Annotated in this window: 52 protein-coding genes and 2 pseudogenes (2 of these 54 running past the window's edge); 15 read left to right on the forward strand and 39 right to left on the reverse strand. The window is 69.8% G+C overall.

Annotated elements, in window-relative coordinates:
• Positions 1-296, reverse strand: partial view of a DNA helicase RecQ gene (gene recQ / locus ACIBNA_RS29665; protein ID WP_399168249.1) — the 5' portion only. It extends 1,765 nt beyond the left edge of the window; only the first 296 of its 2,061 coding nucleotides appear in the window; its start codon is at positions 294-296; its stop codon lies beyond the left edge, outside the window.
• A gap of 227 nt (positions 297-523) precedes the next feature.
• Between recQ and ACIBNA_RS29670 the strand changes: the two genes are divergently transcribed.
• Entirely contained in the window at positions 524-1,126 is a 603-nt protein-coding gene (locus tag ACIBNA_RS29670; RefSeq protein WP_399168250.1) for a Uma2 family endonuclease, read from the forward strand.
• 74 nt (positions 1,127-1,200) lie between these two features.
• On the opposite strand, the gene nuoN is transcribed toward ACIBNA_RS29670, so the two are convergent.
• From nuoN to ACIBNA_RS29740, 14 genes are read right to left on the reverse strand one after another with little or no spacing between them, the layout of a single operon-like run.
• Positions 1,201-2,850 carry an NADH-quinone oxidoreductase subunit NuoN gene (gene nuoN / locus ACIBNA_RS29675; protein ID WP_399168251.1) on the reverse strand — a complete coding sequence of 550 codons (1,650 nt, stop codon included), beginning with the start codon at positions 2,848-2,850 and terminating at the stop codon, positions 1,201-1,203.
• Complete coding sequence (locus ACIBNA_RS29680; RefSeq protein ID WP_399168252.1) at positions 2,847-4,418, reverse strand: NADH-quinone oxidoreductase subunit M; 1,572 nt, start codon at positions 4,416-4,418, stop codon at positions 2,847-2,849. Before ACIBNA_RS29680 ends, nuoN begins: the two co-directional genes overlap by 4 nt.
• 5 nt (positions 4,419-4,423) lie before the next feature.
• Positions 4,424-6,388, reverse strand: coding sequence for an NADH-quinone oxidoreductase subunit L (gene nuoL, locus ACIBNA_RS29685; RefSeq protein ID WP_399168253.1), 1,965 nt, complete (start codon positions 6,386-6,388; stop codon positions 4,424-4,426).
• Between the two features lie 15 nt (positions 6,389-6,403).
• Complete coding sequence (gene nuoK, locus ACIBNA_RS29690) at positions 6,404-6,703, reverse strand: NADH-quinone oxidoreductase subunit NuoK (protein WP_003992252.1); 300 nt, start codon at positions 6,701-6,703, stop codon at positions 6,404-6,406.
• Entirely contained in the window at positions 6,700-7,542 is an 843-nt protein-coding gene (locus ACIBNA_RS29695; protein WP_399168254.1) for an NADH-quinone oxidoreductase subunit J, read from the reverse strand. Before ACIBNA_RS29695 ends, nuoK begins: the two co-directional genes overlap by 4 nt.
• Positions 7,539-8,180 carry an NADH-quinone oxidoreductase subunit NuoI gene (nuoI, locus tag ACIBNA_RS29700; protein ID WP_399168255.1) on the reverse strand — a complete coding sequence of 214 codons (642 nt, stop codon included), beginning with the start codon at positions 8,178-8,180 and terminating at the stop codon, positions 7,539-7,541. The genes ACIBNA_RS29695 and nuoI overlap by 4 nt, the downstream gene beginning before the upstream one ends.
• Positions 8,173-9,549 carry an NADH-quinone oxidoreductase subunit NuoH gene (gene nuoH, locus ACIBNA_RS29705; RefSeq protein WP_399168256.1) on the reverse strand — a complete coding sequence of 459 codons (1,377 nt, stop codon included), beginning with the start codon at positions 9,547-9,549 and terminating at the stop codon, positions 8,173-8,175. The genes nuoI and nuoH overlap by 8 nt, the downstream gene beginning before the upstream one ends.
• Entirely contained in the window at positions 9,546-12,050 is a 2,505-nt protein-coding gene (locus ACIBNA_RS29710; RefSeq protein WP_399168257.1) for an NADH-quinone oxidoreductase subunit G, read from the reverse strand. The genes nuoH and ACIBNA_RS29710 overlap by 4 nt, the downstream gene beginning before the upstream one ends.
• Positions 12,047-13,393 (reverse strand): NADH-quinone oxidoreductase subunit NuoF, encoded by a 1,347-nt coding sequence (nuoF, locus tag ACIBNA_RS29715; protein ID WP_399168258.1) that lies wholly within the window; start codon positions 13,391-13,393, stop codon positions 12,047-12,049. The genes ACIBNA_RS29710 and nuoF overlap by 4 nt, the downstream gene beginning before the upstream one ends.
• Complete coding sequence (gene nuoE, locus ACIBNA_RS29720) at positions 13,393-14,304, reverse strand: NADH-quinone oxidoreductase subunit NuoE (RefSeq protein WP_399168259.1); 912 nt, start codon at positions 14,302-14,304, stop codon at positions 13,393-13,395. The genes nuoF and nuoE overlap by 1 nt, the downstream gene beginning before the upstream one ends.
• The gene (locus ACIBNA_RS29725) at positions 14,301-15,623 is read right to left on the reverse strand and encodes an NADH-quinone oxidoreductase subunit D (RefSeq protein ID WP_399168260.1); all 1,323 of its coding nucleotides are present in this window, start codon (positions 15,621-15,623) and stop codon (positions 14,301-14,303) included. The genes nuoE and ACIBNA_RS29725 overlap by 4 nt, the downstream gene beginning before the upstream one ends.
• Entirely contained in the window at positions 15,620-16,360 is a 741-nt protein-coding gene (locus tag ACIBNA_RS29730; protein ID WP_399168261.1) for an NADH-quinone oxidoreductase subunit C, read from the reverse strand. Before ACIBNA_RS29730 ends, ACIBNA_RS29725 begins: the two co-directional genes overlap by 4 nt.
• Positions 16,357-16,911 carry an NADH-quinone oxidoreductase subunit B family protein gene (locus ACIBNA_RS29735; protein ID WP_018528252.1) on the reverse strand — a complete coding sequence of 185 codons (555 nt, stop codon included), beginning with the start codon at positions 16,909-16,911 and terminating at the stop codon, positions 16,357-16,359. The genes ACIBNA_RS29730 and ACIBNA_RS29735 overlap by 4 nt, the downstream gene beginning before the upstream one ends.
• Before the next feature lie 13 nt (positions 16,912-16,924).
• Complete coding sequence (locus ACIBNA_RS29740; RefSeq protein ID WP_003974383.1) at positions 16,925-17,284, reverse strand: NADH-quinone oxidoreductase subunit A; 360 nt, start codon at positions 17,282-17,284, stop codon at positions 16,925-16,927.
• 725 nt (positions 17,285-18,009) lie between these two features.
• On the opposite strand from ACIBNA_RS29740, the gene ACIBNA_RS29745 reads away from it, so the two are divergent.
• Entirely contained in the window at positions 18,010-18,843 is an 834-nt protein-coding gene (locus tag ACIBNA_RS29745; protein ID WP_399168262.1) for a C40 family peptidase, read from the forward strand.
• Between the two features lie 83 nt (positions 18,844-18,926).
• Here ACIBNA_RS29745 and ACIBNA_RS29750 read toward each other — a convergent pair whose 3' ends face one another.
• On the reverse strand, positions 18,927-20,750 hold the full coding sequence (locus tag ACIBNA_RS29750) for an FAD-dependent oxidoreductase (RefSeq protein ID WP_399168263.1): 1,824 nt from the start codon (positions 20,748-20,750) through the stop codon (positions 18,927-18,929).
• Positions 20,751-20,840: 90 nt separating this feature from the next.
• Between ACIBNA_RS29750 and def the strand changes: the two genes are divergently transcribed.
• On the forward strand, positions 20,841-21,467 hold the full coding sequence (gene def / locus ACIBNA_RS29755; RefSeq protein WP_399168264.1) for a peptide deformylase: 627 nt from the start codon (positions 20,841-20,843) through the stop codon (positions 21,465-21,467).
• A 42-nt stretch (positions 21,468-21,509) separates the two neighbouring features.
• On the opposite strand, the gene ACIBNA_RS29760 is transcribed toward def, so the two are convergent.
• Positions 21,510-22,802: a geranylgeranyl reductase family protein gene (locus ACIBNA_RS29760; protein ID WP_399168265.1), complete on the reverse strand. Its 1,293-nt coding sequence runs from the start codon at positions 22,800-22,802 to the stop codon at positions 21,510-21,512.
• Positions 22,803-23,186: 384 nt separating this feature from the next.
• Here ACIBNA_RS29760 and ACIBNA_RS29765 point away from each other — a divergent pair, with 384 nt between their 5' ends.
• Positions 23,187-23,498 (forward strand): PASTA domain-containing protein, encoded by a 312-nt coding sequence (locus tag ACIBNA_RS29765; RefSeq protein WP_399168266.1) that lies wholly within the window; start codon positions 23,187-23,189, stop codon positions 23,496-23,498.
• Between the two features lie 16 nt (positions 23,499-23,514).
• On the opposite strand, the gene ACIBNA_RS29770 is transcribed toward ACIBNA_RS29765, so the two are convergent.
• A complete protein-coding gene (locus ACIBNA_RS29770; RefSeq protein WP_399168267.1) occupies positions 23,515-24,210 on the reverse strand; it encodes a demethylmenaquinone methyltransferase in 696 nt (231 codons plus the stop codon).
• An 891-nt stretch (positions 24,211-25,101) separates the two neighbouring features.
• Here ACIBNA_RS29770 and ACIBNA_RS29775 point away from each other — a divergent pair.
• A complete protein-coding gene (locus ACIBNA_RS29775) occupies positions 25,102-26,151 on the forward strand; it encodes a chitinase (protein ID WP_399168268.1) in 1,050 nt (349 codons plus the stop codon).
• A 76-nt stretch (positions 26,152-26,227) separates the two neighbouring features.
• Here ACIBNA_RS29775 and ACIBNA_RS29780 read toward each other — a convergent pair whose 3' ends face one another.
• From ACIBNA_RS29780 to ACIBNA_RS29795, 4 genes are all read right to left on the reverse strand, one after another.
• Entirely contained in the window at positions 26,228-26,677 is a 450-nt protein-coding gene (locus ACIBNA_RS29780; RefSeq protein ID WP_399168269.1) for a hypothetical protein, read from the reverse strand.
• A gap of 18 nt (positions 26,678-26,695) precedes the next feature.
• The gene (gene mqnC, locus ACIBNA_RS29785) at positions 26,696-27,895 is read right to left on the reverse strand and encodes a cyclic dehypoxanthinyl futalosine synthase (RefSeq protein WP_399168270.1); all 1,200 of its coding nucleotides are present in this window, start codon (positions 27,893-27,895) and stop codon (positions 26,696-26,698) included.
• A gap of 70 nt (positions 27,896-27,965) precedes the next feature.
• Positions 27,966-28,712, reverse strand: coding sequence for a prepilin peptidase (locus tag ACIBNA_RS29790; RefSeq protein WP_399168271.1), 747 nt, complete (start codon positions 28,710-28,712; stop codon positions 27,966-27,968).
• A complete protein-coding gene (locus ACIBNA_RS29795) occupies positions 28,709-31,705 on the reverse strand; it encodes a BTAD domain-containing putative transcriptional regulator (protein ID WP_399168272.1) in 2,997 nt (998 codons plus the stop codon). Before ACIBNA_RS29795 ends, ACIBNA_RS29790 begins: the two co-directional genes overlap by 4 nt.
• A gap of 320 nt (positions 31,706-32,025) precedes the next feature.
• Here ACIBNA_RS29795 and ACIBNA_RS29800 point away from each other — a divergent pair, with 320 nt between their 5' ends.
• From ACIBNA_RS29800 to ACIBNA_RS29820, 5 genes are all read left to right on the forward strand, one after another.
• Complete coding sequence (locus tag ACIBNA_RS29800; protein ID WP_399168273.1) at positions 32,026-32,679, forward strand: hypothetical protein; 654 nt, start codon at positions 32,026-32,028, stop codon at positions 32,677-32,679.
• A 32-nt stretch (positions 32,680-32,711) separates the two neighbouring features.
• Positions 32,712-33,782: a hypothetical protein gene (locus ACIBNA_RS29805; protein ID WP_399168274.1), complete on the forward strand. Its 1,071-nt coding sequence runs from the start codon at positions 32,712-32,714 to the stop codon at positions 33,780-33,782.
• Between the two features lie 210 nt (positions 33,783-33,992).
• Complete coding sequence (locus ACIBNA_RS29810) at positions 33,993-34,643, forward strand: hypothetical protein (RefSeq protein ID WP_399168275.1); 651 nt, start codon at positions 33,993-33,995, stop codon at positions 34,641-34,643.
• The gene (locus ACIBNA_RS29815; protein ID WP_399168276.1) at positions 34,640-35,728 is read left to right on the forward strand and encodes a hypothetical protein; all 1,089 of its coding nucleotides are present in this window, start codon (positions 34,640-34,642) and stop codon (positions 35,726-35,728) included. The genes ACIBNA_RS29810 and ACIBNA_RS29815 overlap by 4 nt, the downstream gene beginning before the upstream one ends.
• A 147-nt stretch (positions 35,729-35,875) precedes the next feature.
• Positions 35,876-36,418, forward strand: a complete 543-nt coding sequence (locus ACIBNA_RS29820; protein WP_399168277.1) for a hypothetical protein — start codon at positions 35,876-35,878, stop codon at positions 36,416-36,418.
• 75 nt (positions 36,419-36,493) lie between these two features.
• On the opposite strand, the gene ACIBNA_RS29825 is transcribed toward ACIBNA_RS29820, so the two are convergent.
• From ACIBNA_RS29825 to ACIBNA_RS29835, 3 genes and pseudogenes are all read right to left on the reverse strand, one after another.
• Positions 36,494-36,970 carry a hypothetical protein gene (locus tag ACIBNA_RS29825; protein ID WP_274818294.1) on the reverse strand — a complete coding sequence of 159 codons (477 nt, stop codon included), beginning with the start codon at positions 36,968-36,970 and terminating at the stop codon, positions 36,494-36,496.
• A gap of 9 nt (positions 36,971-36,979) precedes the next feature.
• Positions 36,980-38,482: an RHS repeat domain-containing protein gene (locus ACIBNA_RS29830; protein ID WP_399168278.1), complete on the reverse strand. Its 1,503-nt coding sequence runs from the start codon at positions 38,480-38,482 to the stop codon at positions 36,980-36,982.
• Positions 38,483-38,534: 52 nt separating this feature from the next.
• Positions 38,535-39,095, reverse strand: a pseudogene (locus ACIBNA_RS29835) (putative T7SS-secreted protein); the annotation flags it as partial.
• A gap of 88 nt (positions 39,096-39,183) precedes the next feature.
• Here ACIBNA_RS29835 and ACIBNA_RS29840 point away from each other — a divergent pair.
• A complete protein-coding gene (locus ACIBNA_RS29840) occupies positions 39,184-39,543 on the forward strand; it encodes a hypothetical protein (RefSeq protein ID WP_274818292.1) in 360 nt (119 codons plus the stop codon).
• Positions 39,544-39,607: 64 nt separating this feature from the next.
• Here ACIBNA_RS29840 and ACIBNA_RS29845 read toward each other — a convergent pair whose 3' ends face one another.
• From ACIBNA_RS29845 to ACIBNA_RS29900, 12 genes and pseudogenes are all read right to left on the reverse strand, one after another.
• A complete protein-coding gene (locus ACIBNA_RS29845; RefSeq protein WP_399168279.1) occupies positions 39,608-39,835 on the reverse strand; it encodes a hypothetical protein in 228 nt (75 codons plus the stop codon).
• A gap of 291 nt (positions 39,836-40,126) precedes the next feature.
• Positions 40,127-40,474 (reverse strand): annotated as a pseudogene (locus ACIBNA_RS29850) (hypothetical protein); the annotation flags it as partial.
• A 213-nt stretch (positions 40,475-40,687) separates the two neighbouring features.
• Positions 40,688-41,347 carry a hypothetical protein gene (locus ACIBNA_RS29855; protein ID WP_399168280.1) on the reverse strand — a complete coding sequence of 220 codons (660 nt, stop codon included), beginning with the start codon at positions 41,345-41,347 and terminating at the stop codon, positions 40,688-40,690.
• Between the two features lie 70 nt (positions 41,348-41,417).
• On the reverse strand, positions 41,418-41,888 hold the full coding sequence (locus tag ACIBNA_RS29860) for a TadE/TadG family type IV pilus assembly protein (RefSeq protein WP_399168281.1): 471 nt from the start codon (positions 41,886-41,888) through the stop codon (positions 41,418-41,420).
• Positions 41,885-42,337, reverse strand: a complete 453-nt coding sequence (locus tag ACIBNA_RS29865; protein WP_399168282.1) for a TadE/TadG family type IV pilus assembly protein — start codon at positions 42,335-42,337, stop codon at positions 41,885-41,887. The genes ACIBNA_RS29860 and ACIBNA_RS29865 overlap by 4 nt, the downstream gene beginning before the upstream one ends.
• On the reverse strand, positions 42,337-42,795 hold the full coding sequence (locus tag ACIBNA_RS29870) for a TadE family protein (protein ID WP_399168283.1): 459 nt from the start codon (positions 42,793-42,795) through the stop codon (positions 42,337-42,339). The genes ACIBNA_RS29865 and ACIBNA_RS29870 overlap by 1 nt, the downstream gene beginning before the upstream one ends.
• A gap of 52 nt (positions 42,796-42,847) precedes the next feature.
• A complete protein-coding gene (locus tag ACIBNA_RS29875) occupies positions 42,848-43,099 on the reverse strand; it encodes a hypothetical protein (RefSeq protein WP_399168284.1) in 252 nt (83 codons plus the stop codon).
• Positions 43,100-43,178: 79 nt separating this feature from the next.
• The gene (locus ACIBNA_RS29880; RefSeq protein ID WP_399168285.1) at positions 43,179-44,102 is read right to left on the reverse strand and encodes a type II secretion system F family protein; all 924 of its coding nucleotides are present in this window, start codon (positions 44,100-44,102) and stop codon (positions 43,179-43,181) included.
• Complete coding sequence (locus tag ACIBNA_RS29885; protein ID WP_399168311.1) at positions 44,099-45,046, reverse strand: type II secretion system F family protein; 948 nt, start codon at positions 45,044-45,046, stop codon at positions 44,099-44,101. The genes ACIBNA_RS29880 and ACIBNA_RS29885 overlap by 4 nt, the downstream gene beginning before the upstream one ends.
• A gap of 46 nt (positions 45,047-45,092) precedes the next feature.
• The gene (locus tag ACIBNA_RS29890) at positions 45,093-46,400 is read right to left on the reverse strand and encodes a CpaF family protein (RefSeq protein WP_399168286.1); all 1,308 of its coding nucleotides are present in this window, start codon (positions 46,398-46,400) and stop codon (positions 45,093-45,095) included.
• Positions 46,397-47,281 carry a hypothetical protein gene (locus ACIBNA_RS29895; RefSeq protein WP_399168287.1) on the reverse strand — a complete coding sequence of 295 codons (885 nt, stop codon included), beginning with the start codon at positions 47,279-47,281 and terminating at the stop codon, positions 46,397-46,399. The genes ACIBNA_RS29890 and ACIBNA_RS29895 overlap by 4 nt, the downstream gene beginning before the upstream one ends.
• Positions 47,282-47,298: 17 nt before the next feature.
• Positions 47,299-48,024: a hypothetical protein gene (locus tag ACIBNA_RS29900; RefSeq protein WP_399168288.1), complete on the reverse strand. Its 726-nt coding sequence runs from the start codon at positions 48,022-48,024 to the stop codon at positions 47,299-47,301.
• A 452-nt stretch (positions 48,025-48,476) separates the two neighbouring features.
• Here ACIBNA_RS29900 and ACIBNA_RS29905 point away from each other — a divergent pair, with 452 nt between their 5' ends.
• From ACIBNA_RS29905 to ACIBNA_RS29915, 3 genes are all read left to right on the forward strand, one after another.
• Positions 48,477-49,193: a hypothetical protein gene (locus ACIBNA_RS29905; protein ID WP_399168289.1), complete on the forward strand. Its 717-nt coding sequence runs from the start codon at positions 48,477-48,479 to the stop codon at positions 49,191-49,193.
• Between the two features lie 101 nt (positions 49,194-49,294).
• Positions 49,295-51,358: a hypothetical protein gene (locus tag ACIBNA_RS29910; protein ID WP_399168290.1), complete on the forward strand. Its 2,064-nt coding sequence runs from the start codon at positions 49,295-49,297 to the stop codon at positions 51,356-51,358.
• Positions 51,348-52,565, forward strand: a complete 1,218-nt coding sequence (locus tag ACIBNA_RS29915) for a hypothetical protein (protein ID WP_399168291.1) — start codon at positions 51,348-51,350, stop codon at positions 52,563-52,565. Before ACIBNA_RS29910 ends, ACIBNA_RS29915 begins: the two co-directional genes overlap by 11 nt.
• Here the strand turns inward: ACIBNA_RS29915 and ACIBNA_RS29920 are convergent, their stop codons facing one another.
• A complete protein-coding gene (locus ACIBNA_RS29920) occupies positions 52,566-53,744 on the reverse strand; it encodes an LCP family protein (protein WP_399168292.1) in 1,179 nt (392 codons plus the stop codon).
• Positions 53,745-53,771: 27 nt separating this feature from the next.
• A complete protein-coding gene (locus ACIBNA_RS29925) occupies positions 53,772-55,697 on the reverse strand; it encodes a glycosyltransferase (protein WP_399168293.1) in 1,926 nt (641 codons plus the stop codon).
• A gap of 408 nt (positions 55,698-56,105) precedes the next feature.
• Here ACIBNA_RS29925 and ACIBNA_RS29930 point away from each other — a divergent pair, with 408 nt between their 5' ends.
• Positions 56,106-56,892 carry the 5' portion of a hypothetical protein gene (locus ACIBNA_RS29930; protein ID WP_399168294.1) on the forward strand. 161 nt of this gene lie beyond the right edge of the window, so the window shows 787 of its 948 coding nt (coding positions 1-787); it begins with the start codon at positions 56,106-56,108; its stop codon lies beyond the right edge, outside the window.

Consider the following 56,892-nt stretch of genomic DNA (forward strand, 5'->3'; position numbering starts at 1 on the left):
TCCACCTGGTCCTGCATCAGGGCGATGAGCGGGGAGACGACCACACCCGTACCCGGCCTGACCAGGGACGGGATCTGGTAGCACAACGACTTGCCGCCGCCGGTCGGCATAAGCACGACAGCGTCGCCGCCCGCCACGACGTGGTCGATGACGGCTTCCTGCTCACCGCGGAAGGCCTCGTAGCCGAAGACCCGGTGCAGCGCGACCAGCGCCTCGCTCGCGTCGGCGCCGAGCGGCCCGGCGAGGCCGCTGCCCGCACCGCCCCCGTTCCCGGTCACCGCGTCCAGTTCCGTCATCACACCCGTCCCGCCCGTAGCGCCCATCGTTCCGTCCCCCGTGCGTCGCGCCTCGACCACTGCGTCCACCATAGGCGCCCGCACCGACAGCTCCGGAGTTATCCACAGGCCGCCCCGAACGCCTGCGTCAAGGACACGAACCTCGCTCACACGTTCGCGGGAGACCCCGCCCGTTTCCGCCCGATAGTCTGAAAGACCCGGCGAGACTCCGTCCCATGGGAGCACTGATGAGCGTCGCACCGAAGGCGTCCACGCCGAGCTGGCCGACCCCGCCGGAAGGCGGCTGGACCGCCGACGACCTGGACCGCCTCCCGAATCTGCCTCCGCACACGGAACTGATCGACGGGAGCCTGGTCTTCGTGAGTCCGCAGACCATCTTTCACGAGCGCGCCATTGACTTCTTCAAGTGGCAGCTCCAGTCTCTGGCACCAGCGGAATTCGAGGTCTTTCGGGAGTTCACCATTGACATCGACCGCCAGAACAGGCCCGAGCCGGACGTGGTCGTGGTGCGCGGGAACGTGGTGAAGGAGCCGGACCAGACCCGGTTCCCGGCAGAGGCCGTTCTTCTGGCCATCGAGGTCGTATCGGACGACTCCGTGTCCCGTGACCGCGAGACCAAGCCCCTCAAGTACGCGCGAGCCAAGATCCCCCACTACTGGCGCGTCGAGAGCGAGAAGGGTCGCGCTGCGGTCCACGCCTTCGAGCTGGAACCGACCACGGGCGCCTACACCAGCGTGGGCATCTTCCGCGAACGGATGAAGGTCGACGCCCCCTTCGCGCTGGACCTGGACCTGACCAAGATCAAAACGCGGCACGAGCAGAGCGAGTAACCCGGCCCCGCGAGGGACAGCGGCCCGGCACCCCCTGAGGGGAACCGGGCCGCTGTCTCGCAGCAAGCGGAGCGTCAGCGCACGAACACCCCCGCCTGCCCCGCCAGATCCAGGAAGTACTGCGGCGCCACACCGAGCACCAGCGTGACCGCCACGCCGATCCCGATCGCCGTGATCGTCAGCGGCGACGGCACGGCCACCGTCGGGCCCTCCGGCCGTGGCTCGCTGAAGAACATCAGCACGATGACGCGGATGTAGAAGAACGCCGCGATCGCCGACGAGATCACACCGATCACGACGAGCGGGGCGGCCCCACCCTCCGCCGCCGCCTTGAACACGGCGAACTTCCCGGCGAAGCCGGACGTCAGCGGAATGCCCGCGAAGGCCAGCAGGAACACCGCGAACACGGCCGCCACCAGCGGCGAACGCCGGCCGAGCCCCGCCCACTTGGACAGGTGCGTCGCCTCGCCGCCCGCGTCGCGCACGAGCGTGACCACCGAGAAGGCGCCGATCGTCACGAACGAGTACGCGGCCAGGTAGAACAGCACCGACGAGACACCGTCGGGCGTGGTCGCGATGACACCCGCGAGGATGAACCCGGCGTGCGCGATCGACGAGTACGCCAGCAGCCGCTTGATGTCGGTCTGCGTGATCGCGACGATCGCACCGCCCAGCATGGTGACGATCGCCACCGCCCACATCACCGGCCGCCAGTCCCAGCGCAGGCCCGGCAGGACCACGTACAGCACCCGCAGCAGCGCGCCGAAGGCCGCCACCTTGGTCGCCGCCGCCATGAAACCGGTCACCGGCGTCGGCGCGCCCTGGTACACGTCCGGCGTCCACATGTGGAACGGCACGGCGCCCACCTTGAACAGCAGGCCCATCACCAGCAGCGCGGCGCCGACCAGCAGCAGCGCGTCGTTGCCCATGGTGTCGGCGAGCGCCGGGTTGACGTCCTGGACCGTGCCGTCGACGACCTGCGCGATCGTCGCGTACGACATCGAGCCCGCGTAGCCGTACAGCAGGGCGATGCCGAACAGGGTGAACGCGGAGGCGAACGCGCCGAGCAGGAAGTACTTGACCGCCGCCTCCTGCGACATCAGCCGCTTGCGGCGGGCCAGCGCGCACAGCAGGTACAGCGGGAGCGAGAAGACCTCCAGCGCCACGAAGAGCGTCAGCAGGTCGTTGGCCGCCGGGAAGATCAGCATGCCGGCGACGGCGAACATCAGCAGCGGGAACACCTCGGTGGTGGTGAACCCTGCCTTGACCGCCGCCTTCTCGCTCTCGCTGCCCGGCACGGACGCGGCCTGCGCGGCGAAGGAGTCGACGCGGTTGCCGTGCACCACCGGGTCGAGCCGCCGCTCGGCGAAGGTGAACAGGCCGACCAGGGCCGCCAGCAGGATCGTGCCCTGCAGGAAGAGGGCCGGTCCGTCGACGGCGATCGCGCCCATCGCCGCGATGCGCGCCTTGGTCGTGCCGTAGCCGTCGGCAGCGAGCGCGACGACCGCGGCGAAGGCGGCCGCGAGCGCGACGACGGACACGAACATCTGGACGTAGTAACGGGATTTGCGCGGTACGAACGCCTCGATCAGGATCCCGAGGATCGCCGCGCCTACGACGATCAGCGTGGGCGCCAACTGTCCGTACTCGAACTTCGGCGCGTCGATCTTGGTGATCGGTTCGGCCGCGGTTGTCCACAGGCTGTGGACGGCTGTTGCGCTCACTTGGCCGCCTCCACCTCGGGCTGGGGGTCCTTCTTCTGTACGTCGGACATGGTCTGCTTGACCGCCGGGTTGACGATGTCCGTGACGGGCTTCGGGTAGACGCCCAGGAAGATCAGCAGTACGACCAGCGGGGCGACGACCACGAGTTCACGCACCCTGAGGTCCGGCATGGCCGCGACCTCCGGTTTCACCGGGCCCGTCATCGTCCGCTGGTAGAGGACGAGGGTGTAGAGCGCGGCGAGCACGATGCCGAAGGTGGCGATGATGCCGATCACCGGGTACCGGGCGAACGTGCCGACCAGGACCAGGAACTCGCTCACGAAGGGCGCCAGTCCCGGCAGGGAGAGGGTCGCGAGGCCGCCGATCAGGAACGTGCCGGCGAGCACCGGGGCGACCTTCTGCACTCCTCCGTAGTCGGCGATGAGCCGGGAGCCGCGCCGGGAGATCAGGAAGCCCGCCACCAGCATCAGCGCGGCGGTCGAGATGCCGTGGTTGACCATGTAGAGCGTCGCCCCGGACTGGCCCTGGCTGGTCATCGCGAAGATGCCCATGATGATGAAGCCGAAGTGGGAGATCGACGCGTAGGCGATCAGCCGCTTGATGTCCCGCTGGCCGACCGCGAGCAGCGCCCCGTAGATGATGCTGATCAGGGCCAGGACGAGGATGGCGGGCGTCGCCCACTTACTGGCCTCCGGGAACAGCTGGAGGCAGAAGCGGAGCATCGCGAAGGTGCCCACCTTGTCGACGACTGCCGTGATCAGTACCGCGACCGGGGCGGTGGACTCCTGCATCGCGTTGGGCAGCCAGGTGTGCAGCGGCCACAGCGGCGCCTTCACCGCGAAGGCGAAGAAGAAGCCCAGGAACAGCCAGCGTTCGGTGCTGGTCGCCATGTCGAGCGAGCCGTTGGCGCGGGCCTCGGCGATCTCCGTGAGCGAGAAGTTCCCGGCGACCACGTACAGGCCGATCACCGCGGCCAGCATGATCAGACCGCCGACCAGGTTGTAGAGGAGGAACTTCACCGCCGCGTACGACCGTTGCGTCGCCGCCGCCTTCTCGCCGTGCTCGTGGGCACGGTCCCCGAAGCCGCCGATGAGGAAGTACATCGGGATCAGCATGGCTTCGAAGAAGATGTAGAAGAGGAAGACGTCGGTGGCCTCGAAGGAGAGGATCACCATCGCCTCGACGGCCAGGATCAGGGCGAAGAAGCCCTGCGTCGGCCGCCAGCGCTTGCTGCCGGTCTCCAGCGGGTCGGCGTCGTGCCAGCCCGCGAGGATGATGAAGGGGATCAGCAGGGCGGTCAGCGCGATCAGCGCCACCGCGATGCCGTCCACGCCCAGTTCGTAGCGGACACCGAAGTCCGCGATCCAGGCGTGGGACTCGGTGAGCTGGTAGCGGTCGCCGTCCGGGTCGAAGCGCACCAGGACGGTGATCGCCAGGACGAGCGTGGCGAGCGAGAAGAGCAGCGCCAGCCATTTGGCGGCGGTGCGCTTCGCGGCCGGTACGGCGGCCGTGGCGATCGCCCCGACGGCCGGGAGCGCCGCTGTCACTGTCAGCAGAGGAAAGGACATCGGTATCAGACCGCCCTCATCAGCAGGGTCGCGGCGACGATGACCGCCGCGCCGCCGAACATCGAGACCGCGTAGGAGCGGGCGAAGCCGTTCTGCAGCTTGCGCATCCGCCCGGAGAGGCCGCCGACCGAGGCCGCCGTGCCGTTGACGACGCCGTCGACCATGGTGTGGTCGACGTAGACCAGGGACCGCGTGAGGTGCTCGCCGCCGCGGACCAGGACGACGTGGTTGAAGTCGTCCTGGAGCAGGTCGCGCCGGGCGGCCCGGGTGAGCAGCGAGCCGCGCGGGGCGACGGCCGGGACCGGGCGGCGGCCGTACTGCGCCCAGGCGACGGCGACACCGAGGACCATCACGGCGACCGTGGCCAGCGTGACCGTGAGGGCGCTGATCGGCGGGTGGCCGTGGTCGTGTCCGGTGATCGGCTCCAGCCAGTGCATGAAGCGGTCACCGATGCTGAAGAACGCACCGCCGCCCACCGACCCGACGGCCAGCACGATCATCGGGATCGTCATGACCTTGGGCGACTCGTGCGGGTGCGGCGGGGTGTACTCGCCGCGGGTCTCGGCGGCGGGTTCCACGTCCGGTTCGGCCGGGGACGGTGTCGGGGCGTTGCGCCAGCGCTCCTCGCCGAAGAACGTCATCAGCATCACGCGCGTCATGTAGTACGCGGTGATGGCCGCGCCGAGCAGGGCGCAGGCGCCGAGGATCCAGCCCTCGGTGCCGCCCTTGGCGAACGCCGCCTCGATGATCTTGTCCTTGGAGAAGAAGCCGGACAGGCCCGGGAAGCCGATGATGGCCAGGTAGCCGAGGCCGAAGGTGACGAAGGTGACCGGCATGTACTTGCGCAGTCCGCCGTAGCGGCGCATGTCGACCTCGTCGTTCATGCCGTGCATGACCGAACCGGCGCCGAGGAACAGCCCTGCCTTGAAGAAGCCGTGCGTCACCAGGTGCATGATCGCGAAGACGTAGCCGATGGGGCCGAGGCCGGCGGCGAGGATCATGTAACCGATCTGCGACATGGTCGAGCCGGCCAGGGCCTTCTTGATGTCGTCCTTCGCGCAACCGACGATCGCACCGAACAGGAGCGTGACGGCACCGACGATGGTGACGACGAGCTGCGCGTCGGGGGCGCCGTTGAAGACGGCTCCGGAGCGGACGATCAGGTACACGCCCGCCGTCACCATGGTCGCGGCGTGGATGAGGGCCGAGACCGGGGTCGGGCCCTCCATCGCGTCCCCGAGCCAGGACTGGAGCGGTACCTGGGCGGATTTGCCGCAGGCGGCGAGCAGCAGCATCAGCGCGATCGCGGTGAGCTTGTCCTCACCGGCGGCTCCGGCGAGCCCGGCCTCCTCGTGGCTGCCGAGCACCGGCCCGAAGGCGAAGGTGCCGAACCACAGGAACATCAGCATGATCGCGATGGACAGGCCCATGTCGCCGACGCGGTTGACCAGGAAGGCCTTCTTCGCGGCCGTGGCGGCGCTGGGCTTGTGCTGCCAGAAGCCGATCAGCAGGTAGGAGGCGAGACCGACGCCTTCCCAGCCGACGTACAGCAGCAGGTAGTTGTCGGCGAGGACGAGCAGCAGCATCGCCGCGAGGAACAGGTTCAGGTAGCCGAAGAAGCGGCGGCGCCGCTCGTCGTGCTCCATGTACCCGACGGAGTAGAGGTGGATCAGCGATCCGACGCCCGTGATCAGCAGCACGAACGTCATGGACAGCTGGTCGAGCTGGAAGGCGACGTCCGCCTGGAAGCCCTCCACCGGGATCCAGCTGAACAGGTGCTGGGCCATGACCCGGTGTTCGGCGTCCTGGCCCAGCATGTCGGTGAACAGCACCAGGCCGAGGACGAAGGAGGCGGCCGCGAGCAGCGTGCCGATCCAGTGGCCGACGGCGTCCAGCCGGCGTCCGCCGCACAGCAGGACCGCCGCTCCGAGCAGGGGCGCCGCCACCAGCAGCGCAATCAGGTTCTCCACGATTCTTCCGACCCCTTACAGCTTCATCAGGCTGGCGTCGTCGACCGAGGCCGAGTGGCGGGCGCGGAACAGGGACACGATGATCGCGAGCCCGACCACGACCTCCGCGGCGGCGACGACCATCGTGAAGAAGGCGATGATCTGGCCGTCGAGGTTGCCGTGCATCCGGGAGAAGGCGACGAACGCGAGGTTGCATGCGTTGAGCATGAGCTCGATGCACATGAACACGACGATCGCGTTGCGCCTGATCAGCACGCCGGTGGCGCCGATCGTGAACAACAGGGCCGCGAGGTACAGATAGTTGACCGGGTTCACTTCGACGCCTCCTCGGGCCGCTTGAACGTGGTCGGCTCGATGGCCTTCCGCTCCAGGCGCTCCTCGGCACGCTGCTCCAGGGCCCGCAGGTCGTTGAGCGCCTCCTGCGACACGTCCCGGATCTGGCCCCGCTCCCGCAGCGTCTTGCTGACGGTGAGGTCGGAGGGCGTGCCGTCGGGCAGCAGGCCCGCGATGTCGACCGCGTTGTGCCGGGCGTACACGCCCGGGGCCGGCAGCGGCGGCAGTTGCTTGCCTTCGCGGACCCGCTCCTCGGACAGTTCGCGCTGCGTCTTGGCGCGCTCTGTGCGCTCGCGGTGGGTGAGCACCATGGCGCCGACGGCGGCCGTGATGAGCAGGGCGCCGGTGATCTCGAACGCGAAGACGTATCTGGTGAAGAGGAGGGCGGCGATGCCCTCCACGTTGCCGCCGGCGTTCGCCTGGCCGATGCCGCTGAACTCGCTGAGGGAGGCGTTGCCGATGCCGGCGATCAGCAGGACGCCGAAGCCGAGCCCGCACAGCAGGGCCAGCCAGCGCTGGCCCTTGATGGTCTCCTTCAGGGAGTCCGCCGCGGTGACGCCGACGAGCATGACCACGAACAGGAACAGCATCATGATCGCGCCGGTGTAGACGATGATCTGTACCACGCCCAGGAAGTAGGCGCCGTTGGCGAGGTAGAACACCGCCAGGATGATCATGGTGCCGGCGAGGCAGAGCGCGCTGTGCACAGCCCTCTTCATGAGGATGGTGCACAAGGCGCCGATCACCGCGATCGTGCCCAGGATCCAGAACTGGACGGCCTCTCCGGTGGAGGTGGAGTAGGCGGCGAGCTGGGTGGTCATCGGTCGATCACCTTCTTCGACGCCGGTTCCGTCCCGCCGAAGGTCGAGTCGGCCTCCTGCACGACCTCGCCCTTGGAGTGGGCGACCTGGCGCTCCGTACCCGGTGCGGCCTCGGTGACCAGGCCGCGGTAGTAGTCCTGTTCGTCGGTGCCCGGGTAGATGGCGTGGGGCGTGTCGACCATGTCCTCCTCCAGACCGGCGAGCAGCTGCTCCTTGGTGTAGATGAGGTTGGCCCGGCTGGAGTCGGCCAGCTCGAACTCGTTCGTCATCGTGAGCGCGCGCGTGGGGCACGCCTCGATGCACAGGCCGCACAGGATGCAGCGGGCGTAGTTGATCTGGTAGACGCGGCCGTACCGCTCGCCCGGCGAGTAGCGCTCCTCGTCGGTGTTGTCCGCGCCCTCCACGTAGATGGCGTCGGCGGGGCAGGCCCACGCGCACAGTTCGCAGCCGACGCACTTCTCCAGGCCGTCGGGATGGCGGTTGAGCTGGTGCCGTCCGTGGAAGCGCGGAGCCGTGGTCTTCTGCTGCTCCGGGTACTGCTCGGTCAGCCGCTTCTTGAACATGGCCTTGAAGGTCACGCCGAAGCCGGCCACCGGGTTCTGGAAACCGGGCTTGGTGTCCTTCGGTTCCTCAGCCATCGGACGCCTCCTTTCCATCCGTAGTTCCGCCCAGAGATTCGTCACTCTGAGTATCGGGCCCACCACTGACAATCAGCTCCCGCTCACGGCGCGAGCGGCGTCGCGGGACCGGTGGGAGCTCCTGTCCCGGCAGTGGCGGTACGGGGAATCCGCCCGCCATCGGGTCGAAGGCGGCCGGCGTCTCGGCCGGCGGCTCGGCCTGCTTCGACTTCTCGCGGAACATGTCGACCACGAAGGAGAGCACCAGCAGGGCCAGCACACCGCCGCCGACGTAGAGGGCGATGTCGGCGAAGTCGTAGCCCTCGTTCCTGAAGGCCCGCACGGTGGCGACGAGCATCAGCCAGACCAGCGAGACCGGGATGAGGACCTTCCAGCCGAGCTTCATCAGCTGGTCGTAGCGGACGCGTGGGAGCGTGCCGCGGATCCAGATGAACATGAACAGCAGCAACTGGACCTTGACCGTGAACCAGAGCATGGGCCACCAGCCGTGGTTCGCGCCCTCCCAGAAGGTGCTGACCGGCCAGGGGGCCCGCCAGCCGCCGAGGAACAGCGTGGTGGCGACGGCCGAGACGGTCACCATGTTGACGTACTCGGCGAGCATGAACATCGCGAACTTGATCGACGAGTACTCGGTGTTGAAGCCGCCGACCAGGTCGCCCTCGGACTCCGGCATGTCGAAGGGCGCTCGGTTGGTCTCGCCGACCATCGTCACGATGTAGAGGACGAAGGAGAGCGGCAGCAGCAGGATGTACCAGCGGTCGGCCTGCTGCTCGACGATCGCCGACGTCGACATCGACCCCGAGTAGAGGAACACGGAGGCGAACGCGGCGCCCATCGCGATCTCGTACGAGATCATCTGCGCGCAGGAGCGGAGGCCGCCCAGCAGCGGGTAGGTGGAGCCGGAGCTCCAGCCCGCCAGCACGATGCCGTAGATGCCGACGGAGGCGACCGCGAGGATGTAGAGCATCGCGATCGGCAGGTCGGTGAGCTGCATCGTGGTGCGGTGGCCGAAGATCGAGATCTCGTTGCCGGCCGGGCCGAAGGGGATCACCGCGATCGCCATGAAGGCCGGGATGGCCGCGACGATCGGCGCGAGGACGTACACCGCCTTGTCCGCGCGCTTGACGATGACGTCTTCCTTGAGCATCAGTTTGATGCCGTCGGCGAGCGACTGGAGCATGCCCCAGGGGCCGTGCCGGTTGGGGCCGATGCGCAGCTGCATCCAGGCGACGACCTTGCGCTCCATGACGATGGAGATCAGCACGGTCACCATCAGGAAGGCGAAGCAGAACACCGCCTTGATGACGACCAGCCACCACGGGTCGTGGCCGAACATCGAGAGGTCTTCAGCGGCGAGGTACGGGCTCATGCCTCCACCTCCTTGGGGGCCTCGCCGGCGGGGGTCGCCGGGCCGATGCGGACGAGGGAGCCGGGCCGCGCCCCGGTGTCGGAGGCGACGCCGCCACCGGTGGAGTTCAGCGGGAGCCACACCACCCGGTCGGGCATCTCACTGATCTGGAGCGGGAGTTCGACGACACCCTGGGGGCCGGTCACCGCGAGGAGGTCGCCGTCCTTGACGCCCGCCTCGGCGGCCGTCGCGGGCGACACACGCGCGCGTGCGGCGTGCCGGGTGCCGGCGAGTGCCTCGTCGCCCTGCTGGAGGACGCCCTGGTCGAGCAGCAGCCGGTGTCCGGCGAGCACGGCCTCACCGGCGGCCGGACGGGGCAGGGAAGCCGCCGTCTCCAGGGGTTCGGTGGCCCGCGGGCCGTCCCAGGCGCCGAGCCGGTCGATCTCCGCCCGTACGGTGCGCAGGTCGGGCAGTCCGAGGTGGACGTCCATGGCGTCGGCCACCATCTGAAGCACCCGCGCGTCGGTGGGCGCGAGGCGGCGGGCCATGTGGTCGGGCTTGAGCGCGGCCTCGAAGAAGCGGACCCGGCCTTCCCAGTTGAGGAAGGTGCCGGCCTTCTCGGCGACCGCGGCCACGGGCAGGACGACATCGGCCTCGCGGGTGATCTCGCCCGGCCGCAGTTCGAGCGAGACCAGGAAGCCGACCTCGTCGAGTGCCGCACGCGCGCGTGCCGGGTCGGGCAGGTCGGCGATCTCGACGCCCGCCACCAGCAGCGCCTGGAGTTCGCCGGTCGCGGCGGCCTCCACGATCTGGCCGGTGTCACGGCCGTAGCGGTGCGGGAGACCGGCGACGCCCCAGACGTCGGCGACCTCGTCACGCGCGCGTGGGTCGGTGGCCGGGCGCCCGCCCGGCAGCAGCGACGGCAGCGCGCCCGCCTCGATGGCGCCGCGCTCCCCGGCCCGGCGCGGGATCCACGCCAGCCGCGCTCCGGTAGCGGAGGCGGTGCGTACGGCGGCGGTCAGGCCGCCGGCCACCGCGGCCAGCCGCTCGCCGACGACGATCACGGCACCCTCGGCGCGCAGCGCCTCGGCGGCGAGAGCGCCGTCGTCCTCCAGGCCGACGTTGCTCGCGAGTGCGTCCAGCCACTCGGTCTCGGTGCCGGGGGCTGCCGGCAGCAGCGTCCCGCCGGCCTTCTCCAGACCGCGCGTGGCGTGCGTGGCCAGGGAGAAGACCTTCTGCCCGTGCCCCCGCCAGGCCTTGCGGAGCCGCAGGAAGACGCCGGGCGCCTCCTCCTCCGCCTCGAATCCGACCAGCAGGACGGCAGGGGCCTTCTCCAGTGCGGTGTACGTGACGCCCGTACCGTCGAGGTCCCGGCCGCGCCCGGCGACCTGGGCGGCGAGGAAGTCGGCCTCCTCGCCGCTGTGCACGCGCGCGCGGAAGTCGATGTCGTTGGTGTCGAGCGCCACGCGCGCGAACTTGCTGTACGCGTAGGCGTCCTCGATGGTGAGCCGGCCGCCGGTCAGGACGCCGGTGCGCCCCCGGGAGGCCAGCAGCCCCTGGGCGGCGATCTGGAGCGCCTCGGGCCAGGAGGCCGGTTCCAGCTCGCCCTCGGCGTTGCGCACGAGCGGCGTCTCGAGCCGGTCCCGCTGCTGCGCGTACCGGAACGCGAACCGCCCCTTGTCGCAGATCCACTCCTCGTTGACCTCGGGGTCGTGGGCCGCGAGCCGCCGCATGACCTTGCCGCGCCGGTGGTCGGTGCGGGTGGCGCAGCCGCCGGAGCAGTGCTCGCAGACCGACGGGGAGGAGACCAGGTCGAAGGGGCGGGAGCGGAATCGGTACGCCGCCGAGGTCAGCGCGCCGACCGGGCAGATCTGGATGGTGTTGCCGGAGAAGTACGACTCGAACGGGTCGCCCTCGCCGGTGCCGACCTGCTGGAGCGCGCCCCGCTCGACCAGCTCGATCATCGGGTCGCCCGCGACCTGGTTGGAGAACCGGGTGCAGCGGGCGCACAGCACGCACCGCTCGCGGTCGAGCAGCACCTGCGTGGAGATCGGCACGGGCTTCTCGTAGGTCCGCTTGCGGCCCTCGAAGCGGGACTCGGCGTCGCCGTGCGACATGGCCTGGTTCTGCAGGGGGCACTCACCGCCCTTGTCGCAGACCGGGCAGTCCAGCGGGTGGTTGATGAGCAGGAGCTCCATCACACCCTTCTGGGCCTTTTCGGCGACCGGGGAGGTGAGGTGGGTCTTGACCACCATCCCGTCGGTGCAGGTGATGGTGCAGGACGCCATGGGCTTGCGCTGGCCCTCGACTTCGACGATGCACTGGCGGCAGGCGCCGGCCGGGTCGAGGAGGGGGTGGTCGCAGAACCGGGGGATCTCGATGCCGAGCTGTTCGGCGGCCCGGATGACCAGGGTGCCCTTGGGCACGCTGATCTCGATGCCGTCGATCGTCAGCGTCACGAGGTCCTCCGGCGGGACCGCCGCCTCTCCCCCGCCTGAGGGAGCGTTGGTGGTCACGGTCATGCGTTCACCTCCGTGCGGTCGGCCCAGGCCGTCGACTTGGCCGGGTCGAAGGGGCAGCCCCGGCCCGTGATGTGCTGCTCGTACTCCTCGCGGAAGTACTTGAGCGAGGAGAAGATCGGCGAGGCGGCGCCGTCGCCGAGGGCGCAGAAGGACTTGCCGTTGATGTTGTCGGCGATGTCGTTCAGCTTGTCGAGGTCGGACATCAGTCCCTTGCCGGCCTCGATGTCGCGCAGCAGCTGCACGAGCCAGTACGTCCCTTCGCGGCAGGGCGTGCACTTGCCGCAGGACTCGTGGGCGTAGAACTCGGTCCAGCGCGTCACGGCCCGCACCACGCAGGTCGTCTCGTCGAAGCACTGGAGAGCTTTTGTGCCGAGCATGGAACCCGCGGCGCCCACTCCTTCGTAATCAAGAGGGACGTCGAGATGCTCGTCGGTGAACATCGGGGTCGAGGAGCCGCCCGGCGTCCAGAACTTGAGGCGGTGCCCGGGGCGCATGCCGCCGCTCATCTCGAGGAGCTGGCGGAGTGTGATCCCGAGCGGCGCCTCGTACTGGCCGGGGCTCGCCACGTGGCCGGAGAGGGAGTAGAGCGTGAAGCCGGGCGACTTCTCGCTCCCCATCGACCGGAACCAGTCCTTGCCGCGGTTCATGATCGCGGGAACCGACGCGATCGACTCGACGTTGTTCACCACAGTCGGGCACGCGTAGAGGCCCGCGACAGCAGGGAAGGGGGGACGAAGCCGCGGTTGGCCCCGGCGGCCTTCGAGCGAGTCCAGCAGTGCGGTCTCCTCACCGCAGATGTACGCGCCCGCGCCCGCGTGCACGGTGATGTCGAGGTCGAGTCCGCTGCCCAGGATGTTCTCGCCGAGGAAGCCCGCCTCGTACGCCTCGCGCACGGCAGAGTGCAACCGCCGCAGCACTGGGACGACTTCACCACGCAGATAGATGAAGGCATGCGAAGACCTGATGGCGTAACACGCGATGATCATGCCCTCGATGAGGCTGTGCGGGTTCGCGAAGAGGAGCGGGATGTCCTTGCACGTCCCCGGCTCCGACTCGTCGGCGTTGACAACTAGATAGTGCGGCTTTCCGTCCCCCTGGGGAATGAACTGCCACTTCATGCCCGTGGGGAATCCCGCGCCGCCGCGCCCGCGCAGACCGGACTCCTTGACGTACGCGATCACGTCGTCCGGCGACATGGCGAGCGCCTTGCGCAGCCCCTCGTACCCGTCGTGCCTTCGGTACACGTCCAGCGTCCAGGACCTGTCCTCGTCCCAGAAGGCCGACAGCACCGGTGCGAGCAGCTTCTCGGGGCTCATGTCTTTCAGCTCGGGTGCCAAGGTCATCACTCCCCCTCCTCGGCGGCAGGCCCGGCCGTATCGGCAGGGCCGGGCGGAGCCCCTCCATCAGGGGTGGTGGGGGGCGACGGGTGGGAGGGGTCGGAGGCCGACGTGTCCTGCGGCGCGTCGTGCGAGCTCAAGTGCTCCGTCGGTGACGGCTCGTGCGGTGCCCCGGTCCGGGCCGCCTCACCGCGCGGGTGCACCACGCGTGCGGGAGCGGACTCGCCCTTGGCGAGCTTCAGGCCGACCAGGGAGGCGGGTCCCGCGCTTCCTCCCGACTCGACGGCCCCGTCCCGGTCGTCGGGGAAACCGGCCAGGACCCGGGCGGTCTCCTTGAAGGTGCACAGCGGCGCCCCGCGCGTGGGTGTGACCGGCCGTCCCTCGCGCAGGTCGTCGACGAGGCGCTTGGCGCTCGTCGGGGTCTGGTTGTCGAAGAACTCCCAGTTGACCATCACGACCGGCGCGAAGTCGCAGGCCGCGTTGCACTCGATGTGCTCCAGGGTGACCTTGCCGTCGTCGGTGGTCTCGCCGTTGCCGACGCCCAGGTGCTCCTGGAGCTCCTCGAAGATCGCGTCCCCGCCCATGACGGCGCACAGGGTGTTGGTGCACACCCCCACCTGGTAATCACCGCTCGGACGGCGGCGGTACATGGTGTAGAAGGTGGCGACGGCGGTGACCTCGGCCGTGGTCAGGCCGAGCATGTCCGCGCAGAACCGCATCCCGGTGCGCGTGACGTGCCCCTCCTCCGACTGCACCAGGTGCAGCAGCGGCAGGAGGGCGGACCGGGAGTCCGGGTAGCGGGCGATGACCTCGCGCGCGTCGGTCTCCAGACGGGCCCGGACGTCGTCCGGGTAGGCGGGTGCGGGCAGTTCGGGCATACCCAGGCTGACGCCCCGCTCGGAAGAAGAGGTGGTCACCGGTCGACGCCTCCCATCACGGGGTCGATGGACGCGACGGCGACGATGACGTCGGCGACCTGGCCGCCCTCGCACATCGCCGCCATGGCCTGCAGGTTGGTGAAGGACGGGTCGCGGAAGTGGACCCGGTAGGGGCGGGTGCCGCCGTCGGACACGACGTGCACCCCGAGCTCGCCCTTGGGCGACTCGACCGCCGCGTACGTCTGTCCCGGCGGGACGCGGAAGCCCTCGGTGACCAGCTTGAAGTGGTGGATCAGGGCCTCCATGGAGGTGCCCATGATCTTCTTGATGTGGTCGAGGGAGTTGCCGAGGCCGTCGGGCCCCAGGGCGAGCTGGGCCGGCCAGGCGATCTTCTTGTCGGCGACCATGACCGGGCCGGGCTGGAGCCGGTCCAGGCACTGCTCGACGATCCTGAGCGACTGGCGCATCTCCTCCAGGCGGATGAGGAAGCGGCCGTAGGCGTCGCAGGTGTCGGCGGTCGGGATGTCGAAGTCGTAGGTCTCGTAGCCGCAGTAGGGCTGCGTCTTGCGCAGGTCGTGCGGCAGGCCGGTGGAGCGCAGGATCGGGCCGGTGGCACCGAGGGCCATGCAGCCGGCCAGGTCGAGGTAGCCGATGTCCTGCATGCGGGCCTTGAAGATGGGGTTCCCGGTGGCGAGCTTGTCGTACTCCGGGAGGTTCTTCTTCATCTTCTTCACGAACTCGCGGATCTGGTCCACCGCGCCGGGCGGCAGGTCCTGGGCGAGTCCGCCGGGGCGGATGTACGCGTGGTTCATCCGCAGGCCGGTGATCAGCTCGTAGATGTCGAGAATGAGTTCACGATCACGGAATCCGTAGATCATGACCGTGGTGGCACCGAGTTCCATGCCGCCGGTGGCGATGGCCACCAGGTGGGAGGACATCCGGTTCAGCTCCATCAGGAGCACGCGGATGATCGAGGCGCGGTCCGGGATCTGGTCCTCGATGCCGAGGAGCTTCTCCACCCCGAGGCAGTACGCCGTCTCGTTGAAGAACGGCATCAGGTAGTCCATGCGCGTCACGAACGTGGTGCCCTGGGTCCAGTTCCGGTACTCGAGGTTCTTCTCGATGCCGGTGTGCAGGTAGCCGATGCCGCAGCGGGCCTCGGTGACGGTCTCGCCGTCGATCTCCAGGATCAGGCGGAGCACGCCGTGCGTGGACGGGTGCTGCGGGCCCATGTTGACGACGATGCGCTCGTCGTCGGCGCGGGCCGCGGACTGGACGACCTCGTCCCAGTCGCCGCCGGTGACGGTGTAGACGGTGCCCTCGGTGGTCTCACGAGGGGAGGCGTGCGACGTGCTCATGAGTACGACCTCCGCTGGTCCGGAGCCGGGATCTGGGCGCCCTTGTACTCGACGGGGATGCCGCCGAGGGGGTAGTCCTTGCGCTGCGGAAAGCCCTGCCAGTCGTCCGGCATCATGATCCGCGTCAGGGCAGGGTGGCCGTCGAAGACGATGCCGAAGAAGTCGTACGTCTCGCGCTCGTGCCAGTCGTTCGTCGGATAGACGGAGAACAGCGACGGGATGTGCGGGTCGCTGTCGGGGCAGCTGACCTCCAGGCGGATCAGCCGGTTGTGGGTGATCGAGCGCAGGTGGTAGACGGCGTGCAGCTCGCGGCCCTTGTCGTTCGGGTAGTGGACACCGCTGACGCCGGTGCACAGCTCGAAGCGCAGGGCCGGGTCGTCGCGCAGGGTGCGGGCGACCATCAGCAGGTGCTCGCGCTCGATGTGGAAGGTCAGCTCGTCGCGGTCGACGACCGTCTTCTCGATGGCGTTCCCGGGGAGTAGTCCCTGCTCCTCCAGCGCGCCCTCCAGTTCGTCGGCGACCTCGTCGAACCAGCCGCCGTAGGGGCGCGTCGCCGGTCCCGGGAGCCGGACCGAGCGGACCAGGCCACCGTAGCCGGAGGTGTCGCCGCCGTTGTTCGCGCCGAACATGCCGCGCTGGACGCGGATCTCCTCACCGCCCTGGCCGCGCTGGCCCGGGAGGTTCGACGCGCTGAGGTCCTTCTCGGGGTTGACCCCGTTGTTGTCGGCGTCGCTCACCGCAGCAGCCCCTTCATCTCGATCGTGGGCAGGGCCTTGAGCGCCGCCTCCTCCGCCTCACGGGCCGCCTCCTCGGCGTTCACGCCGAGCTTGGAGCTCTGGATCTTCTGGTGGAGCTTGAGGATGGCGTCCATCAGCATCTCCGGCCGTGGCGGGCAGCCGGGGAGGTAGATGTCGACCGGCACGATGTGGTCGACGCCCTGGACGATGGCGTAGTTGTTGAACATGCCGCCGGAGGAGGCGCAGACCCCCATGGAGATCACCCACTTGGGGTTCGGCATCTGGTCGTAGACCTGCCGCAGCACCGGCGCCATCTTCTGGCTCACCCGGCCGGCGACGATCATCAGGTCCGCCTGGCGCGGAGAGCCCCGGAAGACCTCCATGCCGAAGCGCGCCAGGTCGTAGCGGCCGGCGCCGGTGGTCATCATCTCGATGGCACAGCAGGCGAGGCCGAACGTGGCGGGGAAGACGGACGACTTGCGCACCCAGCCCGCGGCCTGCTCGACGGTGGTCAGCAGGAAGCCGCTCGGCAGCTTTTCTTCGAGTCCCATGACTTGTGGCCCCTCAGTCCCATTCCAGGCCGCCGCGCCGCCATACGTACGCGTACGCGACGAAGACGGTGAGCACGAAGAGCAACATCTCCACGAGCCCGAAAATCCCCAGGGCGTCGAAGGTGACGGCCCAGGGGTAGAGGAAGACGATCTCGATATCGAAAATGATGAAGAGCATCGCCGTCAGGTAGTACTTGATCGGGAAGCGCCCGCCGCCGGCCGGCGTGGGGGTCGGCTCGATACCGCACTCGTAGGCCTCGAGCTTGGCCCGGTTGTACCGCTTGGGCCCGATCAACGTGGCCATGACCACGGAGAAGATCGCAAAGCCTGCCCCGAGGGCTCCCAGTACGAGGATGGGCGCATAAGCGTTCACCGCTCCTCGCTCCTCTCAGTCGGCACTGACTGCTGGCGGTTTGCGTCGGGCTCACATCCGCCCCACCGGTCCCTCGAACCCCGCCGGTCCCGGCGAAGATCGGGAACATGTGAAGCAGGTCACAAGCCCAACCGCGTGCATCTTATGCCCGACACTCTGTGATCTGCGACACGGGGTATTGCACAAGCTTTGTGATCTCCACCACCTGACGATCGATCATGAAGTCGGATGAGCGGTGATCTTCACACCCGAAGCGTCCGAGTGATCACCAGAGGTGACATTTTGGCTTGTCAGTGCAGGCCACAGGGGGGCGTCTCCATATCAAGAGGGTTCCCTTGCATGCAAATTCGCGAGGGACTCGATCTCTTGATAGAGGCGCGTTCACACATCAGAGGTCGCGCGGAGCGGGGTGTGGACGCGTGCATTCGTTCACGATCTTCGCGAGGCCGTGATCCGGCCGTGATCTACGACGCCGGACGCGCCCGCCGCGGCAGCCGTTCCGTGACCTCCGTCACACGCATGAGAGGCTCATGAGAACGGGGCTTGGCCAATCAACCCAACCGATGGTAGGTGCGGGGCAATTCGGGCGTATTGATCAAAGACCGTGATCACAGGCCGGTTACGGGGAGTTCGCAATGTCCGTTACGGCGTCAATAAAGAGCCTCGTGCGGGGTTTTTGGGGGCCCGATTGAACAACTGTGGCGCAGCACACGTTTCTTGAAGATATGAAGGAGCCCCTGGTACCGGTTGTTCCCATGTCCCACACCGCTCACATACGCAGCCACCGGAAACCCCGCCGCAACGCGACCTCTGCGATCGCCGTGCGTGCCGGAGTTGCCGGTGGCGTTCTCAGCATGGCAGCGGCGGGTGCCTCGGCCTCGGCGAGCGCCGCCGAGCCGGTCACCCAGACCATCGAACTGCCCACCCTGACGGCCGGCCTGTCCGCACAGGTCTCCCAGTCCGCTGCCGCCACCCAGCAGGCGGCCGCGAACTACGAACTGCGCGCCGAGCGTGACGCCGCCGCCGCCAAGGCCGCCGCGGAGGCCAAGAAGGACCTCGTCGAGGCGAAGGAGAAGGCGGAGGCCAAGAGGAAGGCCGCCGAGGCCGCCCGCAAGGCCGCAGCCGAGCGCGCCACGCGCAGCGCCGAGCGCGCCACGCTCTCCGCCTCCGCGTCCGCCTCCACGTCGGTGTCGGCGCCCGCCAGCGGCAGCGTCGCGACCGTCATCGCCTTCCTGAAGGCTCAGGTGGGCGACGCCTACGTCATGGGCGCCACCGGTCCCAACGCCTGGGACTGCTCCTCCCTCGTGCAGGCCGCGTACAAGCAGGTTGGTGTGGACCTGCCGCGTGTCTCGCAGGACCAGTCGATGGCCGGCACGGACGTCCCGCTGTCCGACATCCAGGTCGGCGACATCCTGTACTGGGGCGGCAAGGGCTCCGCGTACCACGTGGGTGTCTACATCGGAGACGGCCAGTACCTGGACGCGGCCAACCCGTCCAAGGGCGTCGTCGTCCAGGACCTGTCGGGCTACCCGGCGTCGGGCGCGGTGCGCGTCCTCTGACGCCAGGCATACGGGCTTGAGGGCCGCCGCCACTCGGGGGCAGCGGCCCTCCCGGCCTGTCCGGGGACGCCGGCCGGGCCGGCCTACCCGAGGTCGAACGTGTTCGGCAGGCCCAGCCGGTAGCGCAGTTCGTCGACGCGCTTGAGGGGCTCCAGCTCGGGCGGGCGGTACAGCTCCTGGACCCGGCAGCGCTCGGCGTCCGAATCGTCCGCGTCCAGCAGGGCGTTGACGGCGTGCCGCGCGGACTCGTTGGCACCCTCCATGGAGGCGAGGTCGACGTCGGTGCGGACGTAGTCGCCCGCGAGGAAGAAGTTCGGCACCTTCGTGCGGGCGGTCGGGCGGTTGCCGAGGGTGCCCGTGGGGTGCACGAGGAGCTGTTCGCGGTTCTGCGGGTCGGGGCCGCCCAGGCCCGTCACCGCCGGGTCCATGAACCAGTCCAGCCGGTCCTCGTCCCGCAGGACCGTCTTCCCGGCGTCGTTCAGCCCGTCCTTCAACTGCGCCCAGAGCTCGGCGACGACTTCCTCCCTGGTGCACTCCTTGGCCGTCTTGCCGTACAGGATGCCGGGCTTGTCCCATTCCGAGATGATCGCGGAGAGACAGTCGCGGGCCTGCCCGTCGCCGTAGTCGCGTGGGAAGTCCCGTACGTCCCAGAACTGGGCCTGGCCGATGGCCGTCACCGACCAGGGCGAGTCGAGGCAGTTGACGTGGCCGTGCACGACCGGGGTCGGGGTGCGCAGGTAGAACATCACGCCGGTCATCCAGTCGGTCTGGAGCGCGTCGCACCGGGCGAGCTGCGGGTCGGCGGCGCGCAGGGCCCGGCCCCAGGTGAGGCGGGCGTGTTCGACGGGCAGCGCGCTGACGTAGTGGTCGGCGGTCACCGTGCGTTCCCCGCCGCCGTCGCGGGCCGAGACGCGTACGCCGGTCACGCGGCGGCCGTCGCAGAGGACCTCGTGGACCTGGGTGCCGAGGACGAACTGCACACCGAGCGAGCGCAGGTACGTCTCCCAGGGGTCGATCCAGGCCTCGCTCGTCGGAGCGTTCAGGACGCGGTCGACGTCGGCGTCGGGGCCGTCCATGCCCCGGCCGAGCAGACCCCACAGCAGCAGGGCCTCGATGATGACGCGGCCGACGGTCCTCGTGGAGGCCACCTCAGCGCGCGTGGCGACGAGGTTGCGGGTCTGACCGATGCCGAGGACCGTGCGGTACTCCTGGCTCATCTCCTCGGCGCGGATGAAGTCCCACCAGGCGACCTGCTCCCACTGGCCCTCGCGGCGGGCCTCGCAGCTGGTGAGGTGGACGAGGAGACGGTTCGCGAAGTAGGCGGCCTCGTGGGCGGGCAGGCGGGTGCCGAGGTCGAGGACGGACAGGATCTGGTCGCGGATCCAGGACGGGGTGAGGTCGCCGGGGCGCGGCGGGGTCGTGGCGCGCCTGAGGGGGAAGTGCAGGTCCGGCCGGCCCGAGCCGCGGGCGAACAGCGCCTCGGTGCCGGAGCGGAGGTTGCCGCGGACGCCGTCGGCGTTGCCGGCGAAGGGGATGCGGCGCATGGTGTCCGGCAGGTTCCGGTAGAAGCCGGGGAAGAAGCGGAAGCCGTGCTCGCCGGGGAGCGGCCTGCGCCCGCCGGTGCCGGTGCCCGGGACGTCCATCGAGCGGGCCTTGCCGCCGAGGGCGTCGTAGTACTCGTAGACGGTGACGACGTAGCCGCGCTCGGCGAGTTCGTGGGCGGCGCTGAGGCCGGAGACGCCACCGCCGAGGACGGCGACGCGTCTGCCGCCGCCGGAGGCGGGCGCGGCAGCCGCGACGCCGGAACCCAAGGCGACGGCCCCGGCGGCTCCCCCGGTGGCCGTGAGGAAGCGTCTGCGGGTGTGGCCGGACTGCTCCTGGGACTGCTGCGCGTGTTCTGTTGTCATGAGTCCCGGAGGGTAGGCAGGGGCGTCCGATGCCGGTAGCCCCGTTCCCGCCACCCACAGCATCCTCACAAACACAGGGAGAGACAGCAGATGCCGAGCGTCTTCGTACAGGGACGACCCGTCGACTCGTACCCGCGGCTCGCGCCCGAGGCCCGGCGCGGGCAGGTGCGGCGGATCACCGAGGTCGGTGAGGAGGTCCTGCACAAGCCGTGCCGGGACGTCACCGAGTTCGGTCCGGACCTCGCCGCGCTGATCGACGACATGTTCCTGACCATGTACATCGCGGACGGAGCCGGACTCGCGGCGAACCAGGTCGGTGTCGGTCTGCGGCTGTTCGTGTACGACTGTCCGGACGACGACGGGGTGCGGCACGTCGGGCACATCGTCAACCCGGTGCTGGAGCCGCTCGACGCCGCTCGCAGGAGACTGCTCGACGACAGCGAGGGGTGCCTGTCGGTGCCGGGCGCCACGATGGAGGTACCGCGTCCGGACCGGGCCGTGGTGCGCGGGTACGACCGGGACGGCGAACCGCTCGTGATCGAGGGCACGGGCTACTTCGCCCGCTGCCTGGCGCACGAGACCGACCATGTCAGCGGGCAGGTGTACCTGGACCGGCTGTCCGGGCGGGAACGGAAGGAGGCGCTGCGGCAGATGGCGGACCGGCGCGAGGCGGTGTTCGCGCGCCGGGCCGCCAACGTCGCGGCTCTGAGCGGCTGACCGGGCCTTCGGCGCCGAAGGCCCGCCTGCCCGCGTGCCTGATCAGGCCTTCGGCGCCACCTTGCTCAGGCCGTTGATGATGCGGTCCATCGCGTCGCCGCCGGTCGGGTCGGTGAGGTTCGCGAGGAGCTTCAGCGTGAACTTCATCAGCAGCGGGTGCGTGAGGCCGCGCTGGGCCGCGATCTGCATGACCTTCGGGTTGCCGATGAGCTTCACGAAGCCCCGGCCGAGCGTGTAGTAGCCGCCGTAGGTGTCCTTGAGGACGCGCGGGTAGCGCTGGAGGGCCGTCTCGCGCTGGGACGGCGTGGAGCGGGCGTGGGCCTGGACGATGACGTCGGCGGCGATCTGGCCGGATTCCATGGCGTAGGCGATGCCCTCGCCGTTGAAGGGGTTCACCAGGCCGCCGGCGTCGCCCACCAGCAACAGCCCCTTGGTGTAGTGGGGCTGGCGGTTGAAGGCCATCGGGAGCGCGGCGCCGCGGATGGGCCCGGTCATGTTGTCGGGGGTGTAGCCCCAGTCCTCCGGCATGGACGCGCACCAGGCCTTCAGGACCTCGCGCCAGTCCAGTTCCTTGAAGGAGTCGGAGGTGTTGAGCACGCCCAGGCCGACGTTCGAGGTGCCGTCGCCCATGCCGAAGATCCAGCCGTAGCCGGGCAGGAGACGGTCCACGGGGCCGCGGCGGTCCCACAGCTCCAGCCAGGACTCCAGGTAGTCGTCCTCGTGGCGCGGGCTGGTGAAGTACGTCCGCACGGCCACGCCCATCGGGCGGTCCTCGCGGCGGTGCAGGCCCATCGCGAGGGACAGCCGCGTGGAGTTGCCGTCGGCGGCCACGACGAGCGGGGCGCGGAAGGTGACCTCGCGCTTCTCCTCGCCGAGCTTGGCGTGCACGCCGGTGATACGGCCCGTGCGGTCGTCCAGTATCGGCGCGCCCACGTTGCAGCGCTCGAACAGCCGGGCGCCGGCCTTCTGGGCCTGCCGGGCGAGCTGCTCGTCGAAGTCGTCGCGCTTGCGGACGAGGCCGTAGTCGGGGAAGGAGGCGAGATCCGGCCAGTCGAGCTGGAGACGCACTCCTCCGCCGATGATCCTCAGGCCCTTGTTGCGCAGCCAGCCGGCCTCCTCCGAGATGTCGATGCCCATCGCCACCAGCTGCTTGACGGCGCGTGGGGTGAGGCCGTCGCCGCAGACCTTCTCGCGCGGGAACTCGGTCTTCTCCAGCAGAAGGACGTCGAGTCCCGCCTTGGCGAGGTGGTAGGCGGTCGTGGAGCCGGCCGGCCCCGCGCCCACGACGATCACATCGGCGGTGTTCTCGGAGAGCGGCTCGGTCACGACGGTCACGGCGGGATCTCCCCAAGTTCGAAATCTGCGTGCCGACCGGCACAGGACATGGGCAGTCTATGCAGCGGCATTCATCACCGGCCGAAGGGCTGCCTCCATGAACCGAGTTCCAGGGCGGCAGGACCGCCGGGTTGTCGGTCCACGAGGAGCGCACCGCCCGCCGGCGCCGGCCCGACGCCGGGCTCGGTTGGTGCCTGTGGAGCGTGCTTGGCCGGGAGCACTGGGGCACTGCCACCGGCTGGACCTCCGGCCACCGTCCGCTGACGCTGCGTAGTCGACTGTCACAGAAAGACATCTGTCGCTTCCGGCCGGTGTGGAGCGGGAGTTACCCTTCCCCTACCGCTGGGGGTGACATCTGTGCACATATCCCGCAAAACACCCGAAGTGCGTGTACCGCGTCTGGTGGGCCTGATGGCCGTGGACGCGCGGGAGACGGCCCGGGCGCAGGGCCTGCTCCTCAACGCACCGGACCGGTCCGACTTCCACCTCGCCGTCGTCGACTACGTCGTACGCCAGTACCCGCAGCCCGGTGCCGAGGTGCCGCGGGACTCGATGGTCTACGTGTGGTTCGACTTCGGCCCCGGCGAGGGCGGCGGGGGCGTGCACGAGCCGCGGATCCCGAGACCGCCCAGGGGCGGGCTGCAACGGGAACTGGACGAGCCCGGCGGCCCGTACATGGTCCTCAGCTCGCCGTAGGGAGCCCCCGTGCCGGTCAGCTCTCCTTGAAGCCCCGGTGCAGGGCGACGATGCCGCCGCTCAGGTTGCGCCAGGCCACCCGCGACCAGCCGGCCTTGCCCAGCCGCTCGGCCAGCGCGGGCTGGTCGGGCCAGGCCCGGATGGACTCGGCGAGGTAGACGTAGGCGTCGGGGTTGGAGGACACGGCCCGCGCCACCGGCGGCAGGGCGCGCATCAGGTACTCGGTGTAGACGGTGCGCAGCGGCGCCCAGGTGGGGTGCGAGAACTCGCAGATCACGACCCGCCCGCCGGGCCGGGTCACCCGGTACATCTCCCGCAGGGCGGCGTCCGTGTCCTGCACGTTGCGCAGCCCGAAGGAGATCGTGACGGCGTCGAACGTGTCGTCCTTGAAGGGCAGCCGCGTCGCGTCCCCGGCGGTGTAGGGCAGCCAGGGCTGCCGCTGCTTGCCGACCCGGAGCATGCCCTGGGAGAAGTCGCAGGGGACGACGTAGGCGCCGGTGCGGGCGAAGGGCAGCGAGGACGTGCCCGTGCCCGCCGCCAGGTCGAGGACCTTCTGCGCGGGGCGCGCGTCGACCGCCCCCGCGACCTCCTTGCGCCATCGCCGGTCCTGGCCGAGGGACAGCACGTCGTTGGTCAGGTCGTACCGTTCCGCCACGTCGTCGAACATCGAGGCGACTTCGTGCGGCTGCTTGTCCAGGGATGCGCGGATCACGGGCCCATTGTTGCAGTACGCCCTCCCGGGAGAAGCCGCGGCGCAGACAGGCCTCGAACGCGGGCACGTCCCGGAACCGGTCGGATCAGCGCTACGGCGAGGATCAGCGCGATCTCGTGCCGGAGGCAGATCGTCAACGCCCGGGCGCTGAAGACGGCCACGACGCGGTCCGGCCACGGGACGTACCAGCCGCCGTACGCGAGGGCGCCCAGCCGCGAGCGGGACCACCGCGGCGGGCTTCAGCCGGGCCAGGACGTCGTCGTGGTGCGCGAGCCGAGGAACCGGCAGAACAGGAACACCGCCAGATCGGTGAGGCCCGCTCCATCCGACAGGGGGCGCGGTGGCGGCCGCGGGAGGGGGTGGTCGTGGACACACGGCGGCCGTGATCAGTCGGCGACCGCGGAAGCGGAGGCCGAGGGGGACGAGGAGGTGGACGGGGACGTGGTCGTGGTGGGACCGGCGGTGCCGCTTCCGGCGGCCTGGGGCGGAGCCGACGGGGCGCCGCTCGGCGGGGCGGTGTCCGGGCCGCCGGGGCCCTCGCCCCGCGGCCGGCCGGCACCGGGCCCCGCACCCGCGAACGGCAGCAACTATGACGGCGTGAGCGAGGTGCCCGAGACCATGAAGGCCGCGCCGAGCACGGCCGCGTGTGCCGGACAGACGGCCCCGGCGCTCTCGTTTGCCGCGTTCGCTGCGGCGACCGCGCATGGCGCGGCTTCCGATGGCAGGCTGGGAATGCCCTCCCCGGACATCAGGAGGCCGGTCCCTACTCTGAGAGTTCTCACAAACGCCCGCGCATCGGGACAGAGCGCCCGACCTGGTGAGACGTTTGCTGCCGGGAAACGTACTTGGTGTGCGTACCCCTGAGGTCTCACGAGAACGGGAGCGCGCGTCATGAGGAGTTACCGGAAGCCGGCGGCGGTCGGACTGGGCTGCCTGATCGCCCTGGTCACCACGGCGTGCTCCGAACAGGGCGAGGTGGCACGCCCGGCACCCTCGCTGTCGGCCGCGCCCGGCACCTCGCCCCCCGCGTCCTCGCCTCCTGCCTCCTCGCCCCCTGCCGAGTCCGGCACCGCGTACGCCCCGTACGTGAGTGCCACGGAGGCCACCGGCACCGACTCCGCCGGCTCACCGACGACGTACAACCTGGCCTTCGTCCTGGCCGACGGCGACGACTGCGCCCCGCGCTGGAACGGCACCCACGCGATCGGCGACTCGGCGGTGAAGTCCCGTACAGCGCGGCTGGAGAAGAACGGCGGCCAGGTCCGGGTCTCCTTCGGCGGCGCCTCCGGCAAGGAACTCGCGGCGGCCTGCGACAGCGCGACGGAACTGGCGGCGGCGTACGGCACGGCCCTCGACGCGGCCGGTGCCACCCGGGCCGACTTCGACGTCGAGGGCGACGAACTGGCCGACTCCACCTCCGTCGCCCTGCGTTCGAAGGCGATCGCGCTGCTGCAGAAGGAGCGTACGGATCTGGAGGTCTCCTTCACGCTCCCGGTCATGCCCTCGGGCCTGGGCAAGGACAGCCTGGCGCTGCTCGGCTCCGCGGGCGACAACGGCGTACGGGTCGCCACCGTCAACCTGATGACGATGAACTACGGCACGTCGTACGACGGCGACATGGGCGGCTACGCCCTCACGGCCGCCAAGGCCGCGCACACCCAGCTGAAGAAGGTCTTCGGCACCTCGGACGCGGCCGCCTGGCAGGGCATGGCGCTCACCTCGATGATCGGCGTCAACGACGTCGACGGCGAGACGTTCACGCTCGCCGACGCGGCCGAGGTCCGTGCCTTCGCCGAGGAGAAGGGCATCGGGTGGGTGTCGATGTGGTCGGCCGCGCGGGACCGGCAGTGCGCGAAGGGCTCCGAGCCGGATCAGCCGGCGACCGATTGCAGTGGGGTGAGGCAGAGTTCGGGGGCGTTCGGGGAGGCGTTCGCGGGCTGACGGATCAACGGATCAAAAGGGCGCTTCAAAAGGGCGCTTCAAAGGCCCGCTTCGAAAGGCTCTTCAAAAGGCGCTGTCAGCGCCGCCGATGCACCAGCCGCCCCGCACACACCGTCGCGACGCACTCCCCCGCCTCGTCGAAGACGGCGAGGTCGGCGCGGCCGGTCGGGACGATCGCGGCGGTGCGGCGCGCACTCGGCAGGACGACGACGTCGTTGCGCTCGGCGGCGGACCGGAGTTCCGGCGAGTCGACGTACTCCTCCAGGACCGCGACCGCGCCGAGCTTCAGCACCTCGTGAACTCGTTCGCGCGGGCTCGGGGCGTCCGGGAGCGGGCCCTCGTGGACCCGGGCGGGACCGAGGGTCCCGGGCCACCTGCGGACCCGGGCGCGCGGGAACGCCTCGCGCACGTCGTCGAGCTTTCCGACGGCACCGATCCGGTCCCGTCCGACGGCCACGGCACCGCCCTTGACGGGATCGGAGTCCCAGGTGACGCGGACGGCGTCGGCCGTGTGAATGGTTTCCAACTACCTCTCCGTACCGGCTCAGTTGGGGGCGAGCAGCTTCAGCTCGGGGTGAGCCGTGCCGCCCTCGATGGCCGTGGAGGAGATGTGCGAGGCCACGCGGTCGTCGACGGGGTCGTTCGCCGGGTCGTCGTGCACGACGAGGTGCTCGTAGGTGGTCGACCGCTGCGCGGGCACCCGCCCGGCCTTCCGGATCAGGTCGATGATCTCCATCCGGTTGGACCGGTGCTTGGCGCCCGCGGAGGAGACGACGTTCTCCTCCAGCATGATCGAGCCGAGGTCGTCGGCGCCGTAGTGCAGGGAGAGCTGCCCGACCTCCTTGCCCGTGGTCAGCCACGAGCCCTGGATGTGGGCGATGTTGTCCATGAACAGCCGGGCGATCGCGATCATCCGCAGGTACTCGAAGATGGTCGCCTGCGTCCGGCCCTTCAGGTGGTTGTTCTCGGGCTGGTAGGTGTACGGGATGAAGGCGCGGAAGCCGCCCGTGCGGTCCTGGACGTCCCGGATCATCCGCAGGTGCTCGATGCGCTCGGCGTTGGTCTCGCCGGTGCCCATGAGCATGGTGGACGTGGACTCCACTCCCAGCCCGTGCGCGATCTCCATGATCTCCAGCCAGCGCTCGCCGGACTCCTTCAGCGGGGCGATGGCCTTGCGGGGCCGCTCGGGCAGCAGCTCCGCGCCGGCACCGGCGAAGGAGTCGAGCCCGGCGGCGTGAATGCGCTGGATCGCCTCCTCGACGCTGACCCTGGAGATCCGGGCCATGTGCTCGACCTCGGACGCCCCCAGGCTGTGGATGACCAGCTGCGGGAAGGCCTGCTTGATGGCGGAGAAGTGCTTCTCGTAGTACTCGACGCCGTAGTCCGGGTGGTGTCCGCCCTGGAACATGATCTGGGTGCCGCCCAGCTCGACCGTCTCGGCGCACCGGCGCATGATGTCGTCCAGGTCGCGCGTCCAGCCCTTGGCGGTGTCCTTGGGGGCGGCGTAGAAGGCGCAGAAGCGGCACGCCGTGACGCAGACGTTCGTGTAGTTGATGTTGCGCTCGATGATGTACGTCGCGATGTGCTCGGTGCCCGCGTACCTGCGGCGGCGTACGGCGTCGGCGGCGGCGCCCAGCGCGTGCAGCGGGGCGTCCCGGTACAGCGCGAGCGCCTCGTCGGGGGTGATCCGCCCACCGGCGGCAGCACGGTCGAGGATGGGCTGAAGGTCGGCCTTCTCGGTCACCGGGCGTCCCTTTCGTAAGGGTTGTGGACGGACCAGCCCAGCGTACGCCAGCCGTTCGGGCCGCTGGACGTCAGGCCGCGTAGGCCCCGGCCAGCAGCCCGAGGAAGGCGCCGGAGATGAGGAACGGTCCGAAGGGGATGGCCGTCTTGCGCCCGGCCCGCCGCGCGACCACGAGGGCACCGCCGTACAGCGCGCCGAGCAGGAACCCGGCGAAGGTGCCGAGCATCACCGTCGGCCACCCATACCAGCCGAGTACCGCCCCCGCGCCCAGGGCGAGCTTGACGTCGCCGAAGCCCATCCCCGCGGGGTTGATGAGGAACAGCACGAAGTAGCCGCCGCCCAGCGCGAGCGAGCCGAGCAGGGCGGTCGTCCAATCCCCCGCGTGCTCGGGCACGAGCGCGGTGAGGCCGAGCAGGGCGAGCGCGGCCGCGGCGAACGGGAGCGTGAGCGGGTCGGGCAGCCGCCGCACCCGGAAGTCGACGGCCGTCAACAGCACCCCGACGGGCGCGAGCAGCAGCCACACCCCGAGCTCGGGCCGGGTGCCGGTGGCTGCGGCGAGGGCGGCGCAGACGAGGGCGGTGGCGATCAACAGGGGTGTCGTACGCGGCCCGTATCCGGCCTCCTCGCAGTCCGTGCGCTCCGCGCACTCCGGGCACGAGGCCCGCCCGAGCCAGCCCTTGAGGGCGTGCCCGCCGGGGCACTGCTCCCGCCAGGGCTCCCCCGAGGGCGCCGAGAACCGGTAGGCCGCGCGCGGCAGCAACACACCCGCCGCCGCGCCCCACAGCGCGGCGGCGATGACCAGCGTCCCGGTGTTCATCCCACCGCGGCGATCGCGTCGCGCCACGTCGGCAGCAGCTCGTCGAGCAGTGCCTCGGTGCGCGGCGGCAGGCCGCGGGCTCCGCTGCGGCCGATGAGATCGGTGGCGAGCGCGGTCAGCCGGGACGTGTCGCCGGTGGCGTGGGTGGCGCGCAGCAGCTCGTGCCACAGGCGCTCGTCGGCCGGGGCGGTGCGCAGGGCCGCGTTGAGGGCCTCGATGGCCTTCTCCGCGCGGTTCTTCTCCATGTGGAACTCGCACAGCGCGAGCCCGGTGTCCGCGACGAGCAGCGGCAGCTGGGCGTCGACGATCTCGTGGCCGAGCCACCGGTAGCGGCCCTCGGGCCGGTCGGCGAGCAGCGGCCCGCGCACCAGCACGAGCGCGTCGGTGAGCAGCCGCCCGCGCACGGCCCGGCTGTCGACGCCCTTGCCCTGCGTGGCCTCGTGGTAGAGCGACCGCAGCACGTCCAGGTCGGAGACGACGGACTTGGCGAGCGTGAGCCGGCCGCTGCTGTCGGTGCCGAGGCGGGGAGTGCCGTCGGGGTCGGCGCCGAGCCAGTCGCGCAGCCGGTCCAGCAGCGCGCCCCGTACGTCGTCGGTGACGCCGCGCGGCCACAGCGCGGAGGACAGCACGCGCGGGTGCACGCCCTCGCGGTGCAGGAGCAGCAGGGCGAGCGCCTCGTGGAGGAGGGCGCTGCGCTCCCCGTCCGGGGTGTCGAGGCCGATGATCTCGTAAGGCCCGACGAGCCGGGCGTAGACGGCCGGCCGCCCCTGCTCGCTGATGTCGACGAGAAACGGCGGCCTGTTGGCCGGGCCGCCCTCGGGCCGGTTCTCCGGGTCGGCGTCGACGAACAGCTCGACGACGGCCCGCTGCTGGGCGACGGGCAGCAACTGGGCGTCGAGTTCGAGCCCGAGAAGGGGCGCGAGCAGCTTGCCCTGGCCGGTGATCTCCATCTCCCAGGCGGCGCCCGGCAGGTCGCCGGTCTCGGTGCCGACGAGGTAGCCGATGCCGAGCCGGCCGGCGTCGGCGGCGAGTTCGGCGAGCTTGACGGCGTCCTCGGCGGACGGCTGGGCGGCGAGCAGGACCAGGTGCGGGGCCCAACGGGTGTGCTGGGCGGGCCCGGTGCGCCCGGTGAGGACCGAGTCGTGCCCGGCCGCGCCCAGGGCGCCCCGCCGCTGCCGCGTCTCGGCCTCCATGGTCTCGACGAGTGCCTCGACGTCCTCGAGGTGCCGGATCCGGTTCGGGGCGAGAGGCGTCAGGTCCTGCCCGAAGCCGACGAGCGTGATGGTCATGCGGTCGGACCACCCGTTGGTCGCCAACTCGGCGGCGACGGACGCGAAGACGGCGGCCCGGTCGGCCTCCCGGCCGCTCAGCGACACGATGCCGGGCACGGCCTCCAGGTTGAGCAGCAGCCGCGAGTCGTCCATGGTGCCGAGGCTGACGAGCCCCGGGTAGGGCGCGGCCGTGTCGACGTCCTCGTAGCGCTCGGCGTCCGTCCGGGACAGCATCCAGAACGTCTGGTCCTGCCCCTGCTGCCAGGGGGCGGGCGGCTTCCCGGCGGGCTGGGCGAGCTGGAGGTGCAGGTCGCCGTTGCTGAGCCAGGCGGCATACACGACCGGCAGGGCCCGCGACTCCTCGGCGAGGGAAGCGGCGAGACCGCGCAGGCTCCGGTCGAGCAGCCGCACGCCCTCGGGGTCGGCACCGACGAGCAGCGCGTCCTGGACGTCCTGGGCGTCCCCGCTCGGCGTGGGCGGCTCCATACCGCGCCGCCCGCCGACGGCTCCGAACGCCGACTGCCAGAGCGCCTGCCGGCGCCGCCGCCCCAGGGCACCGAGGAGACCGGCGGCGAGGAGGGGTGCGGTGAGGAGGGCCTCGGGCAGGCCGAAGGAGCTGCCGGACTCGGCGTCGACGCCGGTGGCCTGCTGATGGCCGGAGTCGGGGGCGGGCCGCTGCTCGGGCAGGGAGACCTGGGAGGCGGAGGGACCACCACCGGCGTGCTCGTGCCCGCCGCCCTGGGCGCCACTGCCTCCGGCGCCACCGCCCTGCGCGTGATCGCCGGTCAGGGCGTAGTCGCTGATCTGCTGCTGCACGTCCGGGGAAACGTTGGGAGCCTCGTCGGGCATCTCGACGAGTTCGCCGCCGCGCGCGTCTCCCGGCATCTCCATGATCCATCCGGGCCGGATGAGGCTGGCCTCGGAGAGTTTGGACCCGTCCGGCTGGATGCGGTCCTTGTTGAGCTCGAAGATCTCCTGGTAGCGACGCCCGTCACCGAGGTGCCGATCCGCTATCTCCCACAGGGAGTCGTGGTGACGCCCCTCGGGCGGCTGGATCCGGTAGTACTTCGTGTCGCCCTGCTTGGCTGTGCTGCCACCGGCGTCGGCGTGCGAGGCGGCGTGCGAGGCCTGCCCGGCGAGGGCGGCGGCGGTGTCGGCGGCCTGCTCCTGCTGCTGGGCGAAGAGCCCCGGGGTCTGCTGGGCCGCGGCGGCGGCGGGCTTCTGATTGGCGTCGTAGCCGCTCTGCCCGAGCTGCGACAGCCCGGGCGCGAAGCTGGCCGCGGTGGCGCCGACGAGCAGCAGCGCGGCGACGAGCTGCCGGGCGAGCAACTGACTGGGCCCGGCCCCCGGCACCCGCCCTGGCACACCGACACCGGACAGCGCGGCCTTCATCTCCACGAGCACGCAGGCGGTGAACTGGGCCCACGCGAGCCACACCACGACGGTGAGGATGTTCAAAAACGTATCGACGGTGATCTCTTGCTGAAGCCAGTCGAGGCTCGGCACCCCGTTCGGCAACGGCCACCCGATCTGCGTGGCCAGCGCGCCGGGCACCCCGACGAGCAGAACGGCCAGGGCGACGAACGCGAAGAACGCCTTGACGAAGTCCCCGAACGACCGCCGCCGGATCCTCACCGGCTGCGGCGTCCGATTCCTCGGAGCCGTCGTTCCCGTCGTACTTCCCCTCGAGCTTGACGAGCTTGAGGTGCGGCGTCGCGGCATGGCGGGTGTCCTGGGGTCGTGTGTGGAGTGTGGTGAGGCGAGCTGTGGTCCGAGAGGTGTGCTGAGCCTACAGAGATCTTATTGACTCTTATTGCGGTCGTCGAAGGGCGTGGGGGGCGAAGGTCGTTGCCGTCCGATTTGCCCTCGTAGTGGCATGCGCTTGCGTCTACGGCCGGGCCGCAGGGTTCGCTCCCTTCGCGATTGCCACGCAGACTCCTCACATTCCCCACGCAACCCCCTACGGCCTCCCAAAGGCCCATCACCCGCCCCTGATAACTTCGTTCCCTGCCGCATACACCGAACACCGGGGGAGACGAACCGTGGCACGCCGCGCTCTGACCACCACCGCCGCACTCACCGCCACAGCGGCGCTTCTGCTCACCGCTTGCGGCGGAGGCGACGGAGACTCTTCGGGCGACATCAAGGGGGCGGACAAGGGGGCGAGCAGTCCGTCGGCTTCACCATCGAAGGCTGCGGATGCGGACCGCCCCGATCTCAGCCTGCCGAAGGACCTGAAGATGGTCTTCGACTTCGACAAGCCGTCCGACAGCGATGAGGCGGCTGCTCTGGACGACTCTGCGAACTTCATCCGGGCGCTGAAGCACGCCATCGTCGCCCAGGACCCGAACGACTCGGCTTACCAGTTCTACTCCCGAGCCGGAGCTTCCAAGTACGCGAAGTCGCAGATCGAGGCGTGGGTGAAGGGCGGCTGGACCCCGACGGGCGAGGACCAGTACTACGACGCCGCTACGAGCAAAGCCGACGACGCGAAAGCCGTCCTCGTCACCTTCTGCCGTAACCAGGCCAAGTCGTACAGCAAGGACGTCAAGACCAACAAGATCCATTACACGAAGGAAAGCCTCGACAGTTACCTGAAGTACCGCATCTTGATGCAGCCCTCGGCCGACTCCCCTGGCATCTGGCAGGCACAGCAGATCGAGGTCGCGGGCAAGGCCAAGGAGTGTCAGCAGTGACGGGGACCGGACGAAGCGCAGCATGGACAGCTGTGCTGACTGCCACCGTGCTCTTGTGCTCGTCAGGCGCAGCCCTGGCCGACGAAGTACCGGCGCCCACGACGCCCAGTCAGCCCGCTGAGAAGCCCTCCGGTGACTCCAACGGTCGCACCCTGCTGGCGTCCGTCTCGCAGTCCCGCATCCAGGTCAGTCATCCCGACGGCCGGACCGAACAAGGCTCCATGGACGAACTGACGTCCGTCGACCCCAACTGGGAGCCCCCGGTCTGCTGGTACGAGCCGGTCTTCACTCCGGAAGGGCTCAAATCCGCGGTCGAGGACTTACAGAAGAACGGCGGGATGGGCGCCGTCAACGCCCACGAGTGGTGGACCTCCGGCATCTTCGTCGATCACTACGACAAGGGCGAACCGGAGGACAACTTCGACCTCAAGTCGCCCACCAACAGCACCGCCGAGGGGTACAAGAACTACAACACCGGCAAGGAGGGCATGTTCTGGCGCAGTGTTGTCCGCAAGGGCCACGAGAACGACATCAAGGCCTGGGACTGCGGGCGGATCATGTTCTGGCAGGACGCCGGCACGATCCCGGACGACGAGCACGCGCCGACTCCTGAGACGCTTGCGGCGTACGCCTACGACAAGATCGAGGTGCCCAAGACCGAGGTCACGCTGAGGCCGGAGGCCAAGTCCACGGTGAACCTGCCCACTTGGGTATGGCTGGACAAGGGCACCTTCAAGGAGGTCAAGATCCGGGCCGAGCTTCCCAACACGGGGCTGTGGGCGGAGACGACGGCCAAGCCGGTGGCCCTGCACCTGGAACCAGGCACGGACGATGCCGAGACCTTCCCGGCCTCTGGTGACTGCGAGATCAACGAGGACGGCTCGATCGGAACCCCCTACGCCAAGGGCGACGCCGACAAGACCCCGCCTTGCGGCATCAGGTACCTGCGCGCCACGAACGGTGAGCCGTACCAGTTGAAGGCCAACATCACCTGGCAGATTTCGTGGGAAGGCACGGGCGGCGCGAACGGTGACCTCCCGGATGGCACCTTCGAAACGACCCAGGACATGAACGTCCAGGAGATCCAGTCGATCAACCGCTGACTCTTCAACCAGCCGAACACCGGACGCCTTTCGCAAGTCTTGCCATCGCCTTGTCGGCTGTGGAGGCCAGAGGCTCACGGCGTTCGCAACCGCCACGCCACACTCCTCACGTTCCCCACACAACCCGCCACTGCCTCTCAAAGGCCCATTACCGACCCCTGATAGCTTCGTTCTCTGCCGCATACACCGAACACCCGGGGGAGACGAACCGTGGCACGCCGCGCCCTGACAACCACCGCCGCCGTACTCACCACGACAGCGGCGCTCCTGCTCAGCGGATGCGGCGGGGGTGACGGCAAGTCCCCGGACGACATCAAGGGGGCGGACGCCGGTGCGGGGAGCCCCTCGCCTTCCGCTTCTGCCGCCTCCGGTCGGCCGGACGTAAGCCTGCCGAGTGACCTCGAGGTCCAGTTCGACATCACGAAGCCGTCCGATACGCGGCACGCGGCAGCCCTCGACAACGCAGAGAACTACATCCTGGCGTTGAACCACGGCATCGCAGCCCAGGACGCCGAGGATCCGGCATACAAGTTCTACTCACTGGGAAACGCCACGAAGTACGCCAAGTCGCAGATTGAGGCGTGGGTTGACGACGGCTGGACCGCGACGGGAACGGACAGCTACTACCAGGGCAAGACCGACGATGTCGGCACGTCCAAAGGCGTCCTCGTGACAATGTGCCGGGACCAGGGCAAGTTCTACGGCAAGAACGTCAAGACGAAGAAGATTCGGTACACGAAGCCAAGCCTCGACGACTTCCAGGAGTTCCGCCTCCTGATGAAGCCGCCCCAGGGATCCCAGAAGGTCTGGAAGGTTCTGCAGATCGAGGTACAGGGGCGAGTGGAGGACTGCCGCCGATGAACTGCCCGCGACGCGCCCTGACCTGGTCCGCCGCTCTGACGACAGCCACCGTCCTGTGGTCCGGAAGCACCGCATACGCCGCGGGGCCGGAAGACAACACCAATGTGCCACCGGCCGACGAGCAGAGCGGCGGCGGCACTGACGGCAAGGGCAGCCTGTCGGCATCCGTCTCCAACATTCGGATCAAGTACGTGAGCGGTGGTGACGGCGGCGGCGAGGAAGGCAACCTCGGCACGGTCGACCCCAACTGGAAGCCTCCGGCCTGCTGGTACGAGCCCGCCTTCAGTCCCGAGCAGTTGAAGAAGTTCGTGGACAGGGACGGCGGCGGCGATGTCGGCATCCACGAGTCCTGGATCGGCAAGGGGCTCTGGACCGACCACTACCGAGACGGCAAGCCGGCGGACAACTTCGACCTGCACGCGCCGACGAACAGCACCGCCGAGGGCTACGAGAACTACAACCTCGGCAAGGACGGCTACTTCTGGCGCGGCGTCGCCCCCGACCCCAACGACTCGGACTCCTGGGACTGCGGCCGCATCATGTTCTGGGTGGACGCCGGCGAGGTCCCGGACGACCCGAACGCGCCTACCCCGAAGACGCTCGCCGAGTACGCCTACAACAAGGTCAAGGTCCCGGACACGAAGGTCGACCTGAAGCCGGAAGCCAAATCCACGGTCAATCTCCCGACCTGGGTCTGGCTGGACAAGGGCACCTTCAAAGAGGTCAAGGTCCGCGCCGAGCTCCCGAACACGGGCCTGTGGGCTGAGACCACCGCCAAGCCGGTCGCCCTCCACCTGGAGCCGGGCACCGAGGACGCCGACGTCTTCCCCGCCTCCGGCAACTGCGCGATCAACGAGGACGGCAGCATCGGCACCCCCTACACCAAGGGCGACACTGAGAAGACTCCACCCTGCGGCATCCGCTATCTCCGCGCCACGAGCGGCACCCCGTACCAGCTCTCCGCCAGCGTCACCTGGCAGATCACCTGGGAAGGCTCCGACGGCACCGGCGGTGACCTCCCCGACGGCACCTTCGAGACCACCCAGGACATGAACGTCCAGGAAATCCAGTCGATCAACCGCTGAAAAGCGACGCCCGCACCGCACAACCGGAAGAACGAGACCCCCGTGCCCCGCCACCGCTTGACCACTACGGCCGCCGCCCTGACCTCAGCAGCGGCTCTCCTGCTCACAGCGTGTGGCGGGGGCGACGGACAACCGTCGGGCAAGAAGGTGAGGGCAACTCCTGAGCCGAGCAGCCCTTCCGCCTCCGCACCCGCACAGGCGTCACCCGAGCCCGTACGCCCGAAGATCACCCTCCCCGGCAGCTTTCAGCTGACTTTCGAGGACTGGCAGAGCAGCGACCCCGTCGAGCAGGCCGTGCTCCATGACGGCAGGGAGGATCTCCGGGCGGGGTACGCGGCGATCATCGCGAACGACCCCGACAGCGAAGCGGTGACCTTCTACGAAACCGAAGCGGCCCGCGGGCAGAGCAGGCAGTGGATCAGGTCCTACACGGACAAGAACGTCAACGTCATCGGCAGGCTGCCCGTCTTCGATCCGGAAGTCACGGTCGGCGACAACGGGGTGACGGCGTTGCTCAGCTACTGCACGGACGAAAGCAAGGCGTACACGAAGCATCGCAAGACCGGCGAGGTCGTGGGAAACCCCGCGGGGACGGACCCTGAGGTCTTCTACCAGGTGTCGCTGCGCAAGAACGCCCAAGACGTGTGGCAGACCGCGCATGTGCGTGGGGACAGGGGCGGCTGCTCCTGAGGTCGTCCATGTCGGGTGGCCTGCCCGCTCCGCGTTGAACTTCTCATGGAGCGCGACAGCGAGTGGCCCAGGCGGTCAGACGGACGGGTTCTCGTTGGAGACCAGCGCCGCCGTGAAGTACAGAGGCAGCCCGTCTTGGGGGTCCAGGGGAACCTCCTGTGATGTCCAGCGGTTGAAGGCGATCGTCAGGTCGAGCACGACGGGTTCCTCCGGGTTGGAGTCGTCGATTCGGTATCCCGCCTCGGAGAACGCCTGGAGCAATTGACGAGCAGGCGTCCGGAAGACGTCGAATCCGCGCCACAGGACACGCAGGTCTGAGTCTTCCTCTTCGGGAGCCGAGACATCGACGGCATTGACCGTTTTCTGGTCCTTGAGGATGACGATGATGTCGAAGTCGTCCCCCATGGCCTGGATCTGCACCGTCGGATCGTGATCGAACGGCCCCATCACACGCACTTCACCCCAGGAAGCAGCAGCCTTCACCGCCTCCTCGAACGGCATCCCCATGGTCACCGGCGGAACGCCGTTCGGAGGGTCCAGGATGATATCCATTTTCTTGCCTCACTTCAGCAGGTCGTAATTGATCGTCCAGCCGTTGTCGGACAGCATTTTCTGCAGCCCGGCGTTGCCCTTCAAGCTGGCGACCATATCGGCTATGTGCTGGTCGTACTTCGTACCGAATCGCGCTCGGATGTCGTCGATGTCCATCTTCATGGCCTCGTCGAACTTCCCCTGGTCGACGAGATCGCGCTGTGCGTTTCGCCATGGTGTGGCCGAGTAGCCACGCGAGTCCGTACTCGAGACGAGGCGGTGATCACGCCGCTCCATGCGAATGGCAGGACCCATATGATCGGTCAGGCTGAGGTGAGCGTACGCCGCCTTGGCCGGTATGTGGTTGATCTCATTGCCCTTACGCGCGGGCGAAAGCCTCCCGTACCAGCCACCGAGGTCTGTACAGACCAGGCCGAAGGGATCGCTCCACGTGAACGGATTAGGGACATAGGAATAGTTGTTGGGAGCCGCGTCCAGTCCGAGTGGGTCCGGTGATACGTATCGGGCGTTCTCCGCGTCGTAGTACCGCCGGACGTTGTAATCCAGCCCGGACTCGAGGTCGTGATACTGGCCGGGAAAGCCCAGCGGGCACGCTGGTTCCTCCCCCACGGTGTCGAAGGGCACCCCCCAGACGGAGGTCTGGCGCCTCCAGTGAATGCTTCCGTCGTCATCGACGAGTTCGGTCGGTGTACCGATCAGGTCGGTGACGATGGCGTAGAACCTGGCGTCGATCTCCTCCTGGTCCTCCGCATTCCCGTCGGACGCCGCGAACACCCGCTCGGTCTGCGCCAGTGGGCGATGCTCGCCTGGCTGCCAGTGCCATGTGGTCACCTTCGACGCGCCGTCGCCCCGCGGCTGGATCCTTTCCGCGAGGCGGGTTCCCTCCCAGGCGAAGTCGGTCTGCTCGATGACCGTGCCGTCCTGCGTCAACAGCTGCTTGGCGATGCGGCGACCATGCGGGTCATACAGGTAGTGCCAGCGACGGTCGTCAGGAGTGACGACATCGGTCAGGCGGTCGAAGGCATCCCAGCGGTACTGCCACGTCCGGGACCCGCCCGACAACAGGCGCCGCGTGACGGACACGACTCGACCTTGGCCGTCGTAGGCGTAACGGGTGCGCCCGCTGCGGCGCAACAGCAGTCCCTCGTAGCCCCGGTCCACGGAAGACGCGCCGACTCGTCCTCCCTGCTCGGGGACCCCTTGGCTGTTGGCGAGGTTGCCGGCGGCGTCGTACGCGTAGTGCTCCTGCCTACGCGGAGAGGTCACGGTGAGAATCCTGCCATGGGCGTCCAGGGTGAACCGGTGACGCCCCTGGACGCTGTCGTCGTTGTCCGTCAGGAAGTTGTCAGGTCGGTAGCCATAGGTTCGCCGCCAGACCTCGCCGCCCGGGCCTTCACTGCCGGGTGTACGTCCGGCTGAGTGCAGGACCTGACCGGTGGTCCGGCCGACGGCGTCCCACGACTGGCGGAGCAAGGCCCCCGCGCCCAGCACACGTTCGGTCTCGCGCCCCATGGAGTCGTAAGCAAGCTGAACACTGATGCCGTGGGTGTGCAGCGCTGTCAGGGGCATCGGACACGTCCGACTGAGCCTTGGACTGGGCCGACTTGGCGTGCTGCACATCCCGGGTGGCGGCGCGGACCTTCGCCTCGTCCGGCTTGTCCGCGTCGGACTTCCTGCCGGTCGGGTCGTCCTTGTACTTGTCCGCCTCCTTGCCGGCCCGCGTCACCCACGAATCGGCCGAGGTGAGACGGGACTGCGCCGAGGAGAGACTGTCCCGCGCCTCACGGCCCTTGACCAGGGCCTTGTCCGCCAGCGACTGCGCCCGCTCCAGCTTCGGCCAGAAGTCCGCCAGTGCGTCACCGCACATCTCATAGGACTTCTTCAGTTTCTTGAGGTTCTTCGGGACGTCGGCGAAGTCCTCCTTGAAGACGTCCGCCGATTTGCCCGCCCACTCAAGGAGCGTCCCCTCCCCCGCCATGCCCTTGACCAGACGCAGCGCCTCGGAGACGTCATCGGCGAAGTCGTGCAACTGCTTCGCAAGCGCGCGCACCCGCTGCGGGTCACCAGGGGTCGGATCCTTGTCCAAGTCCAGGACATGCCAGTCCGCAGGCCTGTGCCCCGCCATACCTCAACCCCCACAACCATTCGACGGAAAGATCGGCTCGGGGTACGGTTCGGATGAGATCAGGGCGTTGGACGTTGGGGGCTGCCATATGGGCAACGGCAAGAGCGACCTCGCACTCCCGCTGAGCGAGCTGGAGGGCTACGGTCGCCGGCTTCGTTCCATCAAGACCCGTCTGAATCACACGAAGAAGCTCTTCGAGTCCTACAAGGACGACATCGGCGACGGCAGCGTCAATGACGCCCTCGGGGATTTCGAGTCCAACTGGGAAGACGGGCGCGAGGACATCACGCAGCAGCTCGATGCGCTGGCGAGTATGTCCGATGCCGTTGTCCGTGAGTTCAAGAAGCTTGATGACGAGCTTGCCAAGCAGGTCAACGATGCCATGAAGACCGAGGACAAGCGGGGCGGGAAGGGTGGCAAGGGGAACGGTGGTGGCGGTGGTAAGTAAGGCCACGCCTCTGACGTGAAAAGGCCCCGGATCCGGAGATCCGGGGCCTTTCGCGCGCCTGAGGTCAGGAAGCGACCGCGGTGTTGAGGTGCAGGTCCGCCGCGATGCCCTGGGGCGAGGCGGCGAGGCCCACGCCGCCGCCGACACCGGCGTTGACGCCGGCGGCCGACGTCTCGACGTAGAGACCGGCTGCGGCGCCGGCACCCGCGGTGCCGCCCGCCTGGCCGCCGGCGATGGTGTCCAGCTCGGCGTCGGACATGTGGGCGGTCTGGATCTGCGGGGTGAAGGCCATGGAAGGCGGTTCCCTTCGTTTCATTAATTCGAAGTGCTCGAGCGCGACCGATCAAAGCACGTCGGGTGAAGGGTCGGCCAGTCAGTGGTTATCGGGGTGCGCTGGATTTCGGTGACCGAATTCATGTGTGTGACCATTCGGTCACCGAAAGGCCCGTTGCCTTCACATGTTCCGCCACTGCGCGGTACCGGTGTGCAATACACGGCGGGGTAGGTGAGTGGTGCTCATTTCCTGCCCTGGTTTGTCACGACCTCGCGGTGAACGGTGTGCAGATCCGTCGAATGTTCCGGATCAGTGGTTCACCGACGGGACCTCCCGCACCGTCACGTCCTGGGTGGTACCGAATGTGCCGTCGGGGAGGTCGCCGCCCTCGCCGTTCGTGCTCGTCCAGCTGATCTTCCAGGTGACCGTGGCACGCAACGGGTAGGGACCGTCGGAGCCGGACGAGCGCAGACAGCTGACGCCGCAGGGCGGGGTCTGGTCGGCCTTGCCCTTCGCGTGCGGTGCGCCGATGCTGCCGTCCTCATGGGAGACGGGTTCGGTGGTGGTCGCGGACAGGCCCGTGCCGGGGAGGCTCGCCGTCACCGAGAGCTTCTTGAACTTGGCCTTGTCGAGCCAGATCCAGGTGGGCAGGTTGACGGTCGACTGCGAGCCGCCGAACGAGCCCCTGGCCGTTCCGCCGCAGCTTCACCGCGGTCTCGATCTCCTTGGGCGAGAAGGGACGGCTCCTACCAGCGAGCGGACGGTGCCCAGTTGCTGTTGGACGGAGTCAGGGTTCCCGTGGCGGACCGGGAGCCACCGCGACGGCCAGAGTCGACGCCGCGACGGCGCGCAGCACAGTCGTACGGCGCATCACATGCACCTCTTGGCGGCCTCCGTGGACGACACGGTGGCGGTCTGCCACACGCCCTTCGCGTTCTTCTCCACACGGGTGCTGTGGAACACGTAGTCGCTCGGGGACGCCTTGACCGACCGGTCGACCTTTCCGGTCGTCCCATCCTTCGGGTACGTCTGTGTCGCATCCATGCAGTACGTGACGGAGGCGACGTCGTCCTTGTGGAACGTGACCTCGCGGTCGTAGTACCGAGTCTTGCCGGTGAAACTCCGGTTCTCTTCACGGAAGGACATGATGTAGGTGGCCGCCGACGCCAGCGCGTCGCCCTTGGAGTAGAACTTCAGGGCGGGGTACTTCTTGGCGTCGACGGTGATCGCCTCGTCCATGGAATTGATACGCCGCTCGTTGTCCGCCAGCACCGCATCCTTCACCGGATCCCCGGTCGTACCGCCCTCGAAGACGTTCTTCACATCGGACGGCAGCTTGATCTCCGGCCGCTCGATGTCATCGCTCGACGGCGACACCGACGGCTTCGAAGAGCCCGAACCCGAATCCGCTTCCGCGATCTCGTCCGAGTCCTTCGTGGTCGACGCGTCCGAGCCGCCACAGCCCGTCAGCAGCAGCGCCACCGCCGCGGTCAGGGCGGTCGCGGCCGCCGTGGTCGTGCGTGTGCGCATGGGGGTGTACCTCCAGTGGCTAATCGTGCTCAGCGGAGCCGAGAGGGACGGGCGACGGGGGCGGCGGGCATCAGCCGACCTCGTTCTCCGCCACCGCCTCCCCGTGGACGACCACGTCGCCGCCGTAGAACATCCCCGTGAAGACCGGGGAGTAGGTGAGCTGCACCTCGACCTGGACCTGCTGGGCGTCCGCCGCCACGCAGTGGGTCGCCGCGATGTCCGCGCCCGTCATGTCCATCTCGCGGGCGAAGGCCTTCACGCGGGCGTTGCAGTTCTCGAAGTTGATCGGGGCGAGGCCGCCCTCGTTCTCGTAGAGGGCGTCGCGGTCGATGTCCTGGGCGGCGAAACGGGCCGCCTGTTCCGCGATGTCGGCCGCCCGTTCCCGCTTGGAGATGGACAGGCCGCCGTCGATCACGAACGCGGAGAGGGACAGGAAGACCAGCGCGAAGATGATGACCGCACCGGCGCCGGAGCCCCGGTCGTCGAGGTGTGCGCGACGGGCCGCCCACCACGACCGCCAGTGGGGCGGGAGGTGTCTCACGCCGACCTCCGGAACGGGTCGAGCGGGGAGCTGAAGCTCGCCGTCAGTGTCGTCGGGACGTCGAGGCCGAGCGTGGCCAGGCCCCGCACCTGGCAGCTCACCTCGACCGTGAAGATGGTGTCGGGCTCGAAGCCCTGGCTCGTCTGGACGACCGACACGGGGCCGGAGCAGACGTCCGTCAGGTTCGCCTCGGCGGCCTTCTTGGCCTCGGCCATGGCGGTGGCGTGGTCCTTCTGGATCGAGCCCGCGCGGGCCGCGTCCCGAGCCGCTCCGTCGAGCGCTCCGCGGCCGTCGACGAGCTGGCCGAAGGCGACCAGGACGAGGATGAACAGGATCATCACCGGCGCGAGGATCACGACCTCGACCGTGGACAGGCCTCGGTCGTCCGTCCGGCGGACGTCCCTTCCAGGAGCCCGAGGAGCCGAAAGAGCCGGAGGAGACGGAGTCATCAGTTCTCCTCCTGTACGAACCGTTCCACCGGGCCGGCCGACTGCGCGTGCACCGTCAAGTCCAGCCCCGGGAACACCGTCGGCACGCGGGCCGCGATCTCCACACCGACCGTGTTCTGGTCCGGCTGGAGCATCTTCACGTCCGGCCCCAGCACCAGTTGCGGGCCCAGCTGGCGGATGTAGCTGTCCACCACGTCCTGGGCCTCGCCCCGCCACGCGCCCGGTCGTTCATCGGCCGTGGCACGCGCCTTGCGCGCTCCCGCCTGGGCCGCCGCCTGGGCGACGTGGTCCGCGAAGAAGTACAGGGCGAACTGCACGGTCGCGAAGATCATGAAGAACAGTACGGGAGTGAGCAGCACGAACTCGATCGCGGTCATGCCGGAGTCACCGCGGGCGGCCGCCGCTCTCCGCGCGGCCCGCACCCTGCGGCGTATCCGTCTGCTCACGTCCGCCAGCATTCCCGTGAACCCCGTTGTCCGTACGACTGTCCTGTGACTGTCCCTGCGACGATCAGCAGGTCTTGCCCGCGTCCGCGCCCTTGATGCAGTCGCCGACATTCTTGGCGCCCTCGCTCAGCGCGGCGTTGATGATGGCGGCCACGACACCGACGATCGCCACGACGACCGCCGAGATGATGACCCACTCGACCGCGGAGGCACCGCGGTCCAGCTCGCCGGAGCGGGCGCGCTCGGTACGGGCCTGGAGGAAGGTGACCAGGAAGTCCACGGCCGGGATGCCCGTGTGGAGGTTGCGTCCGTTCATGACGTCTTGTCCTTTCGAAATCGTTCCGGGAAGTTCTGGAGTTGTGAAGGTCGGCTCACTGCACGGATCGCTGCACGGCTCACTGCACCTGGAACACCCGCATCGCCGCCGGAAAGATCAGGAACACCAGGAACCCGGCGCACAGCAGCAGCTGTGCCACGAGCATCGACTGGGACTTCTCACCCGCGCTGCCCTCGATCTCCGCGAGCTCGCGGTGCCGCATGGTCTCGGCCCGGGACGCGAGGGACTCGCGCACCTTCGCACCGTCGTCCGCGACCAGGGCCAGGGAGGCGGAGAGGTCCTTGAGCTCCTCGACGCCGAGTTCCTCGCCGAGCTGGCCGAGCGCCTGCCACTGGCTGAGCCCGGTGATGCGGGCGTCGGAGAGGGCGTTGCGGATGCGCTGGTTGGCCCAGCCGTCGGAGATCTCGGCCGCCGCCATCAGCGCCTCGGGCAGACCGCGTCCGCCGGCCAGGCTCATCGACACCAGGTCGAGGTACGCGCCGATCACACGCCGGAGGTCGCGCCGCTTCTGGGCCGCGTCCCGCCGTACCTCCAGGTCGGGCAGGAAGAAGAAGATCACCGCGAAGAGCAGCGCCAGCCACACCGGGATGATCGGGCTCCGGCCGACGCCGAGCGTGTAGACGATGGCGAACAGGAACGGTCCGAAGAACAGGCCCGCCACACCCAGCAGCACCTTCGTCGCCAGGAACTTCTCCCAGCTGCGGTCCAGGACCGCCAGGTCCGCGCGCAGCGAGCGCTGCTCCCAGCCCTGCTGGAGGTAGAACTCGGACACCCGCAGGCCGACTTCGGCCCGCAGGGAGCCGAGGCGGCCCTTGTCCCGTTCGGCGCGCGCGGATTCGTAGGCCGAGCCGCGGGCCCGCATCGCGTCGATCCGCGCGACCTGTGAGATCGCGCTCCGCTTGCTGGGCATGAGGGCGCGGACGAGGGCGTAGATGCCCAGGCCGATGACGGCGCCGACGACGAGCGGCATCGTGAGGTTCACCGGCGTGCCCCCTCTTCCTGCGGCAGCTGCTGGGACTGCTGCGACGGTGTCCTGGGACGGACGAACTGAACGGCTGCCTCGTCGCGGACCAGGAAGCGTTCGGGCGTCTCGATGGTGGACAGCTTGCGCAGCCACCAGAAGCCGAGCGCGAACAGGCCGCAGACACAGGCCAGGACGAGCTGTCCGGCGGCGGTGCCGTACGGCTCCACGAAGTCACGGTTGAAGATCGACAGGCCGAGGACGAAGGCGATCGAGACCGCCACGACGATCTGCACGGACCGGCGGGTCGAGGCGCGCTGCGCCATCACCCGCTGGCGCATGTCCACTTCCTCGCGCGCCGACTTCGCCAGCGCGCCCAGCACCTGGCGCAGACCGGGTCCGCGCAGGCGGGCGTTGAGGATCAGGGCCGCGACGATGATGTCGGCGGAGGCGTCGTCGATCTCGTCGGCGAGGTGCTGGAGCGCCTCGGGCAGCGGGGTGCGGGCGCGCAGGCGGTCGACGAGGGCGTCGAGGTGGGGGCGCAGGACCGGGGCGGCGGCGCGGGCGGAGGCCGGGATGGCCTGCTCCAGGCCCACCGCGCCGGCGATGGTGTCGCGCAGGGACTCCGTCCAGGAGGCCAGGGCCTCCACGCGGCGCATGGCGGCCCGCTCCTCGCCGGCGCCGCCGAACAGGCGGTCCCAGAAGAAGACGAGGACGCCGGCCGCGATGCCCGCGACCGCCCAGCGGGTGAGGACGAGGACGACCAGGCCGACGATCGCGGCGAGCGAGCCGCGCTGGCCGGCGAAGCGGATCAGTTCGCTCGCCCTCTCGGCGGCCTTCTGCTTCTCGTGGTCGGGCTTGACGGGCAGTCCGCGTACGGCCATCAGGAGGAGGGCGAGGCCGCCGCCGACGGCGACGCCGCTTCCTATCGAGTACAGGACGGTGGTGGAGAACAGGCCGCCCATGGAGCCGAGCGAGCCGAGTGCTGCGAGAGTCGTGTTCATCCCCGGCTCACCCCCAGGTCCCGGACGGCCGGTAGCCGTGTGCCATCAGTTCCTCCAGGCAGGCTAGGGGGGCGTGCGGCACGATCCGGCCGTCGGGGGCCTCCGCGAACACCTCGCTGGACAGGACGCGTCCGTCGACGCCGTTGACCTCGCGGACGGAGGTGACCATGCGCTGGAGGCGGCCGCCGTTGCCGAAGTCGTTGCGCCGCTGGATGAAGACGACGAAGTTCACCGCGCCCGCGATCAGCAGCTGGCTGGCCTCGATGGGCAGCCGCTCGGAGGCCTGCAACGCGTAGGTGGAAATACGGTTGAAGACCTCGTGGGAGCTGTTGGCGTGGATCGTGGACAGCGAGCCGTCGTTGCCCTGCGACATCGCGTTGAGCATGGTGACGATCTCGTCGCCGAGGACCTCACCGACGATGACGCGGGAGGGGTTCATACGGAGCGAGCGTCGCACCAGTTCCGCCATCGAGATGGAGCCCTGGCCCTCGGAGTTGGGCAGGCGCTCCTCGAAGGCGACGACGTTGGGGTGCAGGTCGGGGAAGGTGTCGAGCCCGAGTTCCAGGGCCCGCTCGACGGTGATGAGGCGCTCGTGCGGCGGGATCTCGTTGGCGAGGGCGCGCAGGAGCGTCGTCTTACCGGCGTTGGTGGCGCCGGCGATCATGATGTTCTTGCGGGCGCGGACCGCGCAGGCCAGGAAGTGGGCGACCTCGGGGGTCAACGTGCCGTTGCCGACGAGGTCCGAGATGAACACCTTGCCCATACGCGCACGGCGGATGGACAGCGCGGGGCGCCTCGCCACGTCCATGACGGCCGACAGACGCGAGCCGTCGGGAAGCCGCAGGTCGAGCTGGGGGTTGGCCGAGTCGAAGGGGCGGGAGGACAGACCCGAGTAGGCGCCGAGGACCTGGATGAGCTCGATGAGCTCCTCGTCGGTCTCGGCGACGGGGTCGCCCTTCACCTCGCGTCCGTCGGCGTAGCCGACGAACACCTGGTCGCACCCGTTGATGTCGATGTTCTCGACCTCGGGGTTGTCCAGCAGCGGCTGGAGCCGGCCGACGCCGAACAGCGCCGCGTGCACGGCGGCCGCGTACTGCTCCTCCGTCTCGGCGTCCAGCGGCGTACGGCCCGCGTTGATCTCGGCGCGGGCGTACTCCTCCAGGATCTGGGCTATGACGGCACGGGCGTACTGCCGTTCGTCCTCCGTGGACATCGGAGTGACGTTGTTGATCTGGTCCTGTCGGCGCTGCTCCGCGATGCGGTCGCCGGCGTCCTGGCGGAACCGCTTGACCAACTGGTGGTCGACAGCGGTCATGTGCCGGCCCCCGCGTGGCCCTGCATCTGGCCCGGGTGGTTGTGCTGGACGTGGTGGGCCTGGTTCGCCTGGGCGGAGGCGGCCCAGGCGGCGCCGTACTGCTGGTAGAGGTCGGCGGCGACCTTGCGGGCCGAGCGGATCAGCAGCGACTTGTCGAGACGGCCACGCTTGCGGCCGGCCAACTGGTCGGCCCCGGCCGGGTCGTCGGCGATGGTGCCGACCACGCGGGCGCCGGTCTGGGCGTGCACGAGCATGTCGTTGACCTGCGAGGCGAGCTTGCCTGCGGTGCCCGTGTCGGCGATCAGGACGACGCCGATCACCGGGTTGGCGAGGCTCGCGGCGCCGCGCGGGCCGCCGTGCAGCTTGCCGGCCAGGGTGGCGGCGCGGTCGCGCACCCGTGCGATCGCCTCCGGCTCGGTGCGGGACAGGAGCAGCACGAGGGAGGCGTGCGGGAACAGCTCGACGGCAGGGGTGTCCCCGCTGATGCGTCCGCAGTCGGCGATGACGTCGGCGGCGGCGTTCGGGGAGTCGGCGAGGGAGGCGAAGGCGTGCCCGAGGGTGGGCCACAGCCCCGCGAGCCCGGCGGCCTGCTCGGCGATACCGAGCCCGACGAGCACCTCCAGTCCCCCGCTCAACGGCTGTACGTGGTCCCAGAGCTGGTCCGGCACCAGGCCGCGGCGCGCGGTCGCGGCGATGGACAGCATGCCGGTGTTGGGGTTGAGCGGTCCGCCGTGCGCGGCGGCACTGCGGTAGACGAGGTCACCGCCCGCCGGGTCCGTCTCGGCGAGCAGGACGCGCCGCGGCCAGACCGCCGAGAGTGCGACGGCCGCGGTGGTGACGCCGGGGGAACCCTTGTCGGCGGCGAGAGCGATGAGCGCCATGGGTTGGGTGCCGCCTTCTAGTTGCCGGGGACGTGCACGATGGCGACTTGGTTCGCGGCCGCCGCGGAGGCGAGCGCGGCCGCGTCGTCCTCGTCGACGAGGACGGTGAGCGAGAGGTTGCCGGTGCTCACGGTGGCGTCGTTGTCGTCCTCGACGGCGTTCACACGCGCGTTGTCGACGATGGCGCCGCCGGAGGACGAGGTGCCGCTCGAGCCGGTGCTGTCGTCGGTGCCTGTCGAGGGGGAGCCGCTGGTGCTGACGCGGTAGGCGGAGACGACGTCACCGGCCTTGATGTCGGACGGGTACTGGCCCTCCTTGAGGGCGAGGCCGACGGCGGCCTTGCCTGCGGGCAGGCTCGCCTTCTTGGCGAACATCTCACCGACCGCGAGAGTCCCCGGGTAGATCGTGGACTTGGCCTTGTAGGTCTGGATGGTCTTCAGCTGCGACCACTCGACGTAGTGGATGCTTTCGTCCTCGGCGACCATGACGGAGGTCACGTCGCTGTCCTTGAGGGACTCCCCGGCCTGGACCTCGTTCGTCACCTTGACGACCTCGATCCGGTCACCGGCCTGGAGCACCAGCATCGTCGCCCCCAGCGCACCCACCAGGATGAGCAGCACCGCGAGCGCGGCCAGTGCCGGTTTGCGCTCGCGAGGTGGTGCGGGAAGCCGGTCACCGACCGACGGCTGAGCCGGAGCGGCGGAACGACCGGCGCCCGCCCCCGTACGCTCTTGGATCTTCACGCAACCGCTCCCCGTACACCCAAGAATATGTCTGTCAATTTGCCTTCAAATGTGGACACTTCATCCGAGCCTTCCCGCACGGAAAATTACGGGTTGGGCCGGACGCACCCGCCCGACCTGGGCGAATAGCCAGCGCTGGGGGTGAGTGTCAAGCCATCGCACCGTATCAGCCGCACATAAGCCCCTCAAGGCGCGTCCGGCGTCCCGCGCCTCACCGCGCGCACCGTTATCCATCTGCAACTTCCAGGTTGGACAAACCCGTTGATGGCGGCACGTGGACAGGCCTTTCGCTGTGCGGGAGCGAATTCGCCACGGGTGGACGCCGGATGGACGGGCATCCGTCGACGGGGGTCTTCGTCACGTATCGACCATGAGGCCCACACCATTCGCTCACGTGATGCCGGGATCACCGTGCCATGATCTTCGCTTTGTCCCCCCACGAGGAGTGCCCCATGAAGCGAGCCGCGCTCGCCGTCTCCACCCTGTCCCTGCTGTCTCTCACCGCGTGCGGCGGCAGCGCCGACTCGGACTCGGCGACCGGGGAACCCCGGCCCACCGCACCCCGGGCGAAGCAGGTGACCCCGGCCGAGCGGCTCGCGAAGCTCATGATCACGAAGGCGGACGTGCCGGGGCTGGACGTGAAGGCCACCTCCAGGGACGAGGGGGACGACAAGTACGTCTTCGCCAAGTCCCCGGACGACGTCACGGTCGACAAGCCGGCCTGCGCCCCGCTGGCCTACGCGATGAACCAGCTGCCCCTCGGCGAGCCGCAGGGCGACCTGACCCACTATGTCCCCCAGGGCAGCGAGTTCACGTACATCACGCTCACGACGTACGCGCCCGGCAAGGCCGAGTCCGCGTTCGCCGGGCTGGCCAAGAGCGTCGACTCGTGCGGCGGTGGCTTCGCGGCGAAGGCGAACGGCACGACGACGTACGACTCCGTCACCGCGGAGGAGCCGGTGGCGAAGGCCGGTGACGAGTCACTCGCCTTCCGCTCCACCATGCCCTTCCAGGGCATCACCCACACCATGCACGCCCAGGCCGTCCGCAAGGGCGATGTCATCGCCGTCTACGTCTCCGTGGACGGCATGGCCATGGTCCAGGACAGGCCGGGCGACGCGAAGCTCCCGGCGGCGGTGGTGAAGGCCCAGAACGCGAAGCTGGGCTGAACCGCGGGGTGCCGGGTTCGCCACCGGGCGATCTGTAGCACTCGCGAAGCCCCGAGTAGAGTGCCGCCCGGACAGCGATCGGACCGTCGGGGGGCACACCGGTGAGAGCAGTCACGGCGAACGGGGAACACGCAGTACGGATAGGGGCATCGAGCGGCCTTTGGTCCCGCGTCCTCCTCCTGCTCCTCGCCCTCTGCACACTGACGGCGGCTGTCTTCGCAACCGCCACCCCGGCCCGAGCGGCGGACAGCACCCCGGCCCCCCAGGCCGCCTACCTCGCCGACCGCCTCCGCGAGAACCCGGTCTACGTCACCGACCAACTCCCCCGTGAGTTCCCCCTGTCCACGGCACCCGAATTGGCGAGGCTCACGAAGAAGACAGGCGTCCCGACCTACGTCCTGGTCCTGCCCAGCCAGAGCAGCGTCGACGGCAAGCAGTTGCTCGGCACGGTGCACGACCGGCTGGGCCGGGACGGGTTGTACGTACTCGTCGACGGCACGGAGGTCGCGGCGGCCACGGCCTACGGCGTGCGCGCGCCGGCCGACGCCGCCTTGACCGTCTCTCGCTACGAACTCCCCTACGACGCGGGGCCGTTGCTCATCTTCGAGCGTTTCGTCGATGTCGTCGCCCTGGGCGAGGAGAAGGCCGCGGCCCGTGCCGAGGCGGCGCGTGAGACGTACCGGGACGACGAACCCGCCGACATGTACATCGGCCCGTCCGACCGCCGCAACCAGTCGTTCCTCACCGGGATCCTGCTCACCGGGGTCCCCCTGATGATCCTTCTGATGGCCGGGTACGCGAGGCGCCGCCGCCGGCGTTCCGGGGCCGAGCGGCGCATCCCCCGTTGGGTCACCCCCGGGGCCGCCGTCCTCACCGCCACCGCCATCGCCCTCACCGCCCCCGCCGTCTTCGACCAGACCAGGTCGAGCGCGGCAACCCCGCCCACCCCCGCCGACCTGTCCGCCCGCGTCGAACGGGTGGCGGCAGGCCTCAAGCGGGACCCCGTCTACACCGATCCGGAGAGCCCGCGGGTGCTCGACGCCCGCCGACTGGACCGGCTGCACGAACGGATCCGGGACTTCCGGCGCTCCGAAGGAGGCGGCCCGGTGTACGTCTCCCTCGTGCCGCAGACCCCCGAGAGCGAGTCGGCCGGTGACTCGATGCTGTTCGCCGCGGCGGTGCACGCCAAGGTGCGCGAGGACGGGCTGTACGTGGTCGCCGATCCCGACGACGGCACGATCGACTTCTACAACCACGGCCTGCGCCTGGACACCAACCGCCTGTCCTTCAATCTGCCGGAATCCGTCACGTTCGGCGACAGCAGGGCGGACGAGGCCGACGATCACCTCCTCGGCGACCGCCTGGACAGGTTCATGACCTTCCTCGACGAGACCCCGCGCACGGACCGGCCCGGCTCGGAACCCGCGCCGGCCGCCGCCCCGAGGGCCGCCGACGAGAACACCCTCCCGCCCCTCTTCGCCACCGACTTCTGGCCCGGCCTGTTCGTGGGCGCCTTCCTGGCACTCCTGCTGTCCGGTGTCGCGACCGGGGCGACGTGGATCGTGACCGGCCTGCGGCGGCGGCGCTCACCCGTACCCGAGCCGGCCGGCCTCCTGCCCTCCACCTCCCCGACCGAGCCGTCGGCGTCCTACCTCCGGCGCACCGCCCACGCGGAACTCAGCGCTCTGACAAGGGAGTTCACCAGCCCGGACGAGCACACTCGCGCCTGGGACCACCTCGACGCGGCGATGCTCCTCCTCGACGGCGACCTCGACGGCGCCCGGAAGTCGGGGACGGGTCCCGCGACCCTGGTCGCCGTCGTCGTACTCGCCCGGGCGGGCCGCGCCGCGCTCACCGGCGACACCAACGACCTGTGCTGCGGCGTCAACCCCCTGCACGGGCCCGCCGTCAGCCGCCACCACGTGCGCGTATCGGCGGAGGGGGAGGCCATCAGCAGGCGCCTGCTCCCCGTCTGCGAGCCCTGCCGCGACACGGCCATCGCCGAACCGGGCGGCATCCCGGGCAGGTTGCTGAGGCTGCCCGGCGCCGCGTCCGGCGACAGCCGACCGCCGTACTACGACGCGACCGACGGCCCGCTGTCCGCCCTGCCCGGCGGAATCGCCCGGCTCATCGACAAGGTGAGGGAGACCGCAGGTGTCCACTGACGTCAAGCGCCTGATCACCGCCTTCGCGGCCCTGCTGCTGGCCGCGCTCACCACCACGCCGGCCCGGGCGGCGGACGGCGACGCCCCGAGCGCCGGGCAGCGCATCGCCGAGGCCCTGCGCACCTCGCCCGTCTACGTCGACGAGGCGTACGCCGATGCCGTACCGCCCTCCCGGCAACGGCAACTGGCGGACCGGATCCACCGGACGGGCCTGCCCGTCAAGGTCGTCCTCACGCCGCTCACCAAGGGCGACGCCTTCGACGGCGACTCCGACGTCCTGGCCGGAATCGTCCGCGACCGGCTCCCGGACCAGCGCGAACTCATCCTCATCACGACGGACGGCGACTTCCCGGACTCCCTCAACGGCTACGAGTGGCCGGCCGACACCCACCAGACCCGGGACGCCGTGGCCGCCGCCGGTCTCCTGGACGAGACGCGGGACGCGGGGCTGGCCGACCTGACCGCCAAGGCGGTGGAGCTGGTGGCGGAGGGAAAGGGCACGCAGCGGTACGAGGAGGCGACGAGGGACCAACGCGAGTCACCGGCCTCCAAGCCCGAACCCGGCGACTCGCGTGGGTGGCTGTGGCCCCTGGTCGCCGTACCGGCCCTGGCCCTGACCGCGCTCGCGACCCGCGCACTGGTCCGCTCCCGCAAGGCCGCTCCGGCCGTTCCCCAGCTGGTGTTCGCCACGGCCCGCGCAGCCGACGAGGCGGAGCTGCGGCGCCGGACGGAGGCGGAGGTGCTGGCTCTCGGCGAGGCGACCCAGGCGGCCGAAGTCTCCACGACACCGGATCTCCAGCGCGCCCTCGACGCCTACGCCGCCGCGGGCAGGGTCCTCGACGAGGCCAGGGGCGTGCCGGACCTGGCGGGCGCCCTGGCCCTGGCGCAGGAGGGCCAGGGCGCCCTCGCCGGCTCCCCCGGCCTGCCCCTCTGCTTCTTCAACCCCCTGCACGGCCGCGCCGCCCTCCGCACGGGCTGGCGTCCGCTGGGCCGCCGGGACCGGCTCGACGTGGCGGTGTGCCAGGACTGCGCGGACGCGCTGCGGGACCGCCGCGCCCCGGAGGTGCTCACGGACCGGGCCGGGGACGGCCGTACCGTCCCCTACTTCGAGCTCCCGGCCGGGCGGAGCGTGTGGTCGGCGACGGGTTACGGGTCGCTGGCGTCACCGCTGGACGGTTTCAACTCCCGTAACGCCAAGGCTGGTTGATCAGCCGGGGGGCCGGTCCTCGCGCAGTGCCGCGAACAGGGCGCGGGCCCGCCGGTCGTCCCACTTCACCGCGCTGCCCTGGGGCGTACGCAGGTCCGGGTCGGCCACGGGCACGTTGAGCTGTCTGCCCCCGCCCGACGCGGCCTTGCGCATGGCCTCGAACAGCGACATGAGGTCGGGCAGCTCCGTGCCCTCGTCCACGATGAGCGTGTCGAGGCCGGCGCGCAGGGTCGGGAAGGACTTGGACGGGTCGGCGAGGGTGGACGGGGTGGCCGTCTTGCGGGCGAGGGCGGCGAGGAACTTCTGCTGGTTGCGGGTGCGGCCCAGGTCCCCCTCGGCCTCCTGCTTGCGCTGCCGTACGAAGGCCAGCGCCTCGGCGCCGTCGAGGGTCTGGCAGCCGGCGGGCAGGTCGGCGCCGGAGTCCTCATCCCGTACGGGCTTGTCCAGGCACATGTCCACGCCGCCGACCGCGTCCACCACCCCCACGAAGCCGGCGAAGCCGATCTCCGCGTAGTGGTCGATGTGCACGCCGGTGTTGCGTTCCACGGTCCGCACGAGCAGGTCGGGGCCGCCCAGGGAGAACGCCGCGTTCAGTTTGTTCGGCGCGGCCCGGTAGCTGCGACCGGTGTCGGGATCGACGTAGGGCGGCAGGGTCACCCAGGAGTCGCGTGGCAGGCTGAGCATCGTGGTGCCGTTCGCCCCGGTGTGCAGCAGGATCACCGAGTCGGTACGGCGTCCCTCGGCCGAGCCGGTGTTCAGCTCCTTCCGGTCCTGCTGCGACAGTCCCTCACGGCTGTCGGAGCCCACGACCAGGTAGTTGGTGCCCTCGCCGCGCGGCACCCGGCCGGAGAGCGTGCCGAGGTCGACCTGCTGGTTGAGCCGGGTGTCGGCCCAGACGTACGTACCGGCACCGGCGAGCAGCAGGACGGACGAGAGCACGGCCGCGGTGCGCAGGAACCGGCGGCCCTTGCCGGCGCGGCGCCGCGGGTTCCTGCTGCCGCCCCGCCGCCCACGCTCGTGGACGCTGCTGTCGTAGCGGCCGGGCGCGGCCGGCGAGGGCATGCCGGGCAGGGGGGCCGTGCGGGTCGACGGCGGAGGTGCCAGGAGGGGCGGGGGCGGGACGCTTCTCGGGTCCTGCCCCGCCTGGTGGTCTCCCGGAGGGTCGGTCCAGTCGTTCATCGGCCCTTCCCGCTGGTTCAGTGGGGGTCAACGCATGGGCACGCTCCTATACGGAACGGGCCCGCCGATCTGTTCAGCGGCCGTCCCGGAGCGCTTCATCCGCTGCCACCTCAGCCGGCTGCCGAGCAGCAGCGCGACGAGCGACTGGATGACGACGAGATACATCAACTGCCGGTAGACGACGATCTGGAACGGCATCGACCACAGGGCCCGGACCGGCTCACCGTCGAGTCTCAGCGCGTAGCCGGAGCAGACGATCTGCACGCCGAGGAACGCGAACCACACCGCGGCCGACTCCCACGGGTCGCGGAACAGCACGCCGTACAGGGCGTAGACGTCGATGACGGGCGCGAGCAGCGGCAGGGCGACCTGGAAGAGGGCGAGGTAGGTCAGCCCGCGCCGCCCGAACCGCCCGGCGGGCCCCGCGCCGAAGAGAGCCCCGCGGTGCTTCCACATCGCCTGCAACGTGCCGTAGCACCACCGGTACCGCTGCCGCCACAACTGCCTGAGCGTGGTGGGCACTTCGGTCCAGGCGACCGCGGACTCCTCGTACAGCACCCGCCAGCCGGCCCGCCACAGGGCCATCGTCAGGTCGGTGTCCTCGGCGAGGGTGTCCTCGCTGACCCCGCCGACGCCGATCACCGCGTCCCGGCGGAAGGCCCCGATGGCGCCCGGCACGGTCGGCATGCACTCCAGCACCTCGAACATGCGCCGGTCGAGGTTGAACCCGAAGACGTACTCGAGATGCTGCCAACGGGCCAGCAGGCTACGCCGGTTGCCGACCTTGGTGTTGCCGCTGACGGCCCCCACCGCGGGATGCGCGAGCGGCTGGACGATCCGCTCGATGGCATCGGGCTCGAAGACGGTGTCGGCGTCGACCATGACGACGATGTCGTACCGCGCGTGGGCGAGCCCGGTGTTGAGGGCGGCGGCCTTGCCGGAGTTGGGCTGGCGGACGACCTCCACTCTCGCGTCGCCCATGTTCTCGGCGATGTCGGCGGTCCGGTCGCTCGACCCGTCGTCGATCACGATGACCTGGAGCTCCCGATGGGTGGAGTCGAGCAGCGACCGCAGGGTCGACCCGATCCCGGCCTCCTCGTTGTACGCCGGGACGAGCACGGTCACCGGCCCGGACACCTCACGCATCCAGGGCGCCCCGGTCCGGAACCGCTCCAGCCGGCGCACATGCGCCCGGGCGAACAGGGCGAGCAGCAGCAGCCGCAGCACGCCGAGCCCGCCGGCGACACCGAGGACCCAGATCATGGCGGTGGAGAAGGCCCGCCCGAGACGCGTGACCTGGATCAGCCCTGCCCCCAGCCACCGTTCGACGACGGACGGGGACGCGTACGGAACGAGTTCGAGCCCGTCGGACACGGTGGTGAACCGGTCGACGCTCCGGTCCCTCAGCAGCCTGCGCGCCTCCAGGTAGGCGCTCTCCGTCTGGCTGAGCTGCCGCACGATCCCCTGCGCGGGCTTGCGCGCCCCCTTGTCGGCGGCGACGAGCACGTACCCGTACCCGGTGGCCCGCCGCGCCGCCTGCCACTCGCGCCCGCACAGGGTGTCGGGGGTGGTGGTCCGCGGCATCCGCAGCAGATTGGTGCGTACTCCGGTGGCGCCGGCCAGTGCGCTCTGGGTCAGTTCGAGTTCGGACCGGAAGCGGGGCGCGGACGACTCGCCCAGCACGGCCCCGGTGTACGTGTTGGACCCGATCTCATGCCCCTCGGCACGGATGCGCCGGATCAGCTCCGGATACCGGGCCGCCCGGGCGCCGTGCACAAAGAAGGTCGCGCGTGCCTGATTGCGGCGCAGCAGATCCAGCAGCCGCGGGGTCCACACCGGGTCGGGCCCTCCGTCGAAGGTGAGCGCGACGGTCCGGGCCGGCATCGCCCCGGACCGGATCCCGTCCCGGTTGATCCCGATCACGGGCCCGCCCTTCGCGACGGCCTCCGGCACGGGCGAGGCACAGGGCGTCCGCGTCTTCGCGGCGTCGACCTCGTGCTGGGTCCAGCCCTCGAAGATCAGGAGGGCGAAGACGAGGGGGAGGGTGAGGGCGAGTAACAGCCAGTGGGCGCGGGGGTCTCGGGACTGTTTGTGACGCCCCTTGCTGCGGCGGGTCGGGGTGGAGGTCAGGGGACGTCACCGCCCCCGGGCTCCGACCACGCGCCGGCTCCCGCACCCGGCGCGGGCCGTCTTCTCCAGAGGCTTTCGCCGGAGCCTCCGTGCGAACCGGACACGCTCTTCGCGTTCATGCTGCGGGAGTTACGCATGGGGCGCGAGTGTAGTTTCGGAGCTCTGGCCGTATGGGCGGAACGGCGAGCTTCACAGGCTTCACGGCCTCACGCGCTTCAAAGGGGGCAACGGATGACCGCGGCGGCGGGCGGTGGGACGGCCGGCAAGACATCGACCGAGCGAGCCAAGGTCGCGCGCATCGCAACGGGCATCACGGCAGGAATCGCTTCCCTGGCCCTGGCACTCCTGCTGACGTCCTCCCCGGAACGCTTCGGCCTCTCCACCTCCCCGGAACTCTTCGAGAGGGTCCGCGCCGAGGACCCCGCCTCGGAGGCCTTCATCTTCGCCTGGGCCCTGATCGCACTCCCTGTCGCAGGCCTGCTCCACACCCCACTGGCACTGGCACGACGGGCCCGGATCGGCGCGGGCTGGGCACTGATCGCCGGCTACTGGCTGTACGTCGCACTGATGGCGGCGGTGGCGTGGCGGGTGCGCGACTTCTTCCCGGCCACGGACGCTCCGGGCAAGAACGGGGGCCTGTTCGGAGCCGCGATCCTGATGGTGATCGGCACGCCGCTGTTCGTCGTCGGCTCGGGCGGTGTGTTCCGTGAGGTACGAAGGGACAACGACAGCACCCTCTCCCTCCAGATCCGGGACCAACTCACGGCGGTCACCGTGCTCTGCTGCACCTTCATCGGCGCGGTCACGGGCCTGACGTCGGGCTTCAACTTCAGCTTCCCCCACGACGGCTTCCCGGCCATGTTCCTGCCGGGCGGCATCCTCTGGGGCCTGCCGGCGGGTGCCGCCCTGGGCATGCGCGCCGGTGCACTGCTCACGAGCTCGGCGGACAGCCGCCGCAGGATGACCGACGACGCGAGGTCATTCGCCCGCACGGCAATGGCCCTGCTGGCGTGCTGCC

Source organism: Streptomyces sp. NPDC050164, assembly GCF_044459945.1.
Classification (GTDB): Bacteria; Actinomycetota; Actinomycetes; order Streptomycetales; family Streptomycetaceae; genus Streptomyces; species Streptomyces coeruleorubidus_A.

Coding starts and splice junctions, on each gene's coding strand:
- ACIBNA_RS29830 (WP_399168278.1), bottom strand. CDS start 38,482: ATGGGGCGCGAGACCGAACGTGTGCTGGGCGCGGGGGCCTTGCTCCGC.
- ACIBNA_RS29725 (WP_399168260.1), bottom strand. CDS start 15,623: ATGAGCACGTCGCACGCCTCCCCTCGTGAGACCACCGAGGGCACCGTC.
- ACIBNA_RS29745 (WP_399168262.1), top strand. CDS start 18,010: ATGAAGGAGCCCCTGGTACCGGTTGTTCCCATGTCCCACACCGCTCAC.
- ACIBNA_RS29890 (WP_399168286.1), bottom strand. CDS start 46,400: ATGACCGCTGTCGACCACCAGTTGGTCAAGCGGTTCCGCCAGGACGCC.
- ACIBNA_RS29875 (WP_399168284.1), bottom strand. CDS start 43,099: ATGAACGGACGCAACCTCCACACGGGCATCCCGGCCGTGGACTTCCTG.
- ACIBNA_RS29855 (WP_399168280.1), bottom strand. CDS start 41,347: ATGCGCACACGCACGACCACGGCGGCCGCGACCGCCCTGACCGCGGCG.
- ACIBNA_RS29825 (WP_274818294.1), bottom strand. CDS start 36,970: ATGGATATCATCCTGGACCCTCCGAACGGCGTTCCGCCGGTGACCATG.
- ACIBNA_RS29885 (WP_399168311.1), bottom strand. CDS start 45,046: ATGGGCGGCCTGTTCTCCACCACCGTCCTGTACTCGATAGGAAGCGGC.
- ACIBNA_RS29680 (WP_399168252.1), bottom strand. CDS start 4,418: ATGTCCTTTCCTCTGCTGACAGTGACAGCGGCGCTCCCGGCCGTCGGG.
- nuoF (WP_399168258.1), bottom strand. CDS start 13,393: ATGACCTTGGCACCCGAGCTGAAAGACATGAGCCCCGAGAAGCTGCTC.
- ACIBNA_RS29920 (WP_399168292.1), bottom strand. CDS start 53,744: ATGAACGACTGGACCGACCCTCCGGGAGACCACCAGGCGGGGCAGGAC.
- ACIBNA_RS29735 (WP_018528252.1), bottom strand. CDS start 16,911: ATGGGACTCGAAGAAAAGCTGCCGAGCGGCTTCCTGCTGACCACCGTC.
- ACIBNA_RS29895 (WP_399168287.1), bottom strand. CDS start 47,281: ATGGCGCTCATCGCTCTCGCCGCCGACAAGGGTTCCCCCGGCGTCACC.
- nuoI (WP_399168255.1), bottom strand. CDS start 8,180: ATGGCTGAGGAACCGAAGGACACCAAGCCCGGTTTCCAGAACCCGGTG.
- ACIBNA_RS29870 (WP_399168283.1), bottom strand. CDS start 42,795: ATGCTGGCGGACGTGAGCAGACGGATACGCCGCAGGGTGCGGGCCGCG.
- ACIBNA_RS29670 (WP_399168250.1), top strand. CDS start 524: ATGAGCGTCGCACCGAAGGCGTCCACGCCGAGCTGGCCGACCCCGCCG.
- nuoH (WP_399168256.1), bottom strand. CDS start 9,549: ATGAGCCCGTACCTCGCCGCTGAAGACCTCTCGATGTTCGGCCACGAC.
- ACIBNA_RS29695 (WP_399168254.1), bottom strand. CDS start 7,542: ATGACCACCCAGCTCGCCGCCTACTCCACCTCCACCGGAGAGGCCGTC.
- ACIBNA_RS29750 (WP_399168263.1), bottom strand. CDS start 20,750: ATGACAACAGAACACGCGCAGCAGTCCCAGGAGCAGTCCGGCCACACC.
- ACIBNA_RS29905 (WP_399168289.1), top strand. CDS start 48,477: ATGAAGCGAGCCGCGCTCGCCGTCTCCACCCTGTCCCTGCTGTCTCTC.
- ACIBNA_RS29775 (WP_399168268.1), top strand. CDS start 25,102: ATGAGGAGTTACCGGAAGCCGGCGGCGGTCGGACTGGGCTGCCTGATC.
- ACIBNA_RS29865 (WP_399168282.1), bottom strand. CDS start 42,337: ATGACTCCGTCTCCTCCGGCTCTTTCGGCTCCTCGGGCTCCTGGAAGG.
- ACIBNA_RS29845 (WP_399168279.1), bottom strand. CDS start 39,835: ATGGCCTTCACCCCGCAGATCCAGACCGCCCACATGTCCGACGCCGAG.
- def (WP_399168264.1), top strand. CDS start 20,841: ATGCCGAGCGTCTTCGTACAGGGACGACCCGTCGACTCGTACCCGCGG.
- ACIBNA_RS29790 (WP_399168271.1), bottom strand. CDS start 28,712: ATGAACACCGGGACGCTGGTCATCGCCGCCGCGCTGTGGGGCGCGGCG.
- ACIBNA_RS29710 (WP_399168257.1), bottom strand. CDS start 12,050: ATGACCGTGACCACCAACGCTCCCTCAGGCGGGGGAGAGGCGGCGGTC.
- ACIBNA_RS29795 (WP_399168272.1), bottom strand. CDS start 31,705: ATGCCGCGACGCCGCACCTCAAGCTCGTCAAGCTCGAGGGGAAGTACG.
- ACIBNA_RS29815 (WP_399168276.1), top strand. CDS start 34,640: ATGAACTGCCCGCGACGCGCCCTGACCTGGTCCGCCGCTCTGACGACA.
- ACIBNA_RS29840 (WP_274818292.1), top strand. CDS start 39,184: ATGGGCAACGGCAAGAGCGACCTCGCACTCCCGCTGAGCGAGCTGGAG.